This window comes from Actinoplanes sp. NPDC051475, from assembly GCF_040689425.1.
Taxonomy (GTDB): Bacteria; Actinomycetota; Actinomycetes; order Mycobacteriales; family Micromonosporaceae; genus Actinoplanes.
This window is the reverse complement of record NZ_JBFAZZ010000011.1, coordinates 111,988-169,658: the sequence shown is the minus strand read 5'-3', so window position 1 is coordinate 169,658 and position 57,671 is coordinate 111,988. Positions and strand designations below refer to the sequence as shown.

Here is a 57,671-nt window from a genome sequence, read left to right as displayed (position 1 = left end):
CGGTGCGATCAAGGACGGCGCACAGGTCGGGCGAATGCCCCCGCAAACATCCCCACCGGCCCAAACACGGCAACGGACGACCTATCCCGATCAACCTTTCGGCGGAGCCGCCCCCCGCACCGGTGACCGCGGGCGGCGTCGCACCCGGCGCCACTCGACGTAGTGTCCGTTTCCGGTACCCTCGTCGCCGTGACGGACGGGAAGATGCCCTTGCGGGCCAAGGTCGCGAGCTCCGTCTCGCGCACGGCGGCGGCCCTCTCGCGGGCCGCGGGACGCGGCGACGGATCGGTGATCGGCGGCTGGATCGGCCTCAAGATCGATCCCGACCTGCTGCGGAACCTCGCCGCGGGCCGGGCCATCGCCCTTGTCTCCGGCACCAACGGCAAGACGACCACGACCCGGTTCACGGCCGCGGCACTGGGCGTCCTGGGCCCGGTCGCCACCAACTCGTTCGGCGCCAACATGCCCACCGGGCACACCTCCGCGCTGGCGAAGGCGGGCTCCACCCCGTTCGCCGTGCTCGAGGTCGACGAGCACTACCTCGCCCGGGTCATCGAGGAGACGACCCCCCGCGTGGTGGCCCTCCTCAACCTCTCCCGCGACCAGCTCGACCGGGCGAAGGAGGTGGCGATGATGGCGCAGATGTGGCGCACCGCCCTCGCCGCCCACCCGGACGTGCACGTGGTCGCGAACGCCGACGACCCGATGGTGGTCTGGGCGGCCGTGAACACGGCTCACGTCGTCTGGTTCAGCGCGGGCCAGCGCTGGACCGACGACTCGTGGGTCTGCCCCGAGTGCGGCTCCCCCATCAACCGGGCCCAGGGCGACTGGTGGTGCACGGGATGCCCGCTGCGCCGGCCGCAGGCGCAGTGGACGGTCGAGGACGAGGGCGTGCTCGACCCCAGGGGCGACTGGCACCTGGTCAAGCTTCAGCTGCCGGGCCAGGTCAACCTCGGCAACGCGGCCACCGCGCTCGCCGTCGCCGCCGAATTCGGCGTACGCCCCATAGAGGCGGCACCCCGGCTCGCGGGCGTGGCCTCTGTGGCCGGTCGCTACGCGCAGGTGGACCGCGACGGGCGCAACATCCGGCTGCTGCTGGCCAAGAACCCTGCGAGCTGGCTCGAGGCGTTCGACATGGCCGAGGTGGCGCCGACGCTGCTCTCCATCAACGCCCGCGACCCCGACGGATTCGACACCTCGTGGCTGTACGACGTGGACTTCTCGCCGCTGCGCGGGCGGCCCGTGCTGATCACCGGGGACCGCGCGTACGACCTCGCCGTACGCCTCGAGGTGAACGATGTGCCCTTCCGGCACGTTAAGACCTTCGAGGAGGCGATCCAGGCCACCCCGCCGGGGCGCCTCGAGGTGATCGCGAACTACACGGCGTTCCAGGACATCCGAGCGGAGTTGGACCGTGTCAACTGAGCCTGCCCGCAGCGGAGAACAAAAGGAAAACCATGAGTGAGAGCACCCTGCGGATCGTCTGGATCTACCCGGACCTGCTGTCCACGTACGGCGACCGGGGCAACATGCTGATCCTGGCGCGCCGCGCGGCCCTGCGGGGCATCCCGGTGGAGACCTACCAGGTGCGCTCCGACCAGGCGATGCCCGCGAGCGCCGACATCTATCTCATCGGCGGCGGCGAGGACGGCCCGCAGGCCCTGGCCGCCCAGCGGCTGATCGCCGACGGCGGCCTGCACCGGGCCGTGGCGCAAGGTGCGGCGGTGCTCGCGGTGTGCGCCGGCTACCAGCTCTTCGGCGCCTCCTTCTTCGCCAAGGGTGCCCAGTGCGCCGGGCTGGACCTGCTCGACCTCACCTCCGACCGCGGCGAGACGCGCGCGGTCGGCGAGGTCCGCGGCGACATCGACCCGCGGCTGGGCCTGCCCCCGCTGACCGGCTTCGAGAACCACGGCGGGCGTACCCATCTCGGCCCCGGGGTCGCACCCTTGGCCCGGGTCACCGCCGGCATCGGGAATGACGGGCACACCGAGGGCGCTTGGCACGGGAAGATCCTGGGCACGTATGCCCATGGACCCGCGCTCGCCCGCAACCCAGCTATAGCCGATCTGCTACTGAGTTGGGCGATCGGCGCGGATAGTCTTGCACCGCTCGACGACACCTGGGCCGACCGGCTCCGCGGCGAGCGGCTCGCAGCCGCGGGCGCCGCGTGACCCGGAACGAGCTCTATTTCCTGGACCGACGAGACGTAGGGCGGTAAGCCTGCATGACTGACACCCTGATCGCCCCGCGGGGGCTCCACTCGCCCGCGGACCCTCAGGCCAGCCAGCAGACCCCCAAGCCGATGGGGTGGCGCCGCGGGCTCGTCCGCGTAGGCGTCCTCACCGCCGTCGTCGCCGCGCTCGGCGTGGCCGCGGCGGTGCTGCCGCTGCAGTCGATCGCCGACTCGGTGGTCGCGCTCGGCCCCGCCGCCGCCGTCGCCATCGCCGTCGTGGGCGGCCTGCTCCTGTCGGTGCTGGTGCCGCGCACGGCGATCACGCTGGCCTGCGGCGCCCTGCTCGGCCCCGCGACCGGCGCGGCGACCGCACTCGCCGCCGCGGTGATCGCCGCGATCGCCACCTACTACGCGGGCCGCTGGGCCGGCCGGGGGGCGCTCGGCGCCAAGGCCGGCGGCCGGATGGCCCGCCTCGACAGCTGGCTCAACCGCCGGGGCCTCGCGGCCGTGCTGCTGGTCCGCTTCCTGCCACTCGCGCCGTACGGCCTGATCGGCTACGCGTACGGCACCACGTCGGTCTGCCGCAAGCGCTACCTGCTCGGCACGACCCTCGCCGCGATCCCGTCCGCGGTCTCCTACGCCGTGATCGGCGCGGCCGTGGCGTCGCCCGGCGAGCTGAACCCGGTGACGCTCGCGCCGGCCGCCATCGGCTTCGGGCTGACCACGGCGATCGTGCTCCGCTGGCGCCTGGCCGCCCGCCGCGCCGCCGCGGTCGCCGCCTGACCCCGGTCAGGACAACGCGGCCAGGTCCCTGAAGTAGTCCGGGTAGGTCTTCGCCACACAGCCCGGGTCCTCGATCTCGATGCCGGGCGCCCGCAGCCCCAGCAGCGACAGGCTCATCGCCATCCGGTGGTCCTCGTACGTCGCGAACCGCGTCGGCCGGGGCTGCCCCGGGTGGATCGTGAAGCCGTCCTCGTCCTCGACCGCGTCGATCCCGGCCCGGCGCAGCTCCGTCACCACGGCGCCCACCCGGTCGGTCTCCTTGCCCCGGATGAAGCCGATCCCCCGCACCCGCGTCGGCGAGTCCGCGAACACGGCCACCGCCGCGAGCGTCTGCGCTGTATCCGAGATGTCAGACATGTCGACGTCCACCCCGGTGAGCCGGCCGTTCCCGCTCACCGTCACCGAGGTCGCGGTGCGGGACACCGAGGCGCCCATCCGCTCCAGCACGTCCGCGAACCGGACGTCACCCTGGAGACTGCCGGTGCCGAGCCCCTCGACCGTCACCCGGCCGCCGGCCACCGCCGCCGCCCCCAAAAAGTAGGACGCGGCGCTGGCGTCCGGTTCCACCTCGTAGTCGGCAGGCCGGTAGCTCGCCGGAGACACGGACAGGCCGTCGGCCCGCACCCCGAAGGCGGCCATCACCGCCTTGGTCATCTCCACGTACGGCACGGAGACCAGCGGGGAGGTCAGTGACACCGCCAGCCCCGAGGTCATCAGCGGCCCCGCCATCAACAGACCGGACAGGAACTGGCTGGAGATGTGCCCGCTGATCTCGACCGGTCCCCCCCGCAGCGGCCCGCGCACCGCGGCCGGCAGATAGCCGGGCTGGTCCAGTTCCTCCACAACGGCACCGACCCCGCGCAGCGCCTCCAGAACGGGGCCGAACGGGCGCGCCCGCAGCTGCGCCGTCCCGTCGACGACCGTCCGGACCGGCAGCAGTGCCGCCGCGGGCAGGATGAAGCGGGACGTCGTGCCGGACTGCCGGGCGTCGATCATGCCGGAGGTCACCGCGGTCCGCGGGTCGATGCCGGTCACCTCGATCGTCCGCGCGGCCTCGTCGGCTTCGACGCGGGCGCCCAGCGCGGCGACCGCGCCCATCATCGCCCGGGTGTCGTCGGCGAAGAGCGCTCCGGAGAGCACGGAGGTGCCCGGCGCCAGCGCCGCACAGAGCAGCGCGCGATTGGTGATGCTCTTGGAACCCGGCGGACGCACCGTGGCGTCCAGCGGCGAGCTCAGCGGGGCGACGGGCAGCACATCCGGAAGATCAGGCACGGGACCATTCTGACGAGTCAGGGCCCGCCGCGAGCACTCGCGGCGGGCCCTGTTCCACCAGGTGGATGCTCAGACCACCACGCTGACCAGGCGGCCGGGAACGACGATCACCTTGCGGGGGTCGCGGCCGGCCAGTACCTCGGCCACCGCGGCCAGCGCGGCCTCCCGTACGGCATCCTCCGCCGTGTCCGGCGCCACCTCGACCCGGCCGCGGACCTTGCCGTTGACCTGCACCGGGTACGTGACCGACTCGGCGACCAGCTGGGCCGGGTCGGCGACCGGGAACTGCTCGTACGCCAGGCTGCCGTCGTGACCCAGCTTGCGCCACAGCTCCTCGGCCAGATGCGGGGCGAACGGCGACATCATCAGCACCAGCGGCTCGACCGCCTCACGCGACGTCGTCTCCAGCGGCGTCAGCGTGTTGGTCAGCTGGATCAGCTTGGCGATCGCGGTGTTGAACCGCAGCTCGTCCATGTCCTCGCGGACGCCGGCGATGCCCTGGTGCAGTGCCCGGCGGACCTTCGGGTCCAGCGGGGTGTCGGTCGCCCGCACCTCGCCCGACTCCTCGTCCACGATCAGCCGCCACACCCGCTGCAGGAACCGCTGGGAACCGACGACCGCGCGGGTCTCCCACGGCCGCGAAACGTCCAGCGGGCCCATCGCCATCTCGTACACCCGGAACGTGTCGGCGCCGTACTGCTCGCTCATCTCGTCCGGGGTGACCACGTTCTTCAGCGACTTGCCCATCTTGCCGTACTCGCGGGCGACCTCCTGGTCACCGTGGTAGTACTTGCCGTCGCGCTCGACGACCTCCTCGGCGGGCACGATGACACCGCGAACGTCCCGGTACGCGTAAGCCTGGATGTAACCCTGGTTGAACAGCTTCCGGAACGGCTCGAAGGACGAGACGTGGCCCAGGTCGTACAGGACCTTGTGCCAGAAGCGGGCGTACAGCAGGTGCAGGACGGCGTGCTCGACGCCGCCGACGTACAGGTCGACGCCGCCCGGGTCGCCGGGACCCTGCGGGCCCATCCAGTACGCCTCGTTCTCCCGGTCGACCAGCACCTTGTCGTTGTGCGGGTCCAGGTAGCGCAGCTCGTACCAGCAGGAGCCGGCCCACTGCGGCATGGTGTTCGTCTCGCGGGTGTACGTCTTCGGCCCGTGGCCCAGATCCAGCTCGACCTGCACCCAGTCCTTCTTGCGCGACAGCGGCGTCTCCGGCTCGCTGTCGGCGTCCTCCGGATCGAAGGTACGCGGGGAGAAGTCGTCGACCTCCGGCAGCTCCACGGGCAGCATCGACTCGGGCAGTGCGATCGGCAGGCCCGTCTCGTCGTACACGATGGGGAACGGCTCGCCCCAGTACCGCTGCCGGCTGAACAGCCAGTCGCGCAGCCGGAACGTGGTCGCGCCGCGGCCCTTTCCCTTCTCCTCCAGCCAGGAGATCATCGACGCCTTCGCGTCGGCGACGCCCATGCCGTTCAGCCAGTCGCTGTTGATCGCCGGTCCCTCGCCCGTGAAGGCGCCGTCGAAATCTTCCGGTGCTTCGACCGTACGGATGATCGGCAGTTCGAAGACCTCCGCGAAGGCCCAGTCGCGCTCGTCCTGGCCGGGAACAGCCATGATCGCGCCGGTGCCGTAACCGGCCAGCACGTAGTCGGCGATGAAGACCGGGATGCGGGCGCCGTTGACCGGGTTGGTCGCGTACGCGCCGGTGAAGACGCCGGTCTTGACCTTGGCGTCGGCGGTCCGCTCCTCCTCGGTCTTCGCAGCCGCCGCGGCACGGTAGGCGGCGACGGCGCCGGAAGGCGTCGCGTGCCCACCGGCCCAGGCGTCCTTCGTCCCCTCGGGCCACGCGGCCGGCACGATCGAGTCGACCAGGGCGTGCTCGGGCGCCAGGACCATGTACGTCGCGCCGAACAGGGTGTCGGGGCGCGTGGTGAAGACCGAGATGACGTCGTCGCCGTCCGTCGGGAAGTCGACGTGCGCACCGCGGGAGCGGCCGATCCAGTTGCGCTGCATCAGCTTGACCGGCTCCGGCCACTCCAGCACGTCCAGGTCCTCGACCAGGCGGTCGCCGTACGCGGTGATCCGCATCTTCCACTGCTTCAGCGAGCGCTGGAAGACGGGGTAGTTACCGCGCTCGCTGCGCCCGTCCGGCGTGACCTCCTCGTTGGCCAGCACCGTGCCCAGCCCGGGGCACCAGTTGACCGGCGCCTCGCTGACGTACGCCAGCCGGAAGCCGTCGATCACCTTGCGCCGCTCGACCGGGGACAGGCCGGCCCAGTCCCGCCCGTCCGGAACAGCGCGGGTGCCCGCCTCGAACTCGGCGACCAGATCCTCGATCGGCCGCGCCTTGCGCAGGTCGGGGTCGAACCACGAGTTGAAGACCTGCAGGAAGATCCACTGGGTCCAGCGGTAGTAGTCCGGGTCCGTGGTCGAGAAGGAGCGGCGGTCGTCGTACGCCAGGCCCAGGCGCTTCAGCTGACCGCGGTAGCGCTCGATGTTCGCCTCGGTCGTGGTGCGCGGGTGGGTGCCCGTCTGCACCGCGTACTGCTCGGCGGGCAGGCCGAACGCGTCGAAGCCCATCGGGTGCAGCACGTTGTAGCCCGCCATGCGCTTGTAGCGGGTGTACGAGTCGGTGCCGATGTAGCCGAGCGGGTGCCCGACGTGCAGCCCCGCACCCGACGGGTACGGGAACATGTCCTGCACGTGCAGCTTGGGCGCGCCCGCGCGCGGGTGCGAGGGGTCGGCCAGCTCGCCGGTGGGGTTCGGCGCGTGAAAGGTGCCGTTCTCGGCCCAGTACGCCTGCCAGCGCGGCTCGATCGCGGCGGCCATCGCGGCCGTGTACCGGTACGGCGGGACGTCCGCGGTGGTCTCGGACTCGCTCATCGTCACCATCTCGTTCTCGTATAGGCCTGCCTGTGGACACAAAAAAGCCCCCTTCACAGGAGGGGGCGCCGCGCTGGTCGTCGTCCTCGCGGTCCTCGCGGGACGAGCAGCACGGCTAGCTAAGAAGCAGGAAGGCTCGGGCCATACGGGCATGGTACCCGCCCTGCTTCGGCGGCGGCGACCGGTATCACCCCACCCCCATTCGTAACGCATCCGATATGCGTGTCTGGTTGACCACGTGTCGTGTTGGTGGTTTACGCCCCACTCGGCGAGTTGCTGTGACCGGGCTAACCTGTGGGGGAACGGGCGGCGAGCGCCGGAGGCCCACGGACACCCCGGCCGCCCGCGAACCTTCGGTTCCCTTCCGGTGTCAACCGTGGAAGGGGCTTGAACGACATGGAGGAGGCCCGTGACAACCCCCACCTGGGACGAGCCCGGCGGTCCGCTGCCGGATGCGGAGTTCCGCGCCGCGAGCGAAGCGATCATCGCGAACATCGAGCAGGTCATCGAGGGCAAGAGCGCCACCGTACGGCTGGCGCTCGCCGTCATGCTGGCCGAGGGCCATCTCCTCATCGAGGACGTGCCCGGCGTCGGCAAGACCAAACTCGCCAAGGCGCTGGCTCGCTCGATCGACTGTTCCGTGCGCCGCATCCAGTTCACCCCGGATCTGCTGCCCAGCGACGTGACCGGCGTCAGCGTCTACAACCAGGAGACGCGCGACTTCGAGTTCAAGCCGGGCGCCGTCTTCGCCAACCTGGTGGTGGGCGACGAGATCAACCGGGCGTCGCCGAAGACCCAGTCCGCCCTGCTCGAGTGCATGGAGGAGCGGCAGGTCACGGTCGACGGCACCACGTACGAGCTGCAGGCGCCGTTCATGGTCATCGCGACCCAGAACCCGATCGAGATGGAGGGCACGTACCCGCTGCCCGAGGCGCAGCGCGACCGGTTCACCGCCCGCATCGCGATGGGCTACCCGGACCCGCGCGCCGAGCTGGCCATGCTCAACGGGCACGGTGCCGTGGACCCGTTGAACGCCCTGCGCTCCGTCGCCGACGCGGCCCTGGTACGCCGGCTGATCGCCACGGTCCGTGACGTGCACGCCGCCGACGCGGTCCAGCAGTACGCGATCGCCCTGGTGACGGCGACCCGTGAGGCGCCCGAGATCCGGCTGGGCGCATCGCCGCGGTCGACGTTGCAGCTGCTGCGGACGGCGAAGGCGGTGGCCGCGCTCGAGGGTCGCGACTACGTCCTCCCCGACGACCTCCAGGCGCTGGCCGTCCCGGTCCTCGCGCACCGCATCATCCCGACCGCCGACGCGCAGCTCAACCGGCGCACGACGGACGCGATCGTGGCGGAGATCGTGCACCGGCTGCCGCTGCCGCACGACCGCAGCCGCTCGCCGTACGACACCCGCGCCACCGGCGACGGCCGCGCGCAGTTCGAGTCCCGGGGGCGCTGACATGCGGGAAGCCCTGCGGGGCATGACGACGCGCGGCCGCTCCTTCCTCGCCGCGGGGGGCGCCGCCGCGGTCTCGGCCGTGATCCTCGGCGAGAAGGACCTGCTGCGCGTCGCGATCCTGCTCGCGGCGCTGCCGTTGCTCGCCGCGGCGTACGTCGGGCGCAGCCGCTACAAGCTGGCCTGCACGCGGTCGCTGGAGCCCGGCCGGGCCCCGGTCGGCTCAAGCGCGCGGGTGGTGCTGCGCCTGCAGAACATGTCCCGGCTGCCCACCGGCACCCTGCTGCTGGAGGATCGGCTGCCGTACGCACTGGGCAGCCGGCCCCGGGTGGTGCTGGAACGCCTGGGCGCACACATGGCCAGCTCGGTGGCGTACACGGTGCGCGCCGACGTCCGCGGCCGCTACCCGGTCGGCCCGCTGGTGATCAAGCTGACCGACCCGTTCGGCCTGTGCGAGCTGACCCGCTCGTTCCCCAGCGTCGACCGGCTCACGGTCATCCCGCAGGTCGTCCCGCTGCCCTCGGTCCGGCTGGCGGGCGAGTACGCGGGCACCGGCGACAGCCGCGCCCGCTCGGTCGCCGTGCACGGCGAGGACGACGCGGCCACCCGCGAGTACCGCCGCGGCGACGACCTGCGCCGGGTCCACTGGCGCTCGACCGCGCGCACCGGCGAGCTGATGGTGCGCCGCGAGGAGCAGCCCTGGGAGTCGCGCGCCACGGTCGTGCTCGACACCCGGCTCTACGCCCACCGCGGCGAGGGCCCGGCCGCCAGCTTCGAGTGGGCGGTGTCGGCGACCGCGAGCATCGCGGTCCACCTGCGCCACGCGGGATACAAGCTGCGCCTGGTCACGGGTACGGGCATCGACCTCGACGCGATCGAGGCCGGCGGCGAGGGCGCGATCCTGGACACCCTCGCCGACGTGAAGCTGACCCAGGCCGGTGACATCGCCGGCCTGGTCGACGCGGTCCGGCGCCGCTCCGACGGCGGCCTGGTGATCGGCCTGTTCGGGGCGCTCACCGTCGCCGAGGCCGAGGTGCTGACCGGCCTGCGCGGCAACGGCGCCACCTGCATCGGGTTCGCCATCGACAGCTCCACCTGGGTGAACATGGCACCCGCCGACCGCGAGGAGGCGGACCGGCAGCACGCCTCGACGTCGCTGGCCCTGGTCCGCAGCGGCTGGTGGTCGGTACCGGTCGCGCACGGCGACTCGCTCGCGGCGCTGTGGCCGGCGGCCGGGCGGGGATCGCAGGGTTTCGCCTACCGCGCGGCGATGGCCGAGACCGTGGCAGGCATGTGATGACGGGAGTTCCGCTGTGACCGGAAGACGACGACTCGGGCTGGTGGCGGCCGCGGCGACGCTGCTGTCCGCGGCACCACTGTCGGCGATCTTCGACACCTGGACCTGGCTGACGCAGTGCATCCTCGCGGTCGGCCTGGTCGCCGGCGCGGCGGTGCTGACCCGTACCCTGCGCCTGCCCACCTGGGCCCAGGCCGCCGCCATGGTGGTCACCCTCCTGCTCACGCTGACCTGGATGTTCCCCAGCGGCGACGAGCTGTTGTCGCTGATCCCGTCGCCGGCGACGTTCAACCACTTCGCCCAGCTGTTCTCCGAGGCCGGCAACGACACCCGGTCGTACGGCGTACCGGTCCCCGACCGCGACGGCCTGCTGTTCATCGCCACGCTGGGCATCGGCTCGGTGGCCGTCGCGGTCGACCTGCTCACCGTGGTCGCGCGCCGCCCGGCCCTGGCCGGCCTGCCGATGCTGGCCATCTACTCGGTGCCGGTGGCCGTCTACATCGACAGCGTCCCGGTGATCCCGTTCATCGTCGGCGCGATCGGCTTCCTCTGGCTGCTGGTCGCCGACAACGTCGACCGGGTCCGCCGCTTCGGCCGCCGCTTCACCGGCGACGGCCGCGACGTAGACGTGTGGGAGCCGTCGCCGCTGGCCGCGGCCGGACGCCGGCTCGCCGTCATCGGCGTCGCCGCCGCGGTCCTGCTCCCGCTGATCGTGCCGGGCCTGAACACCGGCCTGCTCAACCAGCTCACCCAGGTGGGCACGGGCGGGGCCGGCAACGGTACGGGCAGCGGCGGCAACGGGCGCATCAACCTCTTCGCCTCGCTCAGCGGGCAGCTCAACCAGAGCCAGACGACCGACTACGTCCGGGTCACCACCAGCGAGCCGGACCCGTTCTATCTGCGCTTCGGCACCGCCGACGTGCTGAGTGCCGAGGGCTTCAGCAACCGGACCCCGACCGGACGGCCGTTGTCGCGCGGCATGAGCGACCCGCGGCTGAGCGGCACCACCAACGGCGGGAGCTTCCAGCAGTACCACGCCGAGGTCGAGATCACCCAGGACTTCGGGCAGACCCTCGCGCCGATCTACTCGGGGACGGTCGACATCGACGGCCTGGACGGCGCCTGGTCGTACGACCCCAGCGCCCAGGTCGTCTTCTCCAACCGCACCACCACGAAGGGCAAGAAGTACTCCTTCGACTACGTCCGCGCGAAGTACACGCCGGGCCAGCTGCGCCAGGCCGAGCCGCTCGCCGTGGACGACCCGATCCGCACACAGTTCACCACCGTGCCCGACGATCCCAAGGTCGAGGCCCTGGTCGCCCGCCTCACCCGCGGCGAGGACACCCAGTACGACAAGATCGCGGCGCTCTACAGCTACTTCTCCCGCGAGAACGGCTTCTCGTACAGCCTCCAGGCGGCCGACCCGGAGGCCGGCGCCTCGGCGATCTCGGCATTCCTGAAGAACAAGACCGGCTACTGCCAGCAGTACGCGGCGGCGCTGGCCTGGATGGTGCGCGAGGCCGGCATCCCGGCCCGGGTGGCGTTCGGCTTCACCCGGGGCGGCGGCCGGGACGGCAACACGTACGTCCTCACCAACCGCAACGCCCACGCCTGGACCGAGGTCTACCTGGACGGCTACGGCTGGATCCCGTTCGACGCCACCCCGGCGGCGGCGGTGGTCGGCTCCAGCCGCTCGGAGTGGGCGCCGGACACCGACCGCGTCGACACGCCCTCGGCGTCGTCGAGCGCGTCCACGGCCCCCGGCGCGGCGGGCTCGGCCGGCCCGGGCGCGAGCAACCGCCCCGACAAGGACCTCGACGCGGACTCCCTCGACGCCCCCGGAGCCGCGGCCCCGTCGAACGGCTCCTCCACGGGCCTGCTGACCGCCGGCCTCGCCGCGCTGCTCATCGCCCTGCTCCTGGTCCCGGCCCTGCGCCGGGTCCTGCTCCGCAAGCGGCGCCACGCGGCCACCGTCCCGCTGAGCGTGGCGGCGGCGTCCGGAGCGTCCCCACCGGGCGACCGCGGCGTCACCGTGACCACCGAGTCGAACCGGGCTCGCGAGGACGCCCACGCCGCCTGGGACGAGCTCGTGGACACGATGGTCGACTACCGGGTGCCGGTCGACCCGACGGAGACGCCCCGGCACACCGCCCAGCGCCTCGTCCGCGAGGCGGACCTGACGGACGACCTGGCGCAGGGCGCGGCCCTGCTGGGGCACGCCGAGGAACGGGCCCGGTACGCCCGCAGTCCGCTGCGCGGCCAGGGCCTGACCGACGCGTTGACCGAGGTCCGCAAGGGCCTGGCCCGTACGGCCACCCGCCGCACCCGGCTGATCGCGGTCCTGTTCCCGCCGTCGGTGATGCTGCGCTGGCGGATGCGCCTGGGCGACTCGTCGGCACGCTGGATGGTCACGATGAGCCGGGGCCGTGACGTGATGGTCCGGTTCAGCCCCCGCCGCCTGCTCGCCGGCCGCACCCGCTGATCGGCTATACCGTTCCCATACCGGGTCGGTATAGTCGTGGTATGACTGTTCAGATGACCGTTCGTCTTCCGGACGACATCGCTGCCTTCGTCGACCGCCAGGTCGAGGAGGGAACGGCCGACAGCCGCGCCGCCGCCATCACGGCGGCGTTGCGGCGCATGCAGCGCAGCCTCTCGGCGCAACGTGACGCACAGATCTACGCTGCGGCCGCGGCCGATGCGGACGCCGACTCTCTTGCCGCCTACGCGGCACGCCAGCCGATGGACATCGATTGATGCGTCCTATTCACGTGGCCCGACTGGACAAGACCCGTCCGGTTCTGGTGCTGACCCGCGAGGAGGTGCGGCCCTACCTGACGCGGGTGACGGTCGCACCGATCACCGGCACGATTCGGGGCCTGTCCACCGAAGTGGCACTCGACCCGGAGCGCAACGGCGTCGACAAGGTTTGCGTGGTCAGTTGCGACAATATCGTCACGGTTCCTGCGGACGCTCTGGGACGGGCCATCGGGCGGCTGCGGCCCGAGCAGGAGATCGAGTTGACACAGGCGATTCTGGCGGCGTTCGACCTGGCGTGACCTGATCCCGCGCCGGTCTACGTGACACGACAAGCACATGCGCAGGGCGCACAAAAAGACGTTGCGTCTCCCGGAGTCGGAGCTCGGAATCGACGTTGCGCGGTGCCCGGGTCATCGTGAGTGAGCAGCGGGCGGATACGGCGATGGCGGCCGCGTGGCCGCCATCTCGTCGCCGTGGGGTTTCTGGTCAGCGGTGACCCTCGGGCCGCTGACGCCAGCGGTCCTCGAGCCGGTCGATGAAGCCGGCCTTGCGGGTCTGCCGGGTGCGACGGGTCGCGGTCCCGCCGACGGCGTGCAGGTCGGGTGCCTGCCCCTTCCGGCGGCTCTGCATCGCGAACGCCGCCGCGGCCAGCATGACCACGAAACCGGCCACGCCGAGCGGCGTATTGCTGCTCACCGTGCCGAAGACAACCAGTGCGAGACCCATGACGATCACGAACGCCGCGACGACCAGCCGGCGCCGGGCGTGGAAACGCGGATCACTGTTCCGCACAGCCGAGGCGAACTTGGGGTCCTCGGCAAGCGACCGCTCGATCTGATCGAACAGCCGCTGCTCGTGCTCAGAGAGCGGCACGGCATTCCTCCCCGGGCGCATGTCCGGCCCCCCGGCGGAGGTGCAGGCGGGCCGATGGTGCGAGGCAGCCGTCCGGCTGCCTTACCGCAAGTCTACGAGGGGGTCGGCGGGTCGGAAAGCGGGACGACCGTCGAGTGCGGGTGATTTTCGGTGCGGCGAAGATCGGTTCGTCCCAAAAGACTGGCCGGTCCGACGATGGAGCGGCCGAACCGCGCCGCCACGGCGTCCGCGGCGGCCTCCGCCTCGCGCCAGCCGCGCTCCGGCTCGCCCAGGGTGAGCTGCCGTGCCGCGGTCGCCGCGGCGGCCAGGCCCTCCACGCGGATGCCGACGAGGCGGATCGGCTCGGTCGGGCGCAGCGCCTGGAACAGGGCCCACGAGATCTCGAAGATCTCGCGTGCCACATCGGTCGTCGTCTGCACCGTGCGGGAGCGGTTGACCGTCCGGAAGTCGGCAACCCGGATCTTGATGGAGATCGTCCGGCCGACGTTTCCGCTCGCCCGCAGCCGGGCGCCGACCTTGTCGGCGAGCGCGAGCATGCTGCGGCGGATCACCGCCGGGTCGGTGACATCGGTGTCGTACGTCAGCTCGGCGCCGATCGACTTCTCCTCGTGCTCGGCGACGACGCGGCGCGGGTCGCGGCCCCAGGACAGCTCGTGCAGGTGGGCGGCGGACGCCTCGCCGAGGGCGGAGCGCAGCATGCTCAGCGGCGCGCGGGCCAGGTCGCCGACGGTGGTGAGGCCGAGGCGGTGCAGCTGGGCGGCCGCCTTCTCCCCCACACCCCACAGCGCGTCGACCGGCAGCGGGTGCAGGAAGTCGAGGACCTGGCCGGGCGGGACGACGATCACGCCGTCGGGCTTGGCGCGGGTCGAGCCGAGCTTGGCCACGAACTTGCTCGCGGCGACGCCGACGGAGCAGGTCAGCCGCTGCTCCTCGACCACCCGCCGGCGGATCGACGCGGCGATCGCCGCCGGCCGGCCGAGCAGCCGCTGGGCGCCGGCCACGTCCAGGAACGCCTCGTCGAGCGACAGCGGCTCGACCAACGGGGTGACGTCGCGGAAGATCCGCATGACGGCGTCGGAGGCCGCCGAGTAGGCCGAGAAGTCGGGCGGCAGGAAGATCGCGTTCGGGCAGAGCGCCCGGGCCCGCATCCCCGGCATCGCGCTGCGTACGCCGTACCGCCGGGCCTCGTAGCTGGCTGAGCTCACGACGCCGCGCGGACCCGCACCCCCGACCACGACGGGTTTGCCGCGCAGCTCGGGGCGGCGGCGGACCTCCACGGAGGCGAAGAACGCGTCCATGTCGACGTGCAGCACGGTGCAGCCCGCGTCGTCGGCCTCCGGCCCGAACCGCGGGTCCCGCCCGCGTCCGATGGCCTGGCTGCGTCCCACGCCTGAAGACTAGACAGGGGGTCTGACATAAGTGAGCAGCGGAACGGTCATCTCCGTGGCGGTCACCGAGCCGTGGTAGGCGACCAGCTCACCGACCGCCGGGGGCTCCCATCCGCCGGCGAGCACGACGGTGTGGTCCAGGCAGATCACCACGACGTCCCCGATCCGGCCGAGGTGGCCGGGCGGAACCGGGCCGTAGAGGCCGCTCTCGACCGCCTCCTCGCGCGTGAGCACCCACGCCGACGAGCCGAGCACCGACCTGTACGCGTCCACGACATCCGCGGTTGCGCCGTCGCGGGTGTAGAGGTAGCGGGCCCGCGCCTCCCCGGCGACCCCTGCGATGCCCGCGCCGAGGGCCGGATCGGCGGCGAGGTCGACCCGGCCGTCGAGGGGGATGTCGAGCTGCCCGTGGTCGGCCGTGACCAGCAGTGCGGCCCCGGGCGGCAGGCCCTCGACGAGACGGGTGATCAGCTCGCCGACCACCGCCGCGGCCGCCCGCCACTGGTCGGAGTCGATGCCCGACACGTGCCCGTGGTGGTCGAGGTCGGGGTGGTAGCCGTACACGACGCCGGGCTCGGCGAGCGCGGCGAGCATGGCCTCGGAGAGCGCGTACGGGTTGTCGGCGCCGGCGAACGCCGCACCCCGGTAGGCCGCCACGGTCAGGCCGGTGCCCCGGAAGTCCGCCTTGGTGACGAGCGTGGTCCGGATTCCCGCCCGCTCGAACCAGGTCGGGACGGGCTGCCAGGCGGCGGGATCGGGATCCGTGTCCCACTTGATGTGGTTGAGCACGCCGCCGTCGGGCCGGCGTGTCGTGAAGCCGAGGATGCCGTGCGCGCCGGGCGCCGCGCCGGTGCCCAGCGTGGTCAGGCTGACCGGTGTCGTGGAGGGGAAACCCGAGGTCAGCGTCCGGCCGGCCAGCTGGGTCAGGATCGGCGCGTGCGGGGCAGCGACCGGGATCTGATACGCCCCCAGCCCGTCCACCAGCAGCACCGCGATCCGATCGACGCCGTCCAGCCGCGCGCCCAGCCCCAGCACGTCCGTGGCACCGGGCACCCCGAGCACCGCGCCCACGCTCGGCAGCAGTTCCGCCAGGCTGCCCGACCCGTACGCGGGCCGCACGACGTCGAGCGCGGTCACGGGCGCCGGGCGAAGACGTGCAGCTGGGCGGCGATGTCGCGGAAGGGCGGCCGCGCGGACAGGGCGAGCTCCAGGTCGAGCATCGTTCGCGGGTCGGCCTCGACCACCGCGGCGGGCAGGAGGTCGGCGAGCACCCGTACCCCATGGGTCTCCTCGACCGTGAGCCCCGCCCCGGTGAGCAGCGCCGCGGCGGTCTCCGCGTCGTAGCGCCGGCGCAGCGTGTCGCGCTGACCGGCCCGGCCGTCGGGGTCGTCGAGCAGCGCGGAGGCGGCGCCCAGGTGACCGTTGAAGGCACGGCCGAGAACCGCGGCGGCGCGCCCGGCGACGAGCAGGCTGACCGCTCCCCCGGGCCGCAGCGCGGCGGCGACGGCGGCGACGACCCGGGCCGGGTCGTCGACGACCTCGAGCACGGCGTGGCACAGGATCAGGTCGACGCTGCCGGGCGCGACGAGTCCGGCGAGCGCGTCGCCGTCACCCTGGACGGCCGCGACCCAGTCCGCCACGCCGGCGTCGGCGGCACGGCGGGTGAGGGCGGCGAGCGCGTCGGGACTGGCGTCGACGACCGTGACCCGGTGCCCGGCCTCGGCCAGCGGCACGGCGAAGCCACCCGTACCGCCGCCCACGTCGAGCACGGTCAGCTCACGCCCGGCGTGGCGTTCCAGCTCGCGGCGCAGCACCGCCCAGACGGCGGCCGTGCGCACGGTGACGGGGGGTCGGGGGGTACGCGTCGATGCGGTGTCCACGTGCGCAGCGTATCGGCCCCTTGCAGCCCGGGGGGCGGCGAGCCGGGCCCGCCACCCCCCGGGGGTGTCCCGCGTCAGTGGATCGCGTACGCCCTGATCACGGTCTGCGTCACCGTGCCGGCACCGGTGGTGGCCGTGGCGCGCAGCGAGACGTATCCCGCGCGGGCCGGTGCCGGATCGCCGCCACCCGGTGAGCACCGGCTCCGAGGACCGGCACCGCCCGCCAGGTGCGCCCGTCGTCGAACGACGCCTGCACCGACACCGTCCGGACCTGCGTGCCGACCTGCCGGTCCACGGTGACCGGTACGGCGAGCACCCGCCCGGCCGGGGACGCGTTGTGCTCGTCCAGCGCCGGGTGGAACCGGACGGTGGACACCTCCACCCTGTGCGGCTCGTCGCCGTCGACGTGCCCGGACCGGAACGTCCACACGCCGCTGACCTGCGTCGACAGGGTGTGCGGGGCGCCGCGCGCGGCGGACAGCTCGAGCCGGTAGTCGGCGGCGCCGGCCGGGACCTCGAACTCCGCCTGCTCGGCGGGGGACTCGCCGACGAGCGTGCCGTTGCGGTAGAGCGCCAGCCGGGCCGACTCGAGCGTGCTGTATCCGGGGTGCCCCGGCCCTTCGCCGTGGGTGGGCAGCAGCGCGACGATGCTGTCCCCGATCCGGGTCACGTAGTCGAACGGGTACTCCGGCGCGGCGACCGTCGGCGCGAACACCGCCCGGTTCCACTCCTGCTGGTACGTGCGCCCGCCGCGCACCGTGGCCGGCGGGGTCCCGGCCGCGCTGACCGTCACCGGCCACTCGTCACCCTGCGGCGGCACCTGCTGCATGAAGTAGCCGGACCACTGCGCACGCCCGTCCACGTTGACGTACTCGGTACGCCGGAACGGCAGCTCGAACGGGATGAACACCGACCAGTAGCCGCTGTCGCCGTACCGGGCGGAGTTGGCCTTGACGCCCTCCACGCCGGTGGCCTCGGTGGCGTACGCGGCCTTGATCGTGGCCAGGTCGCGGGGCTGCACCGCCTTGCGGAACCCGGTGTACATCACGCCGGGCGAGAACCAGCCGAGGTCGTACGTGTAAGGACTGTTGCGGAACCGGCCGTCGGCACCCGGCGCCGCGAACGACGTGTTGATCGAGGCGGTGAAGGCCGCCATCGGCGTCCTCGGGCCGAGCTGTCCGGTGTAGAGGCCGTCGAATCCGTCGCCGAGGGCGCTGACGCCGACTCCGTAGTCGTCGCTGGTCCATTCGCCGTTGACCGCGGCCAGGACCGGCGCCGCCCCCGCGGTGGGCACGGTGACCGAGACCGGCTTCGCGGCCCGCGCGTCCAGGCGGATCCGGGCCGGCCCGTCTACCACCAGCCGGGGCTGGACGAGCAACGACACGTCGTCGTCGCCGATGAAGGCGTAGAGGCCGTACGCGGCCTTGGGCAGACGCAAGGTGGTGGCCCCGCCGTCGACGGGGTAGGACTTGCCGGTGGCGAGGTCGAAGAAGACGGCGTACATCGTGTCGCTGGGGCTGCCGTCCCGGTCGATGGGCTCGACCGCGAGGTCGTAGCTCTCCGGCTCGCGGTAGACACCCACCGGCGTCTCGACACGGACGCCGGCCGCGGTCGCGGTCAGGTACCCGGTGTGGAAGCCGTCGGCGACGTCGGCGCTGGTGTCCGCGGTGAGCGTGGTGGTGGCGGTGCCGCCGGCGGGCACGGTGACCGTGGCGTCAGCGAGGGTGAAGACGCTGCTCGGCGCGGTCAGGGCCAGCGACAGGGTGACCGGCTCGGTGCCGTCGTTGCGGTAGGTCACCGTCTTCGTCTCGGGCACGTCGTCGCCGTGCGGCCACGGCTCACCGGCGAAGCCGATGGTCCCCTCGTCGACCGCGACGGCCTGGCTGACGGTTCGGGCCACGTCGACGCGGCCGGCGCCCTGGCCGAAGACGTCGACGCCCTCGGTCGGCTGCGCCGTTCCCATGAGGACGGTCTTGCGCTGCTTCGGCGTCCAGCCCGGGTGCTGCTGGGTCAGGATCGCGGCGGCGCCGGCCACGTGCGGGGTCGCCATGGAGGTGCCGGACAGGCTCGTGTACGCGGGCAGCGGTGCGGGATCGCCGATCACGCCGTGCGCGGCCCGGGCCGCGACGATCTCGACGCCCGGCGCGGTGATCTCGGGCTTGATCGCGTTGTCGCCGACCCGCGGCCCCCGGCTGGAGAAGAACGCGAGCTGGTCCTCGCGGTCCACCGCGCCCACGGCCAGGGCGGCGTCGGCGCTGGCCGGGGAACCGACCGTGCCGTACTCGCCCTCGTTGCCGGCGGCGATCACGAACAGCGTGCCGTACTGGTCGGTGAGTTCGCCGACCGCCGCCTCGAGCGGGTCGATGCCCGGGGAGTCGGTGCCGCCGAGGCTCATGTTGACGACCGGTGCCCGGGCAGCGGCCCAGGACATGCCGGCGAGGATGTCGGACTCCTCGCAGAACTCGGTGCCGCAGACCTTGCCGATCACCAGTTGCGCGCCCGGTGCGACGCCGCGGTAGCGGCCCTGGCTGGCGGCACCGCTGCCGGCGATGATGGATGCGACGTGGGTGCCGTGTCCGACCTCGTCGTCCGTGCTCGCCGTGCCGGTGAAGTTCTGCGCCTCGGCGATCCGGCCCGCGAAGTCGGGATGGGTGGCGTCGATGCCGGTGTCCAGCACCGCGACCTTCACGCCGGTGCCGTCCAGGCCCTTCTGCCAGGCCGCGGGGGCACCGATCTGCGGCACGCTGTGGTCGAGGCTGATCTTCCGAGTGCCGTCGAGCCAGATCCGGTCGATGCCCGGGCGCAGGGTGCGGGCGGTCGGCGTACCCCCGGTCAGTGCCTGCCAGAGTGCCGCCCGGCCGGCGCGGTCCGCACGGACCGCGACCGCTCCGACCACGGGCAGGTCGCGCGTCACCCGCGCACCCGCCGCCAGGGTCGCGGCTCTGGCCTGCCGGGCCTGCTTTCCCGGGTACGCGACCAGCAGCGGCAACTCCTTCACCCGGTCGTCGGCGTAGGAGGCGGCGAGCGCGGTGACGTCGAACAGCCGCGCGTCGAGCCGGCCGGAGCGCACCAGCGGCACCGCGTCGTACGGAATGACGGTCCGGCCCTTCGCAGTGCGGTCGCTCACGAACCGCATACCCTTGCGCCCCGGCCCGGCCTGCACGGCGGTGCTGCCGTCGCCGAGCAGCGTGACCCGGTCGCCGGTGATCAGCGTGACCGAGGTGGCGGTGCCGGAGCCGGCCCGGTCCGCGAGGGTGGTGGCGGGCAGCGCGTGAGCCGCCGGCACGCCGGCGACCGTGGTGCTCGCGGTGATCGTGACAATGCCCAGCAACAGTGCGGGCAGCATTCGTCTGCGCATGCGTCCTCCCCATGTCCCGCCGGGTGGAACCCCGGCGGTACATTGACGCTTGCGAATAGACCAGGACTCCCGGGCATGACTGACCGGAAGCCGACAGATATCAGAAGGCCATGACCACTCCGGTCGCGCGGGCCATGTCGCACGGGTTGCCGAAGGTCCGCGACCAGTCGACCTTCTTGCCCTTCCAGCGGCCGGTGATCCGGGCGGTGATCGGCGCGTACTCCATCGTGCACAGGACGCCTCGCGCGGGCTTGAGCTTCGCCGGGTCGCCGCCCGCCTTGGCCAGCGCGGCGCACGCCTTGCCCTTCTTCGGGTGCGGGCCGCCGGCCGGGTCGCAGCGCAGGATGACCGCGGCCGCGTAGCCGGCGTCGGCCGTGTAGCTCAGTTCGAGCTCGGTCCTCTTCTTCGCCGCCGCGGCGGCCGGGCTCGCCACGGCGAGCACCAGGACCACGGACAGGCCGATGGTACGGATCATGGTGTCGCTCCCCCGTCGTGCGTTTCGTACGCGCATTCGGTGTACGCCGCAAAAGGTGCCGTACGCCCAGAACGGAAATATAGTGTCCGTTCAGCGGAAGTCCCGGGAAGCGGGCGTGACCGGCGGGGTGAGCGCGTCGAGCCGGTCCGCGACCAGGTTCAGCACCCCCTCGGCCGCCTTCTCCAGCCGCCCCCGCACCACCAGCGCCGAACTGGTCCGGGCCACCCGGCGGTAGCGCTGCCACAGCCCCGGCGAGCAGGTGACGTTGAGCATCCCCGTCTCGTCCTCGAGGTTGACGAAGGTGACCCCGCCCGCCGTCGCCGGCCGCTGCCGATGCGTGACGATGCCGCCGACCCGGATCCGGGTGCCGGCCTCGACCCGGCCCAGCCTCGCGATCGGCAGCGCACCCTGCCGGGTCAGCTCCTCGCGGAGGAACTGCGCCGGGTGCGAATCCGGGGACAGGCCCGTCGCCCACACGTCCGCGACCAGCTTGTCCACGTCACCCATGCCGGGCAGGGTGGGAGCCTCGGTGCCGGTGACCGTACCGGGAAGGCGGTCCGGCCGGTCCTGCGCGGCGGCCCCGGCCGCCCACAGCGCCTCCCGGCGCGAGAGACCGAAACCCGCGAAGGCGTCGGCGGTCGCGAGGGCCTCCAGGTGGGCGGTCGAGCATCCGGTCCGGCGGGCGAGATCCGCCATGTCCCGGTACGGCCCGTGCGCGCGGCGCTCCTGCTCGACGGCCTTCGCCAGCTCCTCGCCGAGGGTACGGACACTCGACAGCCCCATCCGTACGGCCGGACCGCCCAGCCCCCACGCATGCGGCGGTTCCTCCGGCGCGGATCCCCACCGGGTGGCCGCCGTGGACTCCAGCGTCGCGGCGGCGTCGCTGAGGTTGATGTCCGGGCGCCGCACCTCGACGCCGTGCCGGCGGGCGTCGTCCACCAGCGACTGCGGCGAGTAGAAGCCCATCGGCTGGGCGTTGAGCAGGGCCGCGCAGAAGGCCGCCGGGTGATAGCGCTTGAGCCAGGCGCTCGCGTACACGAGGTAGGCGAAGCTCATCGCGTGGCTCTCCGGGAAGCCGTAGTTCGCGAACGCGGACAGCTTCAGGAACAGGTCGTCGGCGAGGTCACCGGTGATGCCGCGCTCCGCCATCCCCTCGTACAGTCGCTTCTTGATCCTTTCCATCTTCTCGACGGACCGCTTGGATCCCATGGCCCGCCGGAGCTGGTCCGCCCCGGCCGGGTCGAACCCCGCGACGTCGATCGCGAGCTGCATGAGCTGCTCCTGGAACAGCGGCACACCGAGCGTCTTCTCCAAGGCGTTGCGCATCAAGGGGTGCGGATAGGTCACCTCCTCGAGCCCGTTTTTCCGTCTTATGTAGGGATGCACCGAGCCGCCCTGGATCGGTCCGGGCCGGATCAACGCCACCTCCACGACGAGGTCGTAGAACTCCCGCGGCTTGAGGCGGGGCAGCGTGGCCATCTGCGCACGACTCTCCACCTGGAACACCCCGACCGAGTCGGCGCGGCACAGCATCGCGTAGATCTCTTCGTCGTCGAGACGCATGGTGCCGAGGTCCAGGTCGGACTCGATCATGTCGTAGGCGTAGTGCAGCGCCGACAGCATCCCGAGGCCGAGCAGGTCGAACTTGACCAGCTCGATCGCCGCGCAGTCGTCCTTGTCCCACTGCAGCACCGTGCGCCCCGGCATCCGCCCCCACTCGACCGGGCACACCTCGATGATCGGCCGGTCGCAGATCACCATGCCGCCGGAGTGGATGCCGAGATGCCGCGGAAAGCTCTGCACCTCGTTCGCGAACGCGACCACCTGCTCGGGAATGTCGTCCACGTCGATCGCGGCGACGCTCCCCCACCGATCGATCTGCTTGCTCCACGCATCCTGCTGCCCGGGCGAGAATCCAAAGGCTTTGGCCATATCGCGTACGGCGGACCGCGGGCGATACGAGATCACGTTGGCGACCTGCGCGGTGTGCTCCCGGCCGTGCGTGCGGTACACGTACTGGATCACCTCCTCGCGCCGGTCCGACTCGATGTCCACGTCGATGTCCGGCGGCCCGTCCCGCTCCGGCGCCAGGAACCGCTCGAACAGCAGGTCGTACTCGACGGCGTCCACATTGGTGATGCGCAACGCGTAGCAGACCGCCGAGTTCGCCGCCGAACCCCGCCCCTGGCAGTAGATGTTCTTCTCGCGGCAGAACCGCACGATGTCGTAGACCACGAGGAAGTAGCCGGGGAAGTTCAGCTCGTCGATCATCCGCAGCTCGTGCTCGATCTGCGCGTACGCCTTCGGGTGCGCCTGCGGCGGCCCGTACCGCTCCCGGGCGCCGCGCATGGTCAGCTCCCGCAGCCAGCTCATCTCGGTGTGCCCCGGCTCGGGGATCGGGAAGTCCGGCAGCTTCGGCGCCACCAGGTTCAGGTCGAAGGCCAGATCCTCACCGAACATGGCGGCGGCCTCCACCGCACCCGGGTACGCCGCGAACCGCCGCTTCATCTCGGCACCGCTGCGCAGGTGCGCGGTGCCGGCCGCGGGCAGCCAGCCGTCGACCTCGTCGAGGCTGCGCCGGGCCCGGACCGCGGCCAGCGCGGTGGCCAGCCGCCGCCGGCCCGGGGTCGCGTAGTGCACGTTGTTCGTCGCGACCACCTCCAACCGGCGACTCTTCGCGAGGTCGTAGAGCACGTCGTTGCGGTCGTCGTCGTACGGGTCGCCGTGATCGGTCAGCTCCACGGCGACGTTGCCCCGGCCGAAGAGACCCACCAGCCGGTCCAGCTCGCGCGCCGCGGCGTGCACCCCCTCGGTGGCCAGCGCCCACGGGACACTGCCCTTGCGGCAGCCGGTCAGCACCAGCACGTGGTCGCGCAGCACCTCGGCGATCCGCTCCAGGTCGCCGTACACCGGCTTGCCCTTCTCCGCGCCGTCGAGCTGGCCGCGGGAGATGGTCCGGGCGAGGCGGGCGTACCCCTCGTGCCCGTGCGCCAGGGCGAGCAGGTGCCGGCCCTCGGGATCGGGCTCGCCGTTCTGCGGCTTCGTCAGGTCGAGGGAGAGCTCGGCGCCGAAGATCGTGGGCAGGCCCAGCTCCCGGGCGGCCTGCGAGAAGCGCACCACCCCGTAGAAGCCGTCGTGGTCGGTGACGGCGAGCCCGGTCAGCCCCAGCCGCGCCGCCTCCTCGGCGAGTTCCTCGGGGTGGCTCGCGCCGTCCAGGAAGCTGAAGTTGGTGTGGCAGTGCAGTTCGGCGTACGGCTCCTCGCCCACCGTACGGATCAGCGCGGGAGCCTCGTACGGCTCCCGCTTGCGACTCCACGCGGGTGAATCACCGCCGTCCCCGTCGACGGCGAGCGGGTCGACGACGTGCAGGTGCCGCTCCCCTGTCAGCGTCTTCTCCAGCTCGCCCCACGGCATCCGTGGATTGTGGAAACCCATCTCCCCGCCTAGTCGTAGATCGCTTCGATCGCCCAGTGCCCGGACGCCAGGGACAGCAGGAACGCCCGCCCGTCCTCGACGGCGACCTGGAACCGGGCCCGCCGGCGCGACTCGCCGGGCGCCCACCACCGCTCGTCCACCGGCCACGGCCCCGCCCACCCGGCGACCGCGGCGGACTCCTCGCCGATCACCAGCACGGCCGGGCTGCCGGTGAGCTCGAGGCGGGCGCTCACGCCCACCGGCGTACCCGTCTCGTCCAGCACCACCGCGGGCGCAGGCTGCGGAAGCACGAGGGCCGGGGCGGGCGCCGGCAGCCGGCCCGGCCAGGGCGGCAGCTTGCCCTTCCCCCGGGGGCTCTCGTCCGGGGGCGGCGGGTCGTCGATCGCGACCACCACCGGCTCCTGCATCCGCATCGGCGGCGCGGCCGGCCGGGCCGGCTCCCGCTCGTCGCCCCACGGCACGAAGCGGACCTGATCGTCGGCGGACCGCCCCCCGCCGGTCACCGCCGTGACCACCGAGTCCGGCCCGAGCAGACCCTGGATCCGGCTCAGCGCCCGATGCGCCCGCTCGCGTTCCGCACCCGCGTCACCCCACAGTCCCGGCTGCAGTCCGAGATGGACGAGCACACCGTCCGGGACGAGCCGCAACCGCACCAGCCCCGCGGTCGGCCGCGCGGGCGCACCCCGGCGAGCCCCGGTCAGCCACCCGTCGAGCTGCCACCGCACCCGCTCGGCGATGGCCGCGGCGGTGAGCAGCCCGTCGTGCCGCCACACCCGGTGCAGCTCCTGCCCGTCGGCGGTGACCGCCTCGATGCCCAGCCGGGTGCAGGCCAGCCCGTACGCGCCCAGCCGGTCGTGCAGCCGCTCAGCCAGCGCCCGCCCGGCGAACGCGGCGACATCCACCCGCTCGAGCGGCTCGTCGTAGGTGCCGGTCACCTCCAGGTCGGGCGGCGGCCGGCGTACGGCGAGCGGCCGATCATCGAGCCCCGCGGCAAGCCGGTGCGCCAACGCCCCGTCGAACCCGAACCGGCTGAGCACATCGGAAGCGGGCAGCGCGGCGAAGCCCCCCAGCGTCGGCACCCCGAGCCGGCGCAACAGATCGGCCAACTCGGGCCGCTCCAGCGCCTCGACGGTGACCTCGGCGAGAAACTCCCGCGTACCCCCGGCCGGAACGATCCGCCCGGCCCGCGCGGCCAGCCCGGCAGCGAACACCCCGTCGGCGATCCCCACCTGACTCTCGACGGCACAGGCCTCGGCCACCTGCTCGACGATCCGCTCGGCAGCCCGCTCCTCACCCCCGAAATACCGCGAAGGCCCCCGCGCGGCCAGCGCACAAGCCCCGGGCCGCACCACCTCCACCCCGACGGCAACCTCCTCGACGGCGGCCACCACCGGCTCGAAGGCCCGAGCATCCCGCCCCGGGTCATGCTCGACGACAACGAGCTGAGGACACCGCCCCTGAGCCTCCCGCCGCCGCAACCCCCGCCGAATCCCCTCGGCCCGGGCGGCCTCGGAACAGGCAACCACCCGATTCGCCCGCACCACGACCACAGGCCCGTCGGCAGAAACCCCATCCACGATCTCCGCGGCGACGACCGGCCAGTCCGGGCACCAGACGAGCAGGGTACGGGGAGCAGAGACGGCACTCACGCGGACTCCACCACAGACAACCGCGCCTCCCGCCCGGCCTCCTCTTCGCCGGTCCGGCGTCCCCGGCCGGCCTTCCCGGCGGCCCGCTCGTCGGCCCCGTCCCGCCCGGCCGCACTCCCCCGGACCGTGTCCTGTCCGGCCGCCGCATCCCGTCCGGCCCCGAGCGGAGGGGGCGCGGGCAGCGCAGCCATCCCGGGCATCCACAGGGTCAACTCCTTGGGCCGCGCGGCAGCCCCCCGCCCCCGGGCGACCACAGTGACCTCCCGCCGCCGCAACCGCCCCCGCCCTGCGCCCAGCCCCTCCCACCGACCCTGGGTGACCTGCAGCGTGACGTCAGCCCCGTCCCACCGCCCGTACGGCACGAGCACACACCCCCGCTGCCGAGCCCGGGCGACGAGACGGCTGGCGATGGAGGCGGAAACCTGCCCGGGAACGGCGACAACCACGACATCAACCCCGTCGATGAGCGCGGCGACCACGGTGGGCCACTCGGGACCGGGGTTGGGCACGAACGCCAGCCGATCGAGCGCAACCCCACTCTCCGCGGCAGCGAGGGCCCCGAGCGCGGGTACGCCCACCACGGCACACCACGACCCGGCATGGGAGGCGGCGGAGAGAAGGGCGAGAAGAAGAGAGGTGCTTCCGCTACCGGCCCGCGCTACCCCGTTCTCACGGCCACCGACATTCCGGCGTACGCCCTTCTCCCGCCCCGGAGCATCACGGACGCCACCCCGACTCGCGCCGCCCCGGTTCCAGCCGTACCCCGGTTCCCGCATCGCACCGGCACCAGCCGACCCCCGCCCAAAGCCGGAACCAGCCGCCTCCCGCGCAGCACCGGGACCGGTCGATTTTCGCGCGGAGCCGGAACCGGCGGGTTCCCACGCGGAGCCGGGGTCGGAGGCGAGACCGATCGCGACGGTGCTGCCCCGGCGGAGGCCGCGCCCGGGGAGCAACCGCCCGAGTTCGGGAAGCACCGGCAGCACCCGGTGCATCCCGCCCTCGTCGGCGTCCCCAGCGGGGCGAACCAGCTCAGCAAGAGCCGCAGCCCCACTGATCATCCGCCCGGCCATCCGCCCCGCCCCGCTGTACACGTTCACTCAAGTTGATCTTCATGGATCTGCCGGAGGGCACATCCACATCGGAAAGCCCGGGGTCCCCGCCGCCGACGGCGGACGGCGCTGAAGGCGGCGAAGCGCGGCCCGGACGACGTCGGCACCAGCCTCGAACCAAGCCGACAGTCCCGACCACCAGCCCGGAAAGCCGGATAGCGCCGCCCCACGGACCCGAAGCCCCAGCCACCGCCGGGCCACCGGACCCGAAGCCTGCTCAACGTCGACCACCGGACCCGGAGCCCGGTCAACGCCGGCCATCGGAGCTGGAGGCCTAGCCGCGTCAGCCGCTTGGGTGGGAGCCAGGCAGCGAGGGGTCTTCGGCTCGACCGGGCCGTGGGGCCGGATCAGCCCGGACGGCGGCCGTTCCGGGGGTCAGGCGGCTTCGAAGGTGGGCTGATAGGCCAGGCCCAGCGCCGACTGCACCAGCGAGACGAAGGTCTCCGCGGCTCTCAGCAGGTCGTCCGCCTCGCGGGCGGTGACCACGCGGGGGATGCCGGCTTCGGCCGCGGCTCGTTTGGTGGCGCCGAGGGCGAAGTAGCTGGCCCAGTCGCCGAACTCCGGGGCCACCAGGACCAGGAGGGACCAGACGCTGGTGACACGGTTGCGGCGGGTGGGGGCGGCCGGTCTGGCACGGGCCGCGAGGACGGCCGCGGCTGCCCTGAGGGCGGCCAGGTGGGCCGCCGCGTAGCGCAGGCCGTCGGGGCGGGTGCGGGCTGCTTCCGTCAGGCCCTGGCGGGCGATGGCGAGCAGCTGCGCCGGGGTGCGGTTGGGCAGGAGGTTGGCGGGAATCGTCGGGGCCGCCTGCGTTCCGGCCGTCGGGGCGTGCGCCAGGCCGTCCGCGCGTGGGCCGGGGGCAGCGGCAGGCTCGGGCTCGTCCACGCCCCGGAGGCCGAGGTCTGGACGGCTCGGCTGCGGGACGGGTGGTCTCAGGCCCGGTGCCGCGTTGCTCACCATGGTCTCTCCTCGCGTGTGTCGCATCCGACGTGCTGGTCGAACCGGGTCGCTGCGGAGGAAGGCACAGCGGGGTGAAGCGCCGGCCGGGTGTGAAGCTTCCCCACACCACACCCGGCCGGACTTCGCCGGCGGGTCCGTCGTCCGCTGCCCGGGGGTCGAGGGCGGCGGACGACGGTCCTGCCTGGTGCAGGCCCGGACCCGCGAATGCCCGGACCTTGCGTGCGGCGCTTCGCGGGCGCCGCACCCGGGAGCCACGCCGCGAACGCGGCTCCCTCAGTCAGTCCGAGCGCCCGACCGGCCGGCCGCTCCGCGGGACGGTCCGATCGTCGACTGCCAGGAGGGGCAACCGTCGGATCGGTGTCGGCCCGGCTGGAACAGCCGTTCGAACCAATCGAACACTCGTTCTAACTACTGGAGAGAGTAACACCCCCCTCCGACAAAAAAGCAATGTGACTGAGCGCGTTAGTTGGCGAAGGTTGAGCATGCTAGTTGGCGAAGTCGATCATGCGAGCAAGCTCGTCGGCGTACGCGCGGAGGGTGCGTTGTAGCGTCGGGTAGTGGTGCCCTGGCTTGCCCGCGCGTGTCCGCCACCATGCGCGGTCGATGTCGAGACCGGGGTCCTGCGGGGTGCCTGGAATGGTGCCGGGGGTGCGGCGGTGGGGCGCGAGGCGGTGTTCGCCTTGGGTGATGTGGATCCAGATGAGGGCTGTGGCGGTCGCGCGTTTGCGGCCGCTCCAGTCGGTTTGCCGACGCTGGGTGGCGTTTTCCCTGGTGCGGAGCTCGTCGGTGATCTGCTGCCGGCCAGGGCGCGGCGGGCCACGAGGTAGCTCATCAGGGTGACCAGCGCCCCGAGAGCCAGTCCGGCCAGGACGTCCTGGGGGTAGTGGGCGCCGACGTACACGCGGGCGAATCCCATCCCGGCGGCCGCGACGACGGCGGTCAGGCCGAGGCGCCAGCTGACGAGCAGCAGCCCGGCGGCGCCGGCCCCGGCCATGGTGGCGTGGTCGGAGGGAAATGACGGGTCGGTGCTAAGTGTGGCCAGTACCAGGATGTGCGGCAGGGTGGTGTAGGGGCGGGCTTCGCCGACGACGGCGGCGGCGATCGGTTGGTTCACGGCAGCGGCCAGCAGCATCCCGGCCGGCGCCCAGAGCGCGGCGGACATGACGGTGATGTTCGCGCGGCGGCGCGCGGTCCACCAGCCGGCGAGCAGCAGGAGCGCGAACAGCAGAGCGCCGCAGTCGGCGTAGGCCTTGACCGGGGTGTGCAGCCACGGGGTGTGCGGGGCTAGGTGGTTGACGTCGAGGAACCAGCGGGTACAGGACGCGGGGGCAGCAGCGATCAGCATGGTGGTCCGTTCGGGCTCAGGCCGACGGCGTCGGGCCGGCGGCGGCCAGCTGCGGCGGGACACATGCCGGTCGCTGTCCCGTTGACGTGAGCGGGGTCGGCGTGACTGCGGAGGTGGCCGGGATCGGCGCGGTCGAGGCCGGCGGGCAGGCTGCGGCGCTGGTGGTGCCGGTTTCGTAGTCGCCGATGAGGTCGCCGAGGAACGCGCCGGCGAGCAGGTCGCTGCGGTAGTGCCCGGCCATGTAGAGCCGGGAGTAGGCGACCTGGGCGGCCATGTAGGCGTACTCCTCGGTCCGGGGTGGGTAGGCGCGCGCCAGCAGGGTCAGGGCGGTGAACGCGTCGGCGGTGTGGGCCGACGGGTAGGACAGTTTCGCGGTGATACCGGCCTTGTCGGAGCGCAGGCTCGGATCGGCGATGAACGGCGCCTGCCGGTTGAACCGGGCCTGGGCCGCGGCGGTGATCGACTTGGCGAGGGCGAGGCTGGTCTTGAGCCGGGCGATCTGCGCGGCGCCCTGGTCGGCGGACTGCAGGTCGGCGAGGTCGTGGGCATAGAGGGTCCAGACGTTCTTCTTGCCGTACTGCTCGAGCCAAGTCGCTGCGGTGATCCCGGCCGGTGTGCGCTGAGCGGCCAACCGGCGGACCTCGGCAAGTTCGCCGGCCTGCTGCTGCGGATCCGGAGGCAGAGACAGGTGCGCGATGGCGAACGCGGTGAAAGCGGCGTCGTCCCGGCCGGGATGGGTCGCCGCCCACTGCACGTAGGCCTGATCGGCAAGCGGTCTTTGCGCGGCGAGAGCCTGCTGCAGAGGTGCGGTCTGCGCGGCGGTGAACAGCGCCGGCATCGGGTGCGACTTGATCGGGTTCGGTTTGTCAGCGGTGGAGAAGTAGGTGCCGGCGGCGACCGCGACGAGGACGACGACCGCGGCGGCGATCCCGATCTTGACCGTGCGGGCTTGCGCCATGGCGGATTCCTTCGTACGTCTCGGTGCGGGTCAGGAGCAGGCGGCGGCGTGGCTGGGCGGGCGGTGGTGCCCGGTCCTGGCCCCGATGTCGGCTGGGTGCGGGCCGGTGAAATGCCGGCGCAGCAGCGGCCGCCATGGCTGGTCCGGCAGGTGCGGGTGGGTCAGCGCCATGCCGGCGCAGTATTTGCTGACGTTGACGGGCCGGGCGCCGACCCGGCGCAGCAGGCTGTCGGCGTCGCTGCGGCCTCGAGCGGATTTGGTTTCCACCAGTACCAGGTCGTCGCGCAGGCCGGCGGTGACCGGCCCGGCGGTGAACCGCAGGCCGGTGTCGAGGGTGACCCGGCACGCCCCCAACCGGGCCGCGAGGGTGTGCCGGTGGTGGCTGACCAACAGCTGCGACTCAAGGTCGGTGGGCGCGGGGATGCCGTAGCGGGTGGCCAGGACCTCGGTCAGCAAAGCCGGTGCCAGGTCGGGGACCGTGGCGAACTGGGTAGCCGGCACGGTGCGGGCGTGCTTGTCGGTGCCGCCGCGTCCGTCTTTGAGTTTGATCTCGAAGCGGCACAGGCCGGTGTCGTCGTAGCAGCGGGTGCGGGCCTTGAACCGCAATCTTCGGCCCTGTCGGTGGGCGTGGAAGCAGGCGTGCTCCGCGGTGTCCAGGTAGCTGCTGCGGTACGCGAACGCGCTGACCCCGTCGATGGACAGCCGCCGGTGGCCGGCGGTCAACGCGTCGGCGACCTGGTCGAGCTGCTCCAGAGTGATCAGGTATTTGGTGTCGACGCGCTGCTGCAGCCCGGCTGCCGCGTCCAGCTCGGCCAGCCCAATCGGCGCGGCTGCGGCGAGACGGCCGCTGACCCAGTCGGTACTCACCGGTCAGCACCCTCGGTGTCCAGCACGAACTCGGCGCTCGGGGAACCGTCGGGGCGGCGGTAGCGCACCGCGACCCGGGTGGTGTCCCGCACGTCGTCGATCTCCAGCACCTTCAGCTCCACCACCGGCCCGCCCAGGCGTTCCTCGGCGGCGCGGCGCAGCTGCGGCGAGTCCGGATACGCACGGGCCAACGTCAGTCGGGCGGTGTGCACGGTCGGGTGCAGCGCCGGGTGATCGGCCAGGTACACCGCGATCAGCAGGGCCGCGGACAGGGCGATCGACAGGGCGAGGTTGCGGCCGGACAACCCGTTGACAAGCGAGAGGACCAGGGCGAGGAAGAAGTAGCCGATCTCCGCGGTCGAGAACGTCTGACTACGCAACCGGATGATCGACAACACGCCGAACAGGCCGAACCCGACGCCGGCCGGGAACTTCCCTGTGGTGATCATCGTCAGCGCGGCGAACAGCCCGATGTTGAAGCACACGTAGACCATCAGCAGTTCCCGGCCGCTGTGCCGGCGCGCGTACAACCCGGCGGTCAGCGCCAGCAGCGCCACCACGTCGACGGCAGCCCGGACCAGCAGGTCCGCAGCGTCCAGCGGACCCCGGCCCGCGTTCGCCGCCAGCACCACGTCATGCAGCAGGCGCATCTCAGCCCCGCCCGCCGGTTGCCCGAGCATGGCGGGTGGCAACGTGAGTCGCCGGGGCGCAGGGCACAGTCGTCACGGACGCGTTCTCCTCGCGAAGCGGGGGCGGGGTGTCGGCGCAGCTCACCGGCTCGACGCACGGTAGTGAACGCACCATGAAGGAAAGATGAAGACCCACGACCGGTGTGATGCACTGCCGTTACCGCCAACGTCGGTGGGGCGAGATCGGTGAAGGGTGGGCTCGTGCGGGTGCTGGTGATCGAGGACGAACGGCGCCTGGCCGACCTGATCGCCCGCGGCCTGCGCGAAGCGGGGCACGCCGTGCAGGTATGCCACACCGGCACCGACGGGCTGCTCGCCGCCGCCACGCAGCCCTACGACACGGTGGTGCTGGATGTGATGCTGCCCGGCCTGGACGGCTTCGCCGTCTGCCGCGGCCTGCGCGAACGCGGCATCGGCGTGCCGATCCTCATGCTCACCGCCCGCACTCAGGTCCCCGACCGGGTCGCCGGCCTCGACGCCGGCGCCGACGACTACCTGAGCAAACCGTTCGCCTTCGACGAACTCCTCGCCCGGCTGCGGGCGTTGCACCGCCGCGCCACCCCCGGCGACACCGCCGCCCTACAAGCCGGGGACCTGCGCCTGGACCGCGGCGCCCGGCGGGTGTTGCGCGGCGACACCGAAATAGACCTGTCGGCCCGCGAGTTCGACATCCTCGCCCTGCTGCTAGCCCGCGCCGGGCAATGCGTGACCCGATATCAGATCCTCGACGAGGTCTGGGACGGCGAAACCGACCTGCGCTCCAACGTCATCGACGTGCACGTCGCGACCCTGCGCAGCAAGGTCGACAAACCATTCGGGCGGGCCGCGATCCAAACACTGCGCGGCGCCGGATACCGACTCGACCCCGCCGGCGGCTGACATGCCCCCCATCACCACCACCTCCGCCGTACGGCGTCGGGCCGCCGCGCTGTGGGGGAGACTGCCGCTGCGGATCCGGCTGGTCGCCGGGTTCGCCGCCGCCATGTTGCTGGTGCTCACCGCCGCCGGGGCGTTCGTCTACCTGCGGGTGCAGTACGCCCTGGACCTGCGCCTGAACGAGGACCTCGCCGAGCAGTCCGCCCAGCTGCGCGCCGCGGCTACCACCTCAGCCGGCCCCCGCGACGCACCGCTGCTTCCGCACGGCCAGTACTACCAGCTACTCGACACCAGCAACCGGGTGCTCGCCTCCGCACCCGGCCTGCCCAGGCCCTCCCTGCTACGCCCGGCCGAGCTACGCACCGCCCTGCGCGCTCCGCTGCGCGAGGACCGCGGTGAGCTGCTGCCGATCAGCGACCGGCCGCTGCGGCTCCTCGCCGTACCCCTGCACCCCGGCGCCACCACAGCGACCGGGCCCGCGGTCGCATTGGTCGCCGTCCGTCGTGACCAACGCGACGAAGCCCTACGAGAACTGATCGGCCAGCTCGCCCTGGCGCAACTCGCCGCTCTCGCCGTCGCGTCGCTCGTCGGCTACCGCCTCGCCCGCGCCGCACTCGTACCCGTCGAGCGGTACCGCACCCAAGCCGCGCAGATCGCCGCCGGCGCCACCGGCGTACGCCTGAGCGTCCCGCCCGGATCCCACGACGAGGTCGCCCGCCTCGGCCGCACCCTCAACGACATGCTCACCGCCCTCGAGACCGCACTGGAGCGTGAACGCCGGTTCGTGGCCGACGCCAGCCACGAACTGCGCACCCCGCTGACCCTGCTGTCCACCGAGCTGGAGTTGGCGCTGCGCCGCACCCGCAGCACCACCGAACTCGAAGACGTCGTGCGGCGCGCCGCCGCCGATACCCAGGACCTCATCAACCTCGCCGACACCCTGCTACGGGTCGGCACCCCCGCCGACCCGGCCCGCGTCGCGGACACCAGCGTCGACGTCACCGAACTGCTCGCCACGATTACCGACCGATACCGCGCCACCACCGCCGGCCGGCTGCTACATGTACAGGTCGCACCCGGTCTGTTGGTCCACGGCGACGCCGCCGCGCTCGGACAGACCCTGACCAACCTTTTCGACAACGCCGTCCGGCACGGCGCCGGTCCGATCACCGTGCACGCCGACACCCTCGGCGCCGCGGTCCGCATCGTCGTCCACGACGAAGGACCGGGCATCGAACCCGGGTTCCTGCCACACGCCACCGAACGCTTCACCCGCGCCGACACCGCCCGTACCACACCTGGCACCGGGCTCGGCCTGTCGCTGGTCGACGCCATCGTCACCGCCCACCACGGCGAACTACGTATCTGCTCCCGCGGACTGCACCACCGCACGGCCCGGCGATTCGACCACGACTGCGAGCACCCCACCAGCGGCACCACCATCACAGTGCTGATCTCATCATCGTGCTGATGCGTGCAGCACATCCGCACGGCCGGGACGCTGCATCGCCGTGAGGCTCACCGGAAGACAAGCGTGACCAGTGATTTGTGCACCCCGACGAGGTGAGGAGGGTCGGTGGCAGAACCGCGGGTGAAGGGTGCCGACTCGCCGCGCGGCTGGTCGCCGTGGCGCACCGTGGTCGGCTTTGGACTGGTCAGCCTGGCCGGGGACATGGTCTACGAAGGCGCCCGCTCCGTGTACGGGCCGCTGCTGGCATCCGTCGGCGCGTCCGCGACCATCGTCGGGCTCGTCACCGGCGCCGGCGAAGCCACCGCGCTGCTGCTGCGGCTGGTGTCCGGCCCCTTCGCCGACCGCACCCGCCGCTACTGGACCCTGACCTTGCTCGGCTACGCGCTCACCGCAATCTGTGTGCCGCTGCTGGCCGTCACACCCGCCCTGGGCGGCGCCGGTCTGGCCGTCGCCGCCACCTTGATCCTGGCCGAACGGCTTGGCAAGGCGGTCCGTAGTCCCGCCAAGTCCGCACTGCTCGCCGACGCCGCCGAACACGTCGGCATGGGCCGCGGCCTCGGCGTGCACAAAGCCCTCGATCAAATCGGCGCGTTCGCCGGACCGCTGCTGGTCGCCGCCCTCGTCGCATACGGCGCCGGGCGACTCTCGCTGCCCCTCGCAGCCCTGGCCGTACCCGGCGCGGCGTCGATCCTGCTCCTGATCGTCCTGCGCTCACGCAGCCGTAGCCTCGAACAGCCGACGCCCACCGATGTCACCGAACCGGCGACGACCGTCGCAGCCCCGACGCCGGTACGGCTGCCGGCCCGGTTCTGGTGGTTCGCTGCCGCCGCCGGGCTGTGCACGGCCGGCCTGGTCACGTACGGGCTCATCGGCTTCCATCTCACCCAAGGACACCTGGTAGCGAATGCCGTCGTACCGCTGCTCTACGCCGCGGCGATGGCCGCCGGAGCGGTCATCGCGCTGATCACCGGCCTGCTCTACGACCGTTGCGGGCCCTGGATCCTGCTGGCACTGCCGATGATGGTCGCCGCGGTCCCCCCGCTCGTGTTCACCGCCAGCCTTGCCATGGTCGTGACCGGAATCCTGCTGTGGGGCGCCGCCGTCGGACTGCAGGACTCCACCGTCAAGGCCCTGGTCGCCGATTTGGTCCCCCGAAACCGGCGGGCTACCGCCTATGGACTGTTCGCCGCCGTCCAAGGTGCGGGCGCCCTCGCCGGCGGCGCCGCCGCCGGAGCCCTCTACCAATATTCCCGCACCGCACTGGTCATCGCCGTTGCCGCCAGCCAAGCCGTCGCTCTACTGATCCTGATCACCCGCCTCGCCACCACACCCACGCCCATCCGAGACTGACCGCAGAACGCCGCAGATCCAAACCCGAGACGGTGTCCGCAACTGCGACCCGCTTCGGATATTGCGGTAGCTGGTCATGGGCCCGACGGCACAGGATGTGGCGATCTCAGCCATGGTGAGCTGGCGGAAGTCATACATCCGTTGAGCCCCGCCCCGGCCGCGGACGGCCCGGCGGGCGACGGTGCGTGCACGACGGCGGAGCGGTGACCTGCGGGGGAACTGTTTCGGCCTGTACTAAGGGGCTCCAGCCACTAGCGAAATATACCCCCCGGAGGTACCTTGGGCGGTGCCGACAAGGAGGCTCGACATGGATCACCACGCCCACCACGACACTGGGACGGACCACAGCGCCCACCAGCACCCGACCCGGCAGGCGACCACTTGGACGGCGGCGGCGCAGGCCACCCTGCACTGCCTGACCGGCTGCGCCATCGGCGAAGTCCTCGGCATGGTCATCGGCACCGTGCTCGGGTTCCGCAACGCCGCCACCGTGGTGCTGTCGATCGCGTTGGCGTTCGTGTTCGGCTACGCGCTGACGATGCGCGGCGTGCTGCGCGCCGGGGTGGACCTGCGCACCGCGTTTACGATCGCGCTGGCCGCCGATACCGTCTCCATCGCGATCATGGAATTGCTCGACAACGCGTTCATTATCGCCGTGCCCGGCGCCATGGACGCCGGGCTGACCAGCGTGTTGTTCTGGGCATCCCTGGCCGGCTCGCTGGTCGTGGCGTTCCTGCTCACGACCCCGGTCAACCGGTGGATGATCTCGTGGGGAAAGGGCCACGCGGTCGTGCACCAGTACCACCACGCCCACTAACGCCGAACTGGGGCGATGCGCGCGACGGCCGGCTACAGCCGGTCGAGCATGGCCTGCATCGTGGTGATCTCGGCCTGCTGATCCGTGATGATCTTCGCGGCGAGAGCCTTCGCGTCGGTGTTGTCACCCCCGAGGGTCTCCAGCTTTGCCATCGAGATCGCGCCTTGATGGTGGTCGATCATCACGGCGAGGAACTGCTTGTCGAACGCGGCGCCCCTCGCCGCAGCCAGTTTGGTCATGTCGGCCTGCGACATCGCGCCCGGCATGCCGCCGTGTCCCATGCTCGACATCGCGTCGGGCATCGCCATGCCACCGCTCATCACCGGCGTCGGCTCGGGGCTGCCCCAGGCGCTCAGCCATCCGGTCATGGTGTCGATCTGGGGCTGCTGCGCAACCTTGATCTTCCCGGCGAGGGTCTTGACCTCAGGATCCGCGGCGCGGGTGCTGGCCAACTCCGCCATCTCGATGGCCTGCCGGTGGTGCACGACCATCATCTTGGCGAACGTCACGTCAGCGTCGGCGAACGGCGACGCGCTCCCCGACGCACTGGCCGGGGCGCCCGGCGTCATGCCGGAGCCGTGGTCCATCCCGGAACCGGACGAGGAATCACCGCCGCCGCAGGCGGACAGCACGATAGTGGCGGTCACGGCAGCGCCGGCCAGCAGGGCACGACGCAGCACAACAGAACGTGTCAACACAACAGTGAGCCTTTCGATATCGGTGAACGTGCGCGAGAACGTGAACGCCCACCCCTTGGAAGGGGTGGCTCAGCGACGTTCTATAGGCGCAGCACCGACATCGCGGCCAGGACCAACCCGAACCGCACCGGAGGCGCCCGGGCGCCAGCCACACGGCGCCCACCCTGCAACCCCGACATGCGCCGGCGCATCACCGCCGCCCACCACAGCGCGGCGAGCAGAACCAGCACCGCGAACCCGCTCAGGACCGCCAGGCAGACACTCCAACCGGCCATACCACCGTCACCACTCGACAGCGGCCCGAGGTGCGTACAACCGCCGGCGCAGCCCTCACCCTTTGCCGCACCGACGGCCATCGCCTGCATCGCGAGGGTGCCGACGGTGACGTGCCCGCCGGCGGAGTGCTCACCGGCCGCGTGCGTTCCCGCATGGCCCAGGGTGTGCATCGCAGCCAGACCGAACAACGTGCAGGCCAGCAGCAGCCACCGGGCCACCCGGCCCGTGCCCGCCACCTCGGCCCGCGTCATACACCCACGCTAGCCGGTAGCTCACGGAATGCCCCGCGCCGGGCTGACCTCTCACGGCAGATCCGCACCCCGGCCGCCTCGTAACGGCCAAGCTGGGAACATCCCGCCGCGGGGGAAACCAACACCTCTCCGAGCTCGACACGACGGAGTCGAGCAGCCTCGCCAACTAAGGTGCTCAGACTCGCCAACTATCGCGCTCAGTCACAGAAGGCCGGGGCCGAAGGGGACCCAGCGGGCGACCAAAACCGGGGGCGAAGGCCCGAGGGCGGCAAAGACCGGGGAGCGAAGACGAGCCCGGACCGCGAGAGGGAGGAGGCACACACACTCCTTCCACTTTCAAGATATAGCGGACCCCGGGGCTTGCGGCAAGACCCGGGTCATGGCGCAGAATCGGTCGCTCAAGGCCGGGATCTTCGCAAATGGGGGAATACGACATGCGGATGCTGGCGTCCGGACGACCCGAACCGACGACGGAGTGTGACGAGACCGAGGAGCTGATGGCGTGAATCCGCCGCTGATCACCGGCGTGTTCGACCTTCCCGACCACCTGTCCCACAAGGCCGACCCGAAGCTGATCGCCGGCGACGAGCTGCACTTCGCGGCCATCGCGGAGAGCCTTCAGCAGTCGATCGCCGACCTGTCCGACAGCCTCGATGCCGAGCGCAAGGCTCCCGGTGGCATGGGCCGGCGGGCCGCCGACCGGGACACCGAGATCCGCCGGCTCACCGCCCGCCTGCGCGCCCTGCGTCGCTTCGGGCTGGATCTGTGCCTCGGGCGCATGGTGGGCGCGGACGGCTCCGAGCCCCTGTACGTGGGGCGGCTGGGTCTCACGGACGGAGCGGGTCGCCGGCTGTTGCTCGACTGGCGCTCTCCGGCGGCCGAGCCGTTCTTCGGGGCGACCCACGCCGACCCGATGGGCCTGGCGAGCCGCCGCCGGTATCGCTGGGCCCGGGGGCGGATCAACGACTACTGGGACGAGGTGTTCACGCCGGAGGGGTTCGAGGGGCACGCCGCGCTCGACGACCAGTCCGCCTTCATCGCCAGCCTGGGCGGCAACCGGTCGGCGCGGATGCGTGATGTGCTCGGCACCATCCAGGCGGACCAGGACGTTATCATCAGGGCGGGTTCGCGGGGCGCTCTCGTCGTCGACGGCGGTCCAGGTACGGGAAAGACCGTCGTCGCGCTGCACCGGACGGCGTACCTGCTCTACTCCGATCCCCGCCTGGGCCATCGCCGGGGCGGCGTGCTGTTCGTCGGCCCGCACCAGCCCTATCTGGCCTATGTGGAGGACGTCCTCCCCAGCCTCGGGGAGGAGGGCGTGCAGTCCTGCACCCTGCGGGCCCTCGTCGAGGAGGGAGCCTCGGCGGCGGTGGAGGAGGATCCGGAGGTGGCCCGCCTCAAGTCGTCCGCGGATCTGGTACGGGCCATCGAGACGGCCGTCCGGTTCTACGAGGAGCCGCCGGAACCGATGACCGTGCCGACCGGCGACTCCGACATCCGGCTGACCGCCGACGACTGGGCCGAGGCGTTCGAGGCGCCGGGCCCCGGCACGCCGCACAACGAGGCGCGTGACGAGATCTGGGAGGAGCTGCTGACGATCCTGCTGACGAAGTACGACGGCGACGAGCCGGACGACATGGTCCGCAGGGCGCTGCTGCAGAACCGGGAGCTGCTCACCGCCTTCAACCGCGGCTGGCCGTTGCTCGAGGCGACCGACGTCGTCGCCGATCTGTGGTCGGTGCCCGCGTACCTGCGCAAATGTGCTCCCTGGCTGAGTCCCGGCGACATCCGCAGGCTGCAGCGCGGCGACGACGCCTGCGCCTGGACGGTGTCGGACCTGCCGCTGCTGGATGCGGCTCGCCGGCGGCTCGGCGATCGGGAGGCGTCACGGCGCAACCGCCGGCACGACGCCGCGGTCGCCACCGAACGCGCGCGCATGTCGAGGGTCATCGACGACCTGCTCGAGTCCACCGTCTACGACGACGGGGAGGGTCTGCTGACGATGCTGCACCAGCAGGATCTGCGGGACGTACTGGTCGATGATGCGGCACTGCCCGGCACCGATCCGGACGTGCTCGCCGGGCCGTTCGCGCACATCGTCGTGGACGAGGCCCAGGAGCTGACCGACGCGGAGTGGCAGATGCTGCTGCTGCGCTGCCCGTCCCGCAGCTTCACCATCGTCGGGGACCGCGCCCAGGCGAGGCAAGGATTCACGGAGTCATGGGGGGAACGGCTCAAGCGGGCCGGGTTCGACCGGGTCACGCTGGCCTCACTGAGCATCAACTACCGGACGCCGGAGGAGGTCATGGCGGAGGCCGAGCCGGTCATCCGGGCCGTGCTCCCCGACGCCAACGTGCCGACCTCCATCCGCAGCAACGGCATTCCCGTCGTCCACGGATCCACGTCGGACCTCGGCTCGATCCTCGACACCTGGCAGGCCGAGCACGCGGAGGGGGTCGCCTGTGTCATCGGCGATCCCTCGTTCCGGGAGACGTCCCGCGTCCGATCGCTGACACCGGAGCTCGCCAAGGGACTCGAGTTCGATCTGGTGGTTCTCATGGGCGACGGGATTGAAGGGGCGGTCGACCGCTACGTCGCGATGACCCGGGCTACCCGGCAACTCGTCATTCTGACAACGACCACGGAGGACGGTAAATGACGTCGGTGACCACCGGGAAGATGTCGCATCGGGAGGTCGTCCAGGCGCTGTCCGGCCTGATGCTCGGCCTGTTCGTGACGATCCTGGCCTCCACCATCGTGTCGAACGCGCTGCCGCGGATCATCGCCGATCTCGGCGGCTCGCAGTCCGTCTACACGTGGATCGTCACCACCGAGCTGCTGGCCATGACGGCAACCGTGCCGCTGTGGGGCAAGATGGCCGACCTCTACAGCAAGAAGCTCCTGACCCAGGTCTCGCTCGGCATGTTCGTCGCCGGCTCGCTGATCGCCGGCCTCACGCCGAACGTCGGGGTCCTCATCGTCAGCCGGGTCGTCCAGGGCGTCGGCGCGGGCGGCATGGGCGCACTCGCGCTGATCGTGATGGCCGCGATGATCCCGCCCCGCGAGATGGGCCGCTACTCCGGCATGTTCGGCGCCATCTTCGGCGCCGCGACCATCGCCGGGCCGCTGATCGGCGGACTGCTGGTGGACACGTCGTGGCTCGGCTGGCGCTGGTGCTTCCTCATCGGCGTGCCGTTCTCGCTGGCCGCGATCGCGTTGCTGCAGAAGACGTTGCGGCTGCCGGCGACGCCACGCCGGCCGGTCTCCATCGACTGGCTCGGCGCCGTCGTGATCACGGCGGGCGTGTGCGACCTGCTGATCTGGTCGACCCTGGCCGGTCATCGCTTCCCCTGGGCGTCGTGGCAGACCGCGGCCTTCGTCGTGGGCGGGCTCCTGCTGCTCACCCTTGCCCTGTACGTGGAATCGCGGGCCGCGGAGCCGATCATCCGGTTGGGCATCTTCCGGAACCGGACGGTCTCGCTGGCCATCGTCGCGAGCGTGCTGGTCGGCCTGGCCATGTTCGGTGGCACGGTGTTCCTGTCGCAGTACTTCCAGATCTCGCTCGGCAAGTCGCCGACGGTCGCCGGGCTGATGAGCCTGCCGCTCGTCTTCGGCCTGCTGGTGTCCTCGACCGTCGCCGGTCAGCTGATCACCAGGTACGGCCGCTGGAAGCCGTACCTGGTGGCCGGGGCGGTGGTGCTGACCTGCGGGATGCTGCTGCTCAGCACGATCGATGCGCACACCGGCGTACCGACGCTGGCGGTGTTCATGGGGGTGCTCGGCGTCGGCGTCGGCATGCTGATCCAGAACCTGGTGCTGGCGGCCCAGAACGACGTTCCCGCGCAGGAACTGGGCGCGACCACCTCGTCGCTGACGTTCTTCCGGAGCATGGGCGGCGCGATCGGCGTCAGCGCGCTGGGCGCCGTGCTGGCCGACCGGGTGACCTCGATGCTGGCCGAGCGCTTCGGCACGGCCGCGACGGGCGGCACCGCGAAGGTGCCCGATCTGGCCACCCTGCCGCCGGAGGTGCTGACCGTCGTCCGCGACGTCTACGGCGAGGCGACCGCCGGTCTGTTCCTGGTGGGCGCCCCGATCGCGCTGCTCGCCGTGATCGCGGTCCTGTTCATCCAGGAGAAGCCGCTGCACACCTTGAGCGGCGACGAACGCCGCGCGCAGGAGGAGAACGAGGGCGTCAGCCCACGTGGATACCCGGGCGACGAGCCGGATCCGGCTCGCTCTTACGGATGATCTCGCGGACCACGGGCGCGGTGTCTCCGCGGCCCAGCAGCAGGTAGCGGAACAGGTGGACCAGCGGGCTGCCCTCCGCCCACTCGAAGTAGCAGTGCGGCTGCACGCCCGTGGCGTCGCGCAGGGCGAGCAGGACGGCGGCGATCGCATTGGGGGCGGCCGGGCTCTGGACCCGGAGGATCCGGTACGGGCCGACCTCGACGCCGTGCACCGTGAGGACGTTGCTGAACTCGGACGGGTCGGCCACGTCGATCTCGAGGAACATCAGGTCGGCCGTGCCCGGCACCGGGTTCATCCCGCGCTGCTCGCCCTCCTTGGCCGCGTACTCGTCCTCGTCGCCGGCCTGGCGGCGGTTGGCGATCAGGTTGAGCTCGCCGTCGTACGCGATCGAGTCGGCGATGAAGCGGCGGGCCGGCTCGTCGAACTCGATGCGGTCGGCCCGCAGCTCGGTCGTGCGGCTCACCCGGGAGATGAGGGAGACGATGATGATGCCGGCGACGAACACGGCCGAGATGGCGATGCCGTCCGGTTTCTCGATGATGTTGTCGCCGAGGGCGTACAGCAGGATCAGGGTGAGCACTGTGAAGCCGATGGTGGCGCCACGCTGCCGGCGGCGGGCCGCAGAGATGGCGACCGCGATGGCGCCGGAGACCATCATGGCCAGGATGCCGGTCGCGTACGCACCCGCCTGCGCGTTGACGTCCGCACCGAAGGCGATGGTGATGCCGACGCTGATCACGGTGTAGACCAGCACGACCGGGCGTACGGCACGACCCCAGTCCGGGGCCATGCCGTACGCGGGCAGGTAGCGCGGCACGATGTTGATCAGGCCGGCCATCGCGGAGGCGCCCGCGAACCACAGGATGAGGATGCTGCTGACGTCGTACACCGTGCCGAAGGCCTCGCCCAGCTTCTCGTGGGCCAGGTAGGCCAGCGCCCGCCCGTTGGCCGCGCCGCCCGGCTCGAACTCCTCGTGCGGGATCAGCACCGTGGTGACGAAGCTGGTGAGCAGCAGGTAGACGCTCATGATGAGGGCGGCGACGGTGAGCAGCTTGCGCGTGTTGCGGATCCGGGCCTCGAGCCGCTCGGCCGGGGACTCGCCGGAGGCGGCGATCAGCGGCATCATGCTGACGCCGGTCTCGAAGCCGGACAGGCCGAGCACCAGCGCGGGGAAGGCGAGGAACGCCGACGACACCGTGCCGAACCCGCCCGCGGATATCCCGTCCATCCACTGAGAGAAGGCGTGCGGGACGGTGAAGACGTCGATCAGGCCGACGATCGTGACCACCGCGTTGAGCCCGAGGAAGACCGCTACCAGCGGGATCGCGACCTTGACGGCCTCGCTGAAGCCGAGCAGGAACACGAACCCGAGGATGAGCAGCAGCGCGACCGTGATCGGCACCGCGTGCCCGTGCAGGAATCCCGGCAGGTACGGGTTCTCCGACATGTGCACGGTCGCGTCGGCCGCGGAGAGCGTGATCGTGATGATCCACGAGGTGGCGACGAAGCCGAGCAGCACGAGGACGAACAGTTTGCCGTACCAGAAGGGCAACAGGTCCTCGAGCATGGCGACCGAGCCCTGGCCGTGCGGGCTCTCCCGGGCGACGCGCCTGTACATCGGGAGCATGCCGAGGAGGGTGAGCGCGACGATGAGCAGCGTGGCCAGCGGCGACAGGGCGCCGGCTGCCAGGGCGGCGATGGCCGGCAGGTAGGAGAGCGTGGAGAAGTAGTCCACGCCGGTCAGCGCCATGACCTTCCACCACGGCTGCTGGTGGGCCTCGTTCTCCGCCGCCTCGGGCCCGACCGGCTGCACCCGGTTGGCCAGTAACCAGCGGGTCACTCGGTGGCGAGGTGCGGGCGTCGGCGCCGGGCTGTTCACGGACGCCGGCACGTTGATCTCAGTGCTCATCGCCTGTCAGCATGCACCATGGTTTCGACACCCGTACCGGCGGAGCGGAAGATGCGCGCATGCGAACAATCGTGGTGACCGGGGCGAGTTCCGGAGTGGGCCTGGCGGCGGCGCAGGATCTCGCCGCGCAAGGCGACCAGGTCGTCGTCGTGGGACGCGATCCCGGCCGGCTGAGCGCGGCGATGGCGGCGGTCCGGGCGGCGGCCACCGGCCCCCCGCCCGCCGAGTTCCGGGCCGACTTCGAATCCCTCGATCAGGTACGCCGGCTCGCGGATGACCTTCTGGCGGCGTACCCGGCCATCGACGTCCTCGCGAACAACGCCGGCGGCATGCTGGCCGCGTACCGGAAGACGGAGGACGGCTTCGAGGCGACCGTGGCGAGCAACCACCTCGCGCCTTTCCTCCTGACCAATCTCCTGCGCGAGGCGCTGCGCGGCGGCCGGGTGGTGAACACCTCGTCCCGCGCGCATCAGGGGGCCAGGGTCGACCCGGACGACTTCACCGGCGATCCGGCGAAGTGGAACGGGTGGCGCTCCTACGGGGCGGGCAAGGCCGCCAACATCCTGTTCACGGAGGAGGCGGCGCGGCGCTGGCCGGACATCCTGTCGGTGGCGTTCCATCCGGGCGTGGTGCGCACCAACTTCGGTGCGGGCCCCGTCACGCGCTTCTTCTACAAGGTGGCGCCGTTCCTGACCAGCGCGGAGAAGGCGGGTGAGCTGCTGACGTGGCTCGCGACCGCGCCGGCCGACGAGCTGCGCAACGGCGCGTACTACGTGGGCCACAAGGCCACCCAGCCGGATCGGCGGCTCGCGGACCCGGCGCTCGCCGCCCGGCTGTGGGACTCCAGCGCCACGGCCACCGGGCTCTGACGGCCGGAAGGCCGCCGGCCGGGCACGGCATGGACAATGGGCCGATGCAGAATCATCCCAACGTGCTCGCGGTGCGCGCCGCGCTGGGCGGGTCCGCGCCGGAGATGGTCATCTTCGACGAGGGCGTGCACACCGCCTCCGCGGCCGCCGCGGCGCTCTCGGTCGAGGTCGGGCAGATCGCCAACTCCCTGATCTTCGACGCGGACGGCGAGCCGCTGCTCGTGCTCACGTCCGGGGCGCACCGCGTCGACACCGGGAAGGTGGCTGCCGCCCTGGGCCTGGCCAAGCTGGGCCGGGCCACCCCGGAATTCGTGCGCGAGCACACCGGGCAGGCGATCGGCGGGGTCGCTCCCCTGGGCCACCCCAGGCCGGTACGCACCATCGTCGACACCGCCCTCGCGCAGTACGACGAGATCTGGGCGGCCGGCGGGGTGCCGCGAGCCGTGTTCCCGATCACGTACGAGGAGCTGCTGAAAGTCACCGACGGCACTCCGATGGACGTCGCCTGAGAACCCGGGAGACCGTGGCCCTCACGGCCGCGCCGTTCGGGGTCACGCTCACCGTGATGCTGATCGGCATCGGCAAACGGGAGCTGTGGCGCGACGAGCACGCGACCTGGTGGGCGGCTTCGCAGCCGGTGCCCGATCTGGGCCGGCTCACCGGCACCGTGGACGCGGTGCTGTATCCATACTACCTGCTCATGCACGGGTGGATCGGGCTGTTCGGCGATGCCGAGGCCACCCTGCGGATGCCGTCGGCGATCTTCATGGCGCTCGCCGCGGCCGTGCTCGCCCTCCTCGGCCGGCGCCTCTTCGACGCGCCGACCGGCCTGGTGGCGGGCCTGCTGCTGCCGGCCGTCCCGGTGATCAGCCGGTACGGCCAGGAGGCACGGCCGTACGCGATGGCGATGCTCGCCTCGGTCGTCGCCGTGTTCCTGCTGCTGCGCGCGCTCGAGCGGCCGACCGTGTGGCGCTGGGCCGGGTATGCCGTCGGGGTGCTCTGGGTCGGATACAGCCACGTCGTCGCGCTGATGGCCTTGGCCGCGCACCTGGTGGCCGTGGTGGCCGCCGCCCGCCGGGCCGAGGGCCGGGACCGGCTCCGGACTCTCATCGGCTGGACCTCGGCCGTGCTCGCCGCGGTCCTGGCGATGCTGCCGCTGATCCTCGCCGGCCGGCGGCAGCACGCCCAGATCAGCTGGATCGGGGACACCACCTGGGCACGGGTGCACAAGTTCCCGGGCGAGATGTTCCTCAGCACGACGGTCGCCGGCTTCTTCCTCACCCTGGGAACGGGTGCGCTGGTCATCCTCGCCGTCGCGGACGGCGGCAAGCAGCGGTGGATCGCCGCGTCCCTGGCGTTCTGGACGCTGCTGCCGCCGGTGCTGGCCTATTACACCTTCCACGAGTTCCACTTCTTCCTGCCGCGCTACCTGCTCTTCACGATCCCGGCGTGGGTCCTGCTCGGCGCGTACGCGATCCGCCGGCTCGCCGGCACCGAGCCCAAGGTCCTGATGGCCACCCTCGTCGCGGGGGCCGCACTGGTCGTCGTGGGCTGGCACCGCCAGACGGTCGTCCGCACCGACCCCGAGAACGAGTACGCCTTTCGGGACGCAGCCCATCACATCGCCGAGCGGGAGCAGCCGGGCGACGGCATCGTCTTCACCGGGTACGACTACCTGCACCGCGGCTTCCGCTACGAGTGGCGGCACCAGCCGGCGGGGCAGCAGCCCCGGGAGATCCTGGTCGCCCAGGCGCCCGGCACGGCCTGGTCCTGGGTGCACCCGCCGTGCCCGGACACCGCCGCCTGCCTCGGCGACACCCCCCGCATCTGGGTCGTCTCGTCGGACCCCCGCGGCCTGCCGCTGAGCCCCCTGCCGGCCGGCCAGCAGCCCGCCATCGAAGAGCGCTTCCAGCTCATCTCACAGACCGTGTTCCACCGGTTGTGGGTCTCCGAGCTCATTCGCCGGCCCGGGAAGTAGCGTGGCGGGATGAATCCCGTCCCGCCGCTGGTCACGCTGCACGTGTGGCGGGTGCCGCGGCGAGCCGTCGGGCGAGCCTTCGTCCGGATGGCGGCCGATCCGCGCCGGTTGCGCCGGCTGCCGGGAGTGCGCTTCGGCAAACTGCTCGGCACCGGGACCGGGACGGGTTTCGGGCCGGGCGACAGCGACCTCACCCGGTACGCGGCCGTGGTCGCCTGGGACGACGCCGGCGGCGGTGACCTGGGCCGGGTCGGGGCGGCCTGGGACGCGATCGCGACCTCCGCCGCCCGCGCCGACCTGCGGCCGCTGACCAGCCGCGGCCGGTGGTCCGGGACCGTTCCCTTCGGCGAGCCGTCCGGCGGCCGTACCGACGGCCCGGTGCTGGCGCTGACCAGGGCCCGGCTGCGGCCGGCGAAGGCGCTGACGTTCTGGAGGGCCGTGCCGCCGGTGGCCCGGGAGCTGGCCGCCGCACCCGGGCTGCTCGCGCGCTTCGGCCTCGGGGAGGCGCCGGTCGGCTGGCAGGGCACGGTCAGTGTGTGGCGCGACGCGACGGACCTGACCCGGTTCGCGTACCGTCAGCCGGAGCACCGCGCGGTGATCGCGCGGACGGCAGCCGTCGACTGGTACGCCGAGGATCTGTTCGCCAGGTTCGCGGTGCTCGGCATCAGCGGCGACAGGGCCGTGCTGGGCTGGCGGGAAGGAGAGCGATGAGGCTCGTCCCCTGGCAGCCGGACGACATGCTCCGGCGGCTGGACGACGTGGTGAGCGTGTACGGCGAGGCGATGGGCTACCGCGCCGAGCTGCTGCAGACCCGCCGCGGCTACATCGGCGCGCACGTGCGCCGGGCCGGCTTCCGGGCCGTCGCCACGCTGACCACCGAGGGGCAGCTCGCCGGTTTCGGGTACGGCTACGCGTCCGGCCCCGGCCAGTGGTGGCACGACCAGGTCCGCTCGGCGCTGGACGACACCGCCCGGCGGCGCTGGCTGGCCGAGTGCTTCGAGGTGGTCGAGCTGCACGTACGCCCGAGCGCGCAGGGGCACGGCATCGGCGCCCGCCAGCTGCGGGCCCTGCTGTCGATGGCGGACGGCTCGACCGTGATGCTGTCGACGCCGGAGGCCGACGAGCAGCGTTCCCGCGCCTGGCGGCTGTACCGGCGCTTCGGCTTCGAGGACCTGCTGCGCGACTTCTACTTCCCGGGCGACGAGCGGGCCTTCGCGATCCTGGGCCGGGGCCTGCCGCTGACCGAGCGCGCCCCGGCGGAGGGCGCTCCCGGCATTGTCGGCATCTGACCGCCCGTCCAACCACCCCGCCGCCACCCACAAACGGACTGAAGACCGGCCCAGGGCGCTCTGGGTCCTGCTCGGCGCTCTGGTGCTGGTGCAGATCTGCTATCCGCTCACCCACGGCGGGGCACGCGCCGGGCTGACGATCACCACGGTCGTTCTCGGGTACGTGCTCTCGATCGCCCACGCATGGCTCAGCCGGGGAGCCCGGCCGGCCGTGGCGCTGGTGGCGACGGCCACGCTGGGCGGGTTCGCGGTGGAGGCGGTGGGCGTGGCCACGGGCTTCCCGTTCGGCACGTACGACTACGCCGGCCGGCTCGGCCCCGAGGTGCTCGGCGTACCCCTGATCATCCCGCTGGCCTGGACCTGGATGGCGTGGCCGGCGTGGCTGGCGGCACTGCGCCTGGCCCGGTCGCGGCCGGCCCGGATCGCGCTCGCGGCGGCCGGGCTGGCCGCCTGGGACCTGTTCCTCGACCCGCAGATGGTCGCCGAGGGGTACTGGCGCTGGCACTCCCCCACCCCGGCGCTGCCCGGCGTGCCCGGCATCCCGGTCGGCAACTACCTGGGCTGGCTGGGCTTCGCGCTGGTGCTGATGACCGTGCTGGGAGTCGCGGCCGGCCGGCCCGGCAACCGCCCCGGCGACCGGGATGCCCCGATGATCGCGTTGTGGCTGTGGACGTACGCTTCGTCTGTGCTCGCCCACGCGGTGTTCCTGGGTCTGCCCTGGTCCGCGCTCTGGGGCGGGATCCTCATGGGTGCGGCGGTGCTGCCCCTGCTCCCCGCGCTGCGACGCCCCGCATGACGTGGCTCGCCCTGCTGCCGTGGTTGGCGCTGACCGGGCACACCCTCGTCAACGCGGCACTGCTGCGCCGTCCGCCGCGCGGCGCGACGGTCACCGAGCGGGTTGCCGTCCTGCTGCCGCTGCGTGACGAGGCCGCCCGGGTGACGCCCTGCCTGGAGTCGCTGCTCGGCCAGCGCGGCGTCGCCGACCTGGAGATCATCGTCCTCGACGACGGCTCGACGGACGGCACGGCGGAGGTGGTACGCGGGCTCGCCGGGGACAAGGTGCGGCTGCTGACCGGGGCACCGCCGACTCAGGGGTGGCTCGGCAAACCGCACGCGTGCGCGCAGTTGGCCGAGGCGGCCGGCGACCGCGACGTGCTCGTCTTCGTCGACGCCGACGTGGTGCTCGCGCCCGACGCGGTGGCCGGCGGCGTGGCGTTGCTGCGGTCGGCGCAGGTCACGCTGCTGTCGCCGTACCCGCGGATCACCGGGGCGGGCCGGCTCGTGCAGCCGCTGCTGCAGTGGTCGTGGCTGACGTTCCTGCCGTTGCGGCTCATGGAACGCTCGCCGCGTCCGTCGCTTGCCGCCGCGGGCGGGCAGTGGCTGGTCGTGGACCGGGCAGGCTACGAACGGGCGGGCGGGCACGCGGCGGTGCGCGGCGACATCCTCGAGGACATCGGGCTGGCCCGGGCGGTCAAGCGCTCCGGCGGCCGGATCGCGCTCGCGGACGGGTCCGGCTTGGCGACGTGCCACATGTACGCGTCGTGGCGGGAGCTGGGCGACGGTTACGGGAAGTCGCTGTGGGCGTCGTTCGGGTCGCCGGCCGGTGCGGCCGCCGTCGTGCTCCTGCTGATGCTTCTGTACGTCGCCCCGCCGGTGACCGCGGCACTCGCCCTGATGTCCGCAACGGTGGATCTTGCGTTGGGGAGTTTGTGTGCGTACGGGATGGGTGTTCTGGGCAGGATGATCGCCGCGGCCGCGACGGGCGGGCGGACCTGGCCCGACCCGTTGGCCCAGCCGGTGTCGATCCTGGTCTTCGCGGCCCTCGTGGCGCGATCGTTCGCGCGGCGCCGGCAGGGGCGCCTGAGCTGGCGGGGGCGACCGGTATGAGCCGGATCGTGGTGATCGGCGCGGGCGTGGGAGGCCTCGCCGCGGCGATCCGGCTGGCCGGCGCGGGCCACGAGGTCACGGTGCACGAGCGGGCCGCGACCGTCGGCGGCAAGCTCGGCCGCTACGAGCGCGACGGGTTCCGTTTCGACACCGGCCCGAGCCTGCTGACGCTGCCGCAGGTCTTCGCCGGCCTCGGCCTCGACCTCGACCCGGAGCCGCTGGACCCGGTGGTGCGCCACGTGTTCGCGGACGGCAGCACCCTCGACTCGTCGTCCGACCCTTCGGTGTTCGCTCAACGGATCGCGGACGCGTTCGGGGCGGCGGCGGCCGCGGACTGGGCCCGCTTCTGGCGGCGCGCGGAACGCATCTGGGCCGCGTCGTGGCGCTCGGTGCTGCAACGCGAGGTCTCCCCCGCGACGCTGGCCCGGCTGTCCTGGCGCATCGGCGACCTCGCCGCGATCGCACCGGGCCGCTCACTGCGCACCCTCGGCCGGCACTACCTGCGCGACCGGCGGCTGCGGATGCTGCTGGACCGGTACGCGACCTACACCGGCACCGATCCCCGGCAAGCTCCGGCAGCGCTCGCCGCGATCCCGTACGCGGAGCTGGCCTTCGGCGGCTGGTACCTCCGAGGCGGCCTCGGCGTCCTGGCGTCAGCCCTGCGGGACCGCTGCGCGGCGCTCGGAGTCACGATCCACACCTCGTCGCCCGTGACCGCCATCCGTACGGCCGAGGGCCGGGTCACCGGCGTCCTGACCCCGGGCGGCGCCGTCCCCGCCGACGTCGTCGTCTCCGATGTGGACGCCGCGACGCTGTACCGGGACCTGCTGCCCTCCCCGCGCCGGCTCGCCGGCCTGGCCGACCGCAGCCTGGCGGGCTTCGTCCTGCTGCTGGGCGTCCGGGGCGAGACGCCGGAACTCGCGCACCACACCGTCTTCTTCCCCCGCGGCTACGACGCGGAGTTCGACGCGGTCTTCGGCGACCCCGCCCGCGGCCGCCGCGCCCGCCCCGCGTCGGACCCGGCCGTCTTCGTCACCCGGGCCACCGACCCGGCGGTGCACCCACCCGGCACGGAGGCGTGGTTCGTCCTGGTGAACGCACCCCGGCACGGCACCGGCTTCAGCGCCGTCGACTGGCGCCGGCCGGGGCTGGCCCCGGCGTACGGGGACCACATCCTGAACGTCCTCGCCCGTCGCGGCCTGGACGTCCGCGACCGGTTGGTGTTCATGGAGACGCGCACACCGGCCGACCTGGCGGAGGCGACGGGTGCGCCGGGCGGCGCGATCTACGGCACGGCCGGCGGGCTGCTGCGGCCGGTCAACCGGGGTCCGGTCGAGGGGTTGTTCCTGGTGGGCGGATCGGCGCATCCGGGCGGCGGCCTGCCGATGGTCACTCTCTCCGCGAGGATCGTCGCGGACCGGATCGGCCCGGCCTGACGGCCTCAGCGTCCGCCGAGAGCCGGCCGCGGGCGGTCCGGATGCTGTCAGCCCTCGTCGAACCGGAGCGCTGCCGCGTCGCTCAGCACGGTCGTCGCCGCGGCGGCCGCGGTCGTGTTCGCTCGGCAGAAGTCCCGGACCTTGTAGAAGTTGGAATGCAGGTAGGCCTCGTGCACGCTCGAGTCGCGGATCCGCACCATCGACTCGTCGGCGTTGCGCAGCGCGGTGAGCGAGTAGTTGTGGCTGCCCATGAAGACGCGCGGGATCTGATCGTCGTCGTACGCCCCGTCGATCAGCATGTACTTGCTGTGCGCCTTGATGGTCCGGTTGCCGTACCGCGCCTCGCACGAGGTGATGCCGATACTCCTGCCGCCCACGTTGCCCAGGGCGTCCAGCGCCGACGTGCTGGTCACGGAGTAGACGACGTCGACCCAGCAACCGTCCTTCACCAGGTCGGCGAGCTTCTTGGCCACGGCGGTGCGGGTCAGCGCCCACATCACGATGCGGATGTCGGTCTGGTGCGGATCGCCGTCGGTCTGGCCCACGTACGAGCACTTCACCGAGTCGAGCACGTTGACGATCGTGTCGGTGGAGGCCTGGTTGTAGTCCCCGTTGGTTTCCTTGCGGGGGAAGAAGTGCGTCTTGTACTGGTCCGCGGACGCGCCCACGCGGTAGTAGTTGTCGTCACCGGTGCTGCTGGTCCGGTACTTCTTCAGGTCCTTGAAGTACGCCTTGTAGTTGGCGTACGACGACGCCTCGGTCCAGGTGATCGCGTTGTTGTATGCGGTGTCGGCGTCCCAGGTGCCCAGGTTGCCGGACGACTGGAACACCACGCCGGTCTTCACCGCGCCGTTGTTCAGCACCACCTTCGTGGCGGTGAGGAACTTGTTGTGGTTGTACGCGTCAGCGTCGCCGATCTTGCGCTTGCCGATGCAGCCCCTGTTCTTGGCGCACAGCAGGATGTACGAGGAGGCGGTCTCGCTGGTGCCGAGCTCCGGCTTCAACCGCAGGTACGGCGGCTGCGTCGCGTTGGAGCTGCCGTCACCGGCGACCTGGCCGTCCAGCAGGATCCGCACGTTGACGCCCCGCCGGTGTGCCTTGATCAGCCGGTCGGTGATGGCGGGCCGCGCTGTGGTGTCCGAGTAGTCGGGGGTCTTGAACTCGAACCAGGACATCTCGATGGTCTCGCCGGCCGGCACCCGGTCGATCAGGCGGGCCAGCTGCTGGAAGATGGCGTACTGCGCGGCTTCGCTGCCGGCCGGGTCGTTGAACACCGGAACCCCGAAGACCGGGTCCGGCTCGGCCGCCTCGGCGCCGGTAGCCACCACGGCGCCACCGACGGCGAGCAACGCGCTCGCCGTCGCCGCGAAGAGAATTCTGACTGCACGCTTCACTGTCGATCTCCCGGTTCGAAGGGTGCCGACCCTAGCGAACCGGCGCATCCACCGCAGCCCGCGCCAGCAGCTGTCTACAGAGGCTGGACGCCGAACGGGAGCTCGCCCGTGGCGATGTGGTCGAGCAGGGTCGCGCGCAGCGCCTCGGCCGCGTGCGGCAGCACGGCCCGGCGGCGGTGGGCGAGCGCGACCGTCCGGCGCATCCCCGGCGGCGCCAGCGGGGTCGCGCGCAGCAACGGCCGGTTCACCAGCACCATGCTGGGTACGAGCGCCACCCCCAGCCCCGCCTCGACGAACGCCAGCACGGCATCCATCTCCCCGCCCTCGACCGCGAACCGGGGGGCGAAGCCGGCGCGCCGGCATGCCTCCAGGGTCACGTCCCGCAGGTCGTAGCCGGGGCGGAACATGACCAGCGGGGTGTCCCGCAGCTCGCTGAGGGCGAGCTCGGTCCCCGCGGTCGGCGGCGGCCCGGAGGCCACGGAGGCGACCACCAGGCTCTCGCGCAGCACCGGCGCCGCGTGCAGCGACGGGTCGACGCCGTGCTCGGGCTGGACGATCAAGGCGAGGTCGAGGTCGCGGGCGAGCAGGTCGGCGATGAGGTCCTGGGAGCTGCCCTCGTTGACGTACAGCTCGATGGCGGGGTGCTCGGTGCGGAACCGGCGCAGCACCGTCGGGACCAGCGACGAGCAGAGGCTGGGGGTGGCACCGACCCGGACCCGGCCGCGCCGCAGGCCGACGATCTCCTGGACGGCGTCGCGGGCAGCGTCGGCGTCGGCGACCATCCGGCGGGCGAGGGGCAAGAGGGTGTCGCCCGCCGCGGTGAGAGCGACGGCGCCGCGGGCGCGTTCGAACAGCGGAGCGCCGAGAGTTGTTTCGAGGGTGTGAATCTGCTTACTTAAAGTCGGCTGTGAGACGCCCAGCGAGTCCGCCGCTTGGGTGAAATGCCGGGTTTCTACCACTGCTAGGAAGTATCGGAGCTGTTGAAGCTGCACTTCCATAGCCTATGTCTATGAGCACTAACTCGATCATGCATTAGACGAATCGCTCCGAGGTTCTTACCGTCCAGGGTGTGTCGGTAGATACCAGAACTCCTCCCCCGAAGGCGACGGCCGAGCCCGCACGCAAGGCTCTCGCCAAGGCCCCCGCCAAGCGGCGGCCGCGGGGCCTGCGCTCGTCCGTAGCGCTCAAGATCTTCATGGCGGTCACCGGCCTGCTCCTGGTGGCGTTCCTGTACGTGCACATGATCGGCAACCTGAAGATCTTCCTCGGCGCCAAGGACTTCGACCACTACGCGCACTGGCTGCGGACGATCGGCGTACCGCTGCTGCCGCAGGACTGGTACCTGTGGATCCAGCGCGCCGCCCTCACCGTCGCGGTCGTCGGGCACATCGTGGCGGCCACGATCCTCGCCCGGCGCGCCCGCAAGGCCCGGCCCGTGCGCTACGTGCGCCGCGCCAAGGTCCAGGGCAGCTACGCGGCGCGGACCATGCGCTGGGGCGGCGTCATCATCCTGCTGTTCGTGATCTACCACATCCTCGACCTGACCACCGGCACGCTGAACCCCAACGCCGACCCGCAGCACCCGTACGCGAACGTGGTCGCCGACTTCGCGCCCGGCCGCTGGTACGTGACGCTCTTCTACACGCTGGCCATCGTGAGCGTCGGCTTCCACCTGCGGCACGGGCTGTTCAGCGCCGTCCGCACCCTCGGCCAGCGCACGCAGCGCGGCGAGCGCATCGCCCGGGCCGTCGCCCTGGTGCTCTCCGCCGTCCTCGTCGCCGGCTACCTGTCGGTGCCGTTCGCCGTGCTCACCGGATTGGTGGACTGACATGACCAACTCCTTCTGGAACGAGGGCGAACCGATCGCCGACACGGCGGCGCCCGACGGCCCGGTCGAGACCCGCTGGGACCGCCGCAAGTTCGCCGCCAAGCTGGTCAACCCGGCCAACCGGCGCAAGCTCAGCGTCATCGTCGTCGGCACCGGCCTGGCCGGCGGCTCGGCCGCGGCGACCCTGGCCGAGGCCGGCTACAAGGTCCGCTCGTACTGCTACCAGGACAGCCCGCGGCGCGCGCACTCCATCGCCGCGCAGGGCGGTATCAACGCCGCCAAGAACTACCGCAACGACGGCGACTCGATCTACCGGCTGTTCTACGACACGGTCAAGGGCGGCGACTTCCGCGCCCGCGAGTCCAACGTGTACCGGCTCGCACAGGTCAGCGTGAACATCATCGACCAGTGCGTGGCCCAGGGCGTACCGTTCGCCCGCGAGTACGGCGGCCTGCTCGACAACCGCTCGTTCGGCGGCACCCAGGTGTCCCGTACGTTCTACGCCCGGGGCCAGACGGGTCAGCAGCTGCTGCTGGGCGCGTACCAGGCGATGGAGCGGCAGATCGGGCTCGGCAACATCGAGATGTTCGCCCGGCACGAGATGCTCGAGCTCGTCGTGGTCGACGGCAAGGCCCGCGGCATCGTGGTGCGCGACATGGTCACCGGCGAGATCACCACGGACCTGGCCGACGCGGTCGTGCTCGCCTCCGGCGGCTACGGCAACGTGTTCTTCCTGTCCACCAACGCCAAGGGCTGCAACGTCACGGCGAGCTGGCGGGCACACCGCAAGGGCGCGCTGTTCGCGAACCCCTGCTACACCCAGATCCACCCGACGTGCATCCCCGAGTCCGGCTCGCACCAGAGCAAGCTCACGCTGATGAGCGAGTCGCTGCGCAACGACGGCCGGGTGTGGGTCCCGAAGCGCCGGGAGGACTGCGGCAAGCCGGCCGCCGACATCGCCGAGGAGGACCGCGACTACTACCTGGAGCGGATCTACCCCTCCTTCGGCAACCTGGTCCCCCGCGACATCGCGTCGCGCGCCGCCAAGAACGTGTGCGACGAGGGCCGTGGCGTGGGCCCCGGCGGCCTCGGCGTCTACCTCGACTTCGCCGACGCCATCTCCCGGCTGGGGCGCGACGCCGTCGAGGCCAAGTACGGCAACCTGTTCGAGATGTACCAGCGCATCACCGGCGAGGACCCGTACGAGACGCCGATGCGCATCTACCCCGCCGTGCACTACACGATGGGTGGCCTCTGGGTCGACTACGACCTCCAGTCGACGATCCCCGGCCTGTTCGTGGTGGGCGAGGCCAACTTCTCCGACCACGGCGCCAACCGCCTGGGCGCGTCGGCGCTCATGCAGGGCCTCGCGGACGGCTACTTCGTGCTGCCGCACACGCTCGCGCACTACCTGGCCTCCGGCCCGTACGAGAAGATCTCGCCGGACCACGAGCAGGTCGTCGCGGCCCGCGCCCAGGTCGAGGAGCGGATCCAGAAGCTGCTCTCGATCGACGGCGACCGGACCGTGGACTCCTTCCACCGCGAGCTCGGCCACATCATGTGGGAGTACTGCGGCATGGAGCGCACGGAGGAGGGCCTGAGCAAGGCCATCGGCCTCATCCGCGACCTGCGTGACGAGTTCTGGGCCCGGGTCAAGGTGCCGGGCACGGGCGAGCAGCTCAACCAGAACCTGGAGAAGGCCGGCCGCGTCGCCGACTTCCTCGAGCTGGGCGAGCTGATGTGCATCGACGCGCTGCACCGCGCCGAGTCGGCGGGCGGCCACTTCCGCGCCGAGAGCCAGACCCCGGACGGCGAGGCCCTGCGCCACGACGACGAATTCAGCTACGTCGCGGCCTGGGAGTACGGCGAGACCCCCACCCTGCACAAGGAACAGCTGGACTTCGAGTACGTCCACCCGAGCACGCGGAGCTACAAGTAATGGACATCCAGGTACGCGTGTGGCGCCAGACCGGTCCCGAGGACAAGGGCCGCATGGTCACGTACGACGTGAAGGACATCTCGCCGGACGCCAGCTTCCTCGAGATGCTGGACGTCCTCAACGAGAAGCTGATCCTCGACGGCGACGACCCGATCGCCTTCGACCACGACTGCCGCGAGGGCATCTGCGGCATGTGCGGCATGATGATCAACGGCGTGGCCCACGGCCCCGAGCGCGCGACCACCACCTGCCAGCTGCACATGCGCCACTTCGACGACGGCGACGTCATCGACGTCGAGCCGTGGCGCGCGTCGGCGTTCCCGGTCATCAAGGACCTCGTCGTCAACCGCGGCGCCTTCGACCGGATCATCCAGGCGGGCGGCTACATCACGGCCCCCACGGGTACGGCCCCCGACGCGCACGCCACCCCGGTCCCCAAGCTGGACGCGGACGCGGCGTTCGAGGCCGCCACCTGCATCGGCTGCGGCGCCTGCGTGGCGGCGTGCCCGAACGGCTCCTCGATGCTCTTCACCGCCGCGAAGGTGGCGCACCTGGGCCTGCTGCCGCAGGGCCAGCCGGAACGGGACAGCCGCGTGGTGGACATGCTGGAGGCCCAGGACGAGGCGGGCTTCGGCGGCTGCACCAACATGGGCGAGTGCACGACGGTCTGCCCGAAGGGCATCCCGCTGACCCTGATCGGCCGCCTCAACAACGACTACCGCAAGGCCGTCCGCAAGAGCTGACTGCATCCGGAGCGGCGGCCCGTCCCCACAACGGGCTGCCGCTGCACACCTCGCCGAGAAGGACCGCCAGCCATGAGCGTGCTCAGGGGTGACGGGTCGCCAGGTGCGGTCGCGGGGCTTGTGCCCGGCGAAGCGGTCAGGGTTGCGGTCGACGGGGTGGACGGCGTCGGGAAGACCACATTCGCGCGGCAGATTGCCGCCGCGCTCACCGCTGCCGGTCGTCCTGCCGTACATCTCTCCGCGGACGGCTTCCACCACCCGCGGGCGGTCCGGCATCGGCGCGGGCGGGACTCACCCGAGGGTTTCTGGCTCGACTCGTACGACTACGCTGCGCTGATCGACAACGTTCTGACGCCGTTCGGTCCGGGCGGCAACGGCAGGTACCGGCCGGCCGTGCACGACGTCGTGACGGACGACGTGCTCGATTCCCCGTGGCTCGTCGCGCCGCCGGGGGCGGTGCTGGTGGTCGACGGGTTGTTCCTGCACCGGGACGAGCTGGCCGGGTTCTGGGACTTCTCGGTGTTCCTCTCCGCCCCGTTCGAGGTGACGGTGCCGCGCATGGCGGCCCGGGACGGCTCGCACCCCGATCCCGGCCATCCCTCGCAGGCCCGGTACGTGGCGGGCCAGCGCCTCTACTTCGCCGCGTGTGAGCCCTGGCAGCGGGCATCCGTGGTCGTCGACAACTCCGACGTGTCCCGTCCGGTGCTGGCCGGTGCCGATGGGTGAGACCGTTCTGGCCGCCGCGGGCGTCTTCGCCGGCACCAACGTCGACGACATCATCGTGCTCACGGTGTTGTTC

At 72.0% G+C, this 57,671-nt stretch carries 48 protein-coding genes (1 of these 48 running past the window's edge); 27 read left to right on the top strand and 21 right to left on the bottom strand.

All coding sequences use genetic code 11. From position 1 onward, the window contains the following. The first annotated feature begins 204 nt into the window (after positions 1-204). Genes AB0368_RS23160 through AB0368_RS23150 form a run of 3 tightly spaced genes read left to right on the top strand, consistent with a single transcriptional unit; the run spans position 205 to position 2,956 of the window. Entirely contained in the window at positions 205-1,425 is a 1,221-nt protein-coding gene (locus AB0368_RS23160; RefSeq protein ID WP_366156150.1) for a MurT ligase domain-containing protein, read from the top strand. A gap of 32 nt (positions 1,426-1,457) precedes the next feature. Then, positions 1,458-2,171 (top strand): glutamine amidotransferase, encoded by a 714-nt coding sequence (locus tag AB0368_RS23155; protein WP_366156013.1) that lies wholly within the window; start codon positions 1,458-1,460, stop codon positions 2,169-2,171. Positions 2,172-2,224: 53 nt separating this feature from the next. After that, positions 2,225-2,956, top strand: a complete 732-nt coding sequence (locus AB0368_RS23150; RefSeq protein WP_366156012.1) for a VTT domain-containing protein — start codon at positions 2,225-2,227, stop codon at positions 2,954-2,956. A 6-nt stretch (positions 2,957-2,962) separates the two neighbouring features. Here AB0368_RS23150 and aroA read toward each other — a convergent pair whose 3' ends face one another. Together aroA and leuS are read right to left on the bottom strand one after the other, a co-directional pair. Next, complete coding sequence (gene aroA, locus AB0368_RS23145; RefSeq protein ID WP_366156011.1) at positions 2,963-4,228, bottom strand: 3-phosphoshikimate 1-carboxyvinyltransferase; 1,266 nt, start codon at positions 4,226-4,228, stop codon at positions 2,963-2,965. Positions 4,229-4,297: 69 nt separating this feature from the next. After that, on the bottom strand, positions 4,298-7,117 hold the full coding sequence (leuS, locus tag AB0368_RS23140) for a leucine--tRNA ligase (protein WP_366156010.1): 2,820 nt from the start codon (positions 7,115-7,117) through the stop codon (positions 4,298-4,300). 409 nt (positions 7,118-7,526) lie between these two features. Here leuS and AB0368_RS23135 point away from each other — a divergent pair, with 409 nt between their 5' ends. From AB0368_RS23135 to AB0368_RS23115, 5 genes are read left to right on the top strand one after another with little or no spacing between them, the layout of a single operon-like run. Then, complete coding sequence (locus tag AB0368_RS23135; protein WP_366156009.1) at positions 7,527-8,576, top strand: MoxR family ATPase; 1,050 nt, start codon at positions 7,527-7,529, stop codon at positions 8,574-8,576. A gap of 1 nt (position 8,577) precedes the next feature. After that, positions 8,578-9,870, top strand: coding sequence for a DUF58 domain-containing protein (locus AB0368_RS23130; RefSeq protein WP_366156008.1), 1,293 nt, complete (start codon positions 8,578-8,580; stop codon positions 9,868-9,870). Positions 9,871-9,886: 16 nt separating this feature from the next. Then, the gene (locus AB0368_RS23125; protein WP_366156007.1) at positions 9,887-12,352 is read left to right on the top strand and encodes a DUF3488 and transglutaminase-like domain-containing protein; all 2,466 of its coding nucleotides are present in this window, start codon (positions 9,887-9,889) and stop codon (positions 12,350-12,352) included. A 41-nt stretch (positions 12,353-12,393) separates the two neighbouring features. Beyond that, on the top strand, positions 12,394-12,627 hold the full coding sequence (locus AB0368_RS23120) for a ribbon-helix-helix domain-containing protein (RefSeq protein WP_366156006.1): 234 nt from the start codon (positions 12,394-12,396) through the stop codon (positions 12,625-12,627). 14 nt (positions 12,628-12,641) lie between these two features. After that, the gene (locus tag AB0368_RS23115) at positions 12,642-12,929 is read left to right on the top strand and encodes a type II toxin-antitoxin system PemK/MazF family toxin (RefSeq protein ID WP_366156005.1); all 288 of its coding nucleotides are present in this window, start codon (positions 12,642-12,644) and stop codon (positions 12,927-12,929) included. Positions 12,930-13,116: 187 nt separating this feature from the next. On the opposite strand, the gene AB0368_RS23110 is transcribed toward AB0368_RS23115, so the two are convergent. The 14 genes from AB0368_RS23110 to AB0368_RS23045 all read right to left on the bottom strand — a co-directional run bounded on the left by AB0368_RS23110 (position 13,117) and on the right by AB0368_RS23045 (position 31,604). Beyond that, on the bottom strand, positions 13,117-13,503 hold the full coding sequence (locus AB0368_RS23110) for a DUF3040 domain-containing protein (protein ID WP_366156004.1): 387 nt from the start codon (positions 13,501-13,503) through the stop codon (positions 13,117-13,119). Between the two features lie 92 nt (positions 13,504-13,595). Further along, positions 13,596-14,891, bottom strand: a complete 1,296-nt coding sequence (locus AB0368_RS23105; RefSeq protein WP_366156003.1) for a DNA polymerase IV — start codon at positions 14,889-14,891, stop codon at positions 13,596-13,598. Between the two features lie 9 nt (positions 14,892-14,900). Further along, positions 14,901-16,028: a nucleotide pyrophosphatase/phosphodiesterase family protein gene (locus AB0368_RS23100; protein WP_366156002.1), complete on the bottom strand. Its 1,128-nt coding sequence runs from the start codon at positions 16,026-16,028 to the stop codon at positions 14,901-14,903. Then, positions 16,025-16,771, bottom strand: a complete 747-nt coding sequence (locus tag AB0368_RS23095) for a methyltransferase domain-containing protein (protein WP_366156001.1) — start codon at positions 16,769-16,771, stop codon at positions 16,025-16,027. The genes AB0368_RS23100 and AB0368_RS23095 overlap by 4 nt, the downstream gene beginning before the upstream one ends. A gap of 109 nt (positions 16,772-16,880) precedes the next feature. Next, on the bottom strand, positions 16,881-20,129 hold the full coding sequence (locus AB0368_RS23090; RefSeq protein ID WP_366156000.1) for a S8 family serine peptidase: 3,249 nt from the start codon (positions 20,127-20,129) through the stop codon (positions 16,881-16,883). Between the two features lie 100 nt (positions 20,130-20,229). Next, positions 20,230-20,604 (bottom strand): SSI family serine proteinase inhibitor, encoded by a 375-nt coding sequence (locus AB0368_RS23085; protein WP_366155999.1) that lies wholly within the window; start codon positions 20,602-20,604, stop codon positions 20,230-20,232. A gap of 90 nt (positions 20,605-20,694) precedes the next feature. Then, positions 20,695-24,039: an error-prone DNA polymerase gene (locus AB0368_RS23080; protein WP_366155998.1), complete on the bottom strand. Its 3,345-nt coding sequence runs from the start codon at positions 24,037-24,039 to the stop codon at positions 20,695-20,697. A gap of 8 nt (positions 24,040-24,047) precedes the next feature. Further along, positions 24,048-25,688 carry a DNA polymerase Y family protein gene (locus tag AB0368_RS23075; RefSeq protein WP_366155997.1) on the bottom strand — a complete coding sequence of 547 codons (1,641 nt, stop codon included), beginning with the start codon at positions 25,686-25,688 and terminating at the stop codon, positions 24,048-24,050. Further along, positions 25,685-26,464, bottom strand: a complete 780-nt coding sequence (locus tag AB0368_RS23070; protein WP_366155996.1) for a hypothetical protein — start codon at positions 26,462-26,464, stop codon at positions 25,685-25,687. The genes AB0368_RS23075 and AB0368_RS23070 overlap by 4 nt, the downstream gene beginning before the upstream one ends. A 708-nt stretch (positions 26,465-27,172) precedes the next feature. Beyond that, entirely contained in the window at positions 27,173-27,631 is a 459-nt protein-coding gene (locus AB0368_RS23065) for an SAV_6107 family HEPN domain-containing protein (protein WP_366156149.1), read from the bottom strand. Positions 27,632-28,256: 625 nt separating this feature from the next. Beyond that, positions 28,257-29,099: a phosphatase PAP2 family protein gene (locus AB0368_RS23060; RefSeq protein WP_366155995.1), complete on the bottom strand. Its 843-nt coding sequence runs from the start codon at positions 29,097-29,099 to the stop codon at positions 28,257-28,259. A gap of 16 nt (positions 29,100-29,115) precedes the next feature. Beyond that, positions 29,116-30,057 carry a phosphatase PAP2 family protein gene (locus AB0368_RS23055; RefSeq protein WP_366155994.1) on the bottom strand — a complete coding sequence of 314 codons (942 nt, stop codon included), beginning with the start codon at positions 30,055-30,057 and terminating at the stop codon, positions 29,116-29,118. A gap of 30 nt (positions 30,058-30,087) precedes the next feature. Further along, the gene (locus tag AB0368_RS23050; protein ID WP_366155993.1) at positions 30,088-30,924 is read right to left on the bottom strand and encodes a polyphosphate polymerase domain-containing protein; all 837 of its coding nucleotides are present in this window, start codon (positions 30,922-30,924) and stop codon (positions 30,088-30,090) included. After that, positions 30,921-31,604, bottom strand: a complete 684-nt coding sequence (locus AB0368_RS23045; protein ID WP_366155992.1) for a DUF4956 domain-containing protein — start codon at positions 31,602-31,604, stop codon at positions 30,921-30,923. Before AB0368_RS23045 ends, AB0368_RS23050 begins: the two co-directional genes overlap by 4 nt. 210 nt (positions 31,605-31,814) lie before the next feature. Here AB0368_RS23045 and AB0368_RS23040 point away from each other — a divergent pair, with 210 nt between their 5' ends. From AB0368_RS23040 to AB0368_RS23025, 4 genes are all read left to right on the top strand, one after another. Then, positions 31,815-32,492, top strand: coding sequence for a response regulator transcription factor (locus AB0368_RS23040; RefSeq protein WP_366155991.1), 678 nt, complete (start codon positions 31,815-31,817; stop codon positions 32,490-32,492). Position 32,493: 1 nt separating this feature from the next. Further along, on the top strand, positions 32,494-33,960 hold the full coding sequence (locus AB0368_RS23035) for an ATP-binding protein (protein WP_366155990.1): 1,467 nt from the start codon (positions 32,494-32,496) through the stop codon (positions 33,958-33,960). Between the two features lie 105 nt (positions 33,961-34,065). Next, complete coding sequence (locus tag AB0368_RS23030; protein ID WP_366155989.1) at positions 34,066-35,310, top strand: MFS transporter; 1,245 nt, start codon at positions 34,066-34,068, stop codon at positions 35,308-35,310. A gap of 307 nt (positions 35,311-35,617) precedes the next feature. Then, on the top strand, positions 35,618-36,127 hold the full coding sequence (locus AB0368_RS23025) for a DUF4396 domain-containing protein (RefSeq protein ID WP_366155988.1): 510 nt from the start codon (positions 35,618-35,620) through the stop codon (positions 36,125-36,127). 32 nt (positions 36,128-36,159) lie between these two features. Here the strand turns inward: AB0368_RS23025 and AB0368_RS23020 are convergent, their stop codons facing one another. Further along, positions 36,160-36,822, bottom strand: coding sequence for a DUF305 domain-containing protein (locus AB0368_RS23020; RefSeq protein WP_366155986.1), 663 nt, complete (start codon positions 36,820-36,822; stop codon positions 36,160-36,162). A gap of 83 nt (positions 36,823-36,905) precedes the next feature. After that, positions 36,906-37,352 (bottom strand): DUF6153 family protein, encoded by a 447-nt coding sequence (locus AB0368_RS23015; protein WP_366155985.1) that lies wholly within the window; start codon positions 37,350-37,352, stop codon positions 36,906-36,908. A 502-nt stretch (positions 37,353-37,854) separates the two neighbouring features. On the opposite strand from AB0368_RS23015, the gene helR reads away from it, so the two are divergent. Both helR and AB0368_RS23005 read left to right on the top strand, forming a co-directional pair. After that, complete coding sequence (gene helR, locus AB0368_RS23010; RefSeq protein WP_366155984.1) at positions 37,855-40,011, top strand: RNA polymerase recycling motor ATPase HelR; 2,157 nt, start codon at positions 37,855-37,857, stop codon at positions 40,009-40,011. Further along, positions 40,008-41,600, top strand: coding sequence for an MDR family MFS transporter (locus tag AB0368_RS23005; protein ID WP_366155983.1), 1,593 nt, complete (start codon positions 40,008-40,010; stop codon positions 41,598-41,600). Before helR ends, AB0368_RS23005 begins: the two co-directional genes overlap by 4 nt. On the opposite strand, the gene AB0368_RS23000 is transcribed toward AB0368_RS23005, so the two are convergent. Then, positions 41,545-43,509 carry an amino acid transporter gene (locus tag AB0368_RS23000; RefSeq protein ID WP_366155982.1) on the bottom strand — a complete coding sequence of 655 codons (1,965 nt, stop codon included), beginning with the start codon at positions 43,507-43,509 and terminating at the stop codon, positions 41,545-41,547. The two genes, AB0368_RS23005 and AB0368_RS23000, sit on opposite strands and share 56 nt — an antisense overlap. 59 nt (positions 43,510-43,568) lie before the next feature. Between AB0368_RS23000 and AB0368_RS22995 the strand changes: the two genes are divergently transcribed. The 8 genes from AB0368_RS22995 to crtI all read left to right on the top strand — a co-directional run bounded on the left by AB0368_RS22995 (position 43,569) and on the right by crtI (position 50,968). Then, positions 43,569-44,378: an SDR family NAD(P)-dependent oxidoreductase gene (locus tag AB0368_RS22995; RefSeq protein ID WP_366155981.1), complete on the top strand. Its 810-nt coding sequence runs from the start codon at positions 43,569-43,571 to the stop codon at positions 44,376-44,378. A 44-nt stretch (positions 44,379-44,422) separates the two neighbouring features. Further along, a complete protein-coding gene (locus AB0368_RS22990) occupies positions 44,423-44,887 on the top strand; it encodes a YbaK/EbsC family protein (protein ID WP_366155980.1) in 465 nt (154 codons plus the stop codon). A gap of 14 nt (positions 44,888-44,901) precedes the next feature. Continuing rightward, on the top strand, positions 44,902-46,356 hold the full coding sequence (locus AB0368_RS22985; RefSeq protein WP_366155979.1) for a glycosyltransferase family 39 protein: 1,455 nt from the start codon (positions 44,902-44,904) through the stop codon (positions 46,354-46,356). Between the two features lie 9 nt (positions 46,357-46,365). Beyond that, the gene (locus tag AB0368_RS22980) at positions 46,366-47,067 is read left to right on the top strand and encodes a monooxygenase (RefSeq protein WP_366155978.1); all 702 of its coding nucleotides are present in this window, start codon (positions 46,366-46,368) and stop codon (positions 47,065-47,067) included. Next, a complete protein-coding gene (locus tag AB0368_RS22975) occupies positions 47,064-47,645 on the top strand; it encodes a GNAT family N-acetyltransferase (protein WP_366155977.1) in 582 nt (193 codons plus the stop codon). The genes AB0368_RS22980 and AB0368_RS22975 overlap by 4 nt, the downstream gene beginning before the upstream one ends. Positions 47,646-47,712: 67 nt before the next feature. Beyond that, the gene (locus tag AB0368_RS22970) at positions 47,713-48,441 is read left to right on the top strand and encodes a carotenoid biosynthesis protein (protein WP_366156148.1); all 729 of its coding nucleotides are present in this window, start codon (positions 47,713-47,715) and stop codon (positions 48,439-48,441) included. Continuing rightward, positions 48,438-49,532 (top strand): glycosyltransferase family A protein, encoded by a 1,095-nt coding sequence (locus AB0368_RS22965; protein WP_366155976.1) that lies wholly within the window; start codon positions 48,438-48,440, stop codon positions 49,530-49,532. The genes AB0368_RS22970 and AB0368_RS22965 overlap by 4 nt, the downstream gene beginning before the upstream one ends. Next, on the top strand, positions 49,529-50,968 hold the full coding sequence (gene crtI, locus AB0368_RS22960) for a phytoene desaturase family protein (RefSeq protein WP_366155975.1): 1,440 nt from the start codon (positions 49,529-49,531) through the stop codon (positions 50,966-50,968). Before AB0368_RS22965 ends, crtI begins: the two co-directional genes overlap by 4 nt. A gap of 47 nt (positions 50,969-51,015) precedes the next feature. Here crtI and AB0368_RS22955 read toward each other — a convergent pair whose 3' ends face one another. Beyond that, positions 51,016-52,362, bottom strand: coding sequence for a phospholipase D-like domain-containing protein (locus AB0368_RS22955; protein ID WP_366155974.1), 1,347 nt, complete (start codon positions 52,360-52,362; stop codon positions 51,016-51,018). Between the two features lie 74 nt (positions 52,363-52,436). Further along, positions 52,437-53,360 carry a LysR substrate-binding domain-containing protein gene (locus AB0368_RS22950; protein ID WP_366155973.1) on the bottom strand — a complete coding sequence of 308 codons (924 nt, stop codon included), beginning with the start codon at positions 53,358-53,360 and terminating at the stop codon, positions 52,437-52,439. Positions 53,361-53,527: 167 nt separating this feature from the next. Between AB0368_RS22950 and AB0368_RS22945 the strand changes: the two genes are divergently transcribed. The 5 genes from AB0368_RS22945 to AB0368_RS22925 form a co-directional block, all read left to right on the top strand. Continuing rightward, on the top strand, positions 53,528-54,190 hold the full coding sequence (locus AB0368_RS22945; protein ID WP_366156147.1) for a succinate dehydrogenase cytochrome b subunit: 663 nt from the start codon (positions 53,528-53,530) through the stop codon (positions 54,188-54,190). A 1-nt stretch (position 54,191) separates the two neighbouring features. Further along, positions 54,192-56,129 (top strand): fumarate reductase/succinate dehydrogenase flavoprotein subunit, encoded by a 1,938-nt coding sequence (locus AB0368_RS22940; RefSeq protein ID WP_366155972.1) that lies wholly within the window; start codon positions 54,192-54,194, stop codon positions 56,127-56,129. Further along, a complete protein-coding gene (locus AB0368_RS22935) occupies positions 56,129-56,872 on the top strand; it encodes a succinate dehydrogenase/fumarate reductase iron-sulfur subunit (protein WP_366155971.1) in 744 nt (247 codons plus the stop codon). Before AB0368_RS22940 ends, AB0368_RS22935 begins: the two co-directional genes overlap by 1 nt. Before the next feature lie 72 nt (positions 56,873-56,944). Beyond that, a complete protein-coding gene (locus AB0368_RS22930; RefSeq protein WP_366155970.1) occupies positions 56,945-57,598 on the top strand; it encodes a uridine kinase in 654 nt (217 codons plus the stop codon). Then, positions 57,591-57,671 carry the start of a cadmium resistance transporter gene (locus AB0368_RS22925; protein ID WP_366155969.1) on the top strand. 510 nt of this gene lie beyond the right edge of the window, so the window shows 81 of its 591 coding nt (coding positions 1-81); its start codon is at positions 57,591-57,593; the stop codon falls past the right edge of the window. The genes AB0368_RS22930 and AB0368_RS22925 overlap by 8 nt, the downstream gene beginning before the upstream one ends.

Bases quoted from the DNA above. Each gene is read 5' to 3' on its own strand.
- AB0368_RS23160 (WP_366156150.1), top strand. From the start codon at position 205: ATGCCCTTGCGGGCCAAGGTCGCGAGCTCCGTCTCGCGCACGGCGGCG.
- AB0368_RS23155 (WP_366156013.1), top strand. From the start codon at position 1,458: ATGAGTGAGAGCACCCTGCGGATCGTCTGGATCTACCCGGACCTGCTG.
- AB0368_RS23150 (WP_366156012.1), top strand. From the start codon at position 2,225: ATGACTGACACCCTGATCGCCCCGCGGGGGCTCCACTCGCCCGCGGAC.
- leuS (WP_366156010.1), bottom strand. From the start codon at position 7,117: ATGAGCGAGTCCGAGACCACCGCGGACGTCCCGCCGTACCGGTACACG.
- AB0368_RS23130 (WP_366156008.1), top strand. From the start codon at position 8,578: ATGCGGGAAGCCCTGCGGGGCATGACGACGCGCGGCCGCTCCTTCCTC.
- AB0368_RS23120 (WP_366156006.1), top strand. From the start codon at position 12,394: ATGACTGTTCAGATGACCGTTCGTCTTCCGGACGACATCGCTGCCTTC.
- AB0368_RS23090 (WP_366156000.1), bottom strand. From the start codon at position 20,129: ATGCGCAGACGAATGCTGCCCGCACTGTTGCTGGGCATTGTCACGATC.
- AB0368_RS23085 (WP_366155999.1), bottom strand. From the start codon at position 20,604: ATGATCCGTACCATCGGCCTGTCCGTGGTCCTGGTGCTCGCCGTGGCG.
- AB0368_RS23080 (WP_366155998.1), bottom strand. From the start codon at position 24,039: ATGGGTTTCCACAATCCACGGATGCCGTGGGGCGAGCTGGAGAAGACG.
- AB0368_RS23070 (WP_366155996.1), bottom strand. From the start codon at position 26,464: ATGCGGGAACCGGGGTACGGCTGGAACCGGGGCGGCGCGAGTCGGGGT.
- AB0368_RS23060 (WP_366155995.1), bottom strand. From the start codon at position 29,099: ATGCTGATCGCTGCTGCCCCCGCGTCCTGTACCCGCTGGTTCCTCGAC.
- AB0368_RS23055 (WP_366155994.1), bottom strand. From the start codon at position 30,057: ATGGCGCAAGCCCGCACGGTCAAGATCGGGATCGCCGCCGCGGTCGTC.
- AB0368_RS23045 (WP_366155992.1), bottom strand. From the start codon at position 31,604: ATGCTCGGGCAACCGGCGGGCGGGGCTGAGATGCGCCTGCTGCATGAC.
- AB0368_RS23035 (WP_366155990.1), top strand. From the start codon at position 32,494: ATGCCCCCCATCACCACCACCTCCGCCGTACGGCGTCGGGCCGCCGCG.
- AB0368_RS23025 (WP_366155988.1), top strand. From the start codon at position 35,618: ATGGATCACCACGCCCACCACGACACTGGGACGGACCACAGCGCCCAC.
- AB0368_RS23015 (WP_366155985.1), bottom strand. From the start codon at position 37,352: ATGACGCGGGCCGAGGTGGCGGGCACGGGCCGGGTGGCCCGGTGGCTG.
- AB0368_RS23005 (WP_366155983.1), top strand. From the start codon at position 40,008: ATGACGTCGGTGACCACCGGGAAGATGTCGCATCGGGAGGTCGTCCAG.
- AB0368_RS23000 (WP_366155982.1), bottom strand. From the start codon at position 43,509: ATGAGCACTGAGATCAACGTGCCGGCGTCCGTGAACAGCCCGGCGCCG.
- AB0368_RS22995 (WP_366155981.1), top strand. From the start codon at position 43,569: ATGCGAACAATCGTGGTGACCGGGGCGAGTTCCGGAGTGGGCCTGGCG.
- AB0368_RS22990 (WP_366155980.1), top strand. From the start codon at position 44,423: ATGCAGAATCATCCCAACGTGCTCGCGGTGCGCGCCGCGCTGGGCGGG.
- AB0368_RS22980 (WP_366155978.1), top strand. From the start codon at position 46,366: ATGAATCCCGTCCCGCCGCTGGTCACGCTGCACGTGTGGCGGGTGCCG.
- AB0368_RS22975 (WP_366155977.1), top strand. From the start codon at position 47,064: ATGAGGCTCGTCCCCTGGCAGCCGGACGACATGCTCCGGCGGCTGGAC.
- AB0368_RS22965 (WP_366155976.1), top strand. From the start codon at position 48,438: ATGACGTGGCTCGCCCTGCTGCCGTGGTTGGCGCTGACCGGGCACACC.
- crtI (WP_366155975.1), top strand. From the start codon at position 49,529: ATGAGCCGGATCGTGGTGATCGGCGCGGGCGTGGGAGGCCTCGCCGCG.
- AB0368_RS22950 (WP_366155973.1), bottom strand. From the start codon at position 53,360: ATGGAAGTGCAGCTTCAACAGCTCCGATACTTCCTAGCAGTGGTAGAA.
- AB0368_RS22940 (WP_366155972.1), top strand. From the start codon at position 54,192: ATGACCAACTCCTTCTGGAACGAGGGCGAACCGATCGCCGACACGGCG.
- AB0368_RS22935 (WP_366155971.1), top strand. From the start codon at position 56,129: ATGGACATCCAGGTACGCGTGTGGCGCCAGACCGGTCCCGAGGACAAG.
- AB0368_RS22930 (WP_366155970.1), top strand. From the start codon at position 56,945: ATGAGCGTGCTCAGGGGTGACGGGTCGCCAGGTGCGGTCGCGGGGCTT.